Source organism: Veillonellales bacterium, assembly GCA_039680175.1.
Classification (GTDB): Bacteria; Bacillota; Negativicutes; order JAAYSF01; family JAAYSF01; genus JBDKTO01.
Window position 1 is genome coordinate 115,343 of sequence record JBDKTO010000067.1, and the last position, 45,187, is coordinate 160,529.

The following is a 45,187-nucleotide window of genomic DNA, read 5'->3' on the forward strand; positions in this document are numbered from 1 at the left end:
AAATCAATCACTCCGTACATCGCACCATGATCAGTAATAGCCACTGCCGGCATACCCAATTCTTTTACACGCTGAATCAATTTATCAATCCGGCAGGCTCCGTCAAGCAAACTATATTCGGTATGAACATGAAGGTGGACGAACCGACCGTTATAATCATCTTTCATTGTATGTTGCAAGCGAGTAATCCTCCCCTGGGAATGAATGATTTATGAATGCCAGGAACTCTGTTTCCTTTACAAAAATTCAACAAAATAACATGATACTCCTGCACTTGACCGTCTGAAACGCCCTATTCTTTATAAAGAGGAAAGTGCAAACCCAATTATGCTTTGACTTTGCAACTATCGGCAGGTATTCTCTTCTCTATGTGGAAATTATAATGGTTAGAAATGTTTAAAGAGGTGTTGTTCCTTGTATCAAATTGGTATTTTACAACTCACCCAGAACCTTGATGACGCGGTTCAGGGGTTTAAACAGGGTTTAAGCAAATATGGACTGCAAGCCGAATTCCATTATTTGAATGCTGACGGCAATACAGTGGCATTGCCGGATTTAGCAAAAGCGCTGATGAAGCGGCAGGTTGATCTTATTTTTGCCTGTTCGACACCGGCCGCCAAAGCCGCAGCCAACCTTCCCGGAAACATTCCCGTAGTGTTTACCCCTGTGTTTGACCCTGTAGGCGCCGGGCTAGTCAATAATATGGCATTGCCCGGCGGCAAAATTACCGGCGTATCCGGCATGGTGAAATCAACGGATAAAATTGCTTTTATCCACCGTTTACTGCCGAATGCCAAAACGATTGGCGTACTTTATCACACCGGCGACAGCAATGCCCAATTAGAACTTACCCATTTTCAACAAGCGGCACAGGATGAGCTGGAACTGCGGGAACTGCCGGTTCATCAACCGGAAGACCTCTCAAAGCTTTCGGAGCTTTTGCCGGCGGAATTGGATGCTCTCTTTCTGCCAATTGGCCGGATTATTGAAGAAAACTTTGCCACTGTCGTCTATTATACCGATGCCGTCAAGTTACCTATTATAGCCTCGCATGCCCCTAACGTTTCCTTTGGTGCTCTAGGAGCACTGGTTGCCAATCACCATTGTCTGGGAGTAAATTGCGCCGCCAAAGCGGCACAGATTCTTAGCGGCACTGCTCCTGGCTCTATCCCTGTCGGTGTTGTCGAGGAACCTGAAATTCTGCTCAATGATTTTACCGCGCAAAATTTAGGGATTAAACTGCCAATCAGTCTGAAGCTGGCCGCCAAAGAAATTTACGAATAGGATTATTTTTACCTTTTGATTTGGAGATGAAAAATGTGATTTTAACCCAAAATTCTCTTGAACTCCTGGCCCCTGTCGGTACCTGGGAAGTATTGGAGGCCGCAATTTCTGCCGGTGCCGATGCCGTTTATCTTGGTGGTAAACGATTTAATATGCGGATGCATCGGACCGATGTGAACTTTGACGACGAAATGCTGGAACACGCTATTGAATATGCCCACGCCCACAATGTCCGTTTATATGTCACAGTAAATAACTTGATTAGCGACCATGAGCTGGAGACGATGCGCTCTTATCTGCAATTATTAGAAAAGTTACAGCCTGATGCCTTAATTGTCCAGGATTTAGCAATTTTGGAACTCGCCCGCAATTTAAAACTTACGGTTCCCCTGCATGCATCGGTGATGATGAATACTCATAATGAATATGCCGTCCGCACCTTGCAGGATTATGGAATTACCCGCGTGGTAGCCAATCGGGAGATGACGTTAGCTCAGCTTGCTTTATTAAAAGAAAAAACCGGCATCGAAATTGAATACTTTATTCACGGCGATATGTGTATCGCTCACAGTGGTCAATGCATCCATTCCGGTGTCCTATTCGGCCAAAGTTCAAATCGGGGCCGCTGTTTGAAACCATGCCGCTGGCCCTATCAGTTGGTTGATGGGGAAACCGGTGAATTAATTTCCGCTGAGGACCCCGGTCCCTATAAGCTGGCTCTTAAGGACATGTGCATGTACCGGAATTTACCGGAGCTGATTCAGGCCGGTGTCTGCTCCTTTAAAATTGAAGGCAGAATGCGCACCGCTGATTTTGTCAGAAAAATTGTCCGGGTTTATCGTCGGGCTATTGATCGCTATATCGCCGATCCTACCGGCTATACAATTGACGAAAATGATTGGGATGAACTTTATAACCACCGTTCCCGTGATTTTTCAACTTGCTACGCCTTGGGTAACCCCGGAGCGAACGCAATCGGCTACAGCGGTAAACGGGAACCCCGCTTTTTCAGTCAGGCAGTAAAAGAGGCAGGCATGCCGCTTTCTTCCACAGCTTTGCCAACGGCTTCTCCACAACCGGACTTTCACCCAACCCTGGCGGTACGAGTAGCCAACATACAGAGTTTGACTGCTGCTTGTCAAAATGGAGCCGACATTGTCTATATCGCTGGCGAAGCTTTCCGGCCGCAAAAGCCCTGGACTTTGACAAAAATTCAAGAAGCTATCCGGGAAGCCGCTAACTACCAATGCCAGGTAGTCGTCTCTACTCCCAGAGTGACCATGGAACAGGAATGCGGTGAATACACTCAGTTCTTTCATGCTCTAAGCAGGCTTCAGAATAAACCTCAGGGTCTCATGCTCAGTAACATCGGCATGCTGCGGCTTGCTCGTCAGCTTTCCAATGTTCCGGTACAGACCGACTTTTCGTTGAACGTATTTAACCATGTTACAGTAAACTGGCTAATGAACAATGGGGCAAGTAAAGCGACCATATCACCGGAAGCATCGCTTGAACAAGTCCTGGCTTTAGCTGCCAAAAGTCCCTTGCCCTTGGAAATGATTATTCACGGCCCTTTGGAGGCGATGGTTGTGGAACATTCCCTGCCTGCGGCAATACTGGGCCATGACGTGTTCGATAACAGTGCTGCTCTCTTAGATCGTCCTTATGCCTTACTGGATACTGCCGGTCAGCGTCATCCCATCCGCATTGATCAATATGGCCGCAATCATATCCTGTTTGCCAAAGATCTTTGCCTTTTGCCTTATCTGAGCACACTATCCGGTGTAACCCACTTCCGGATCGAGGGGCAGCATTATTCGTCTTCCCAGGTCGGTGCTATTACAGCCATCTACCGGCAGGAACTCACTACTATAAAAGAACAGGCTGCCGATTATCGATTTAACTCTAATAGTCTGGACAAACTGGCTGCCATTAACCCCAGAGAACTGGGCATTGGCGCATTTCGCTACCGGGTATCCCGATAAGCATTTTAAAGAGGGTGATTTTGATGGAAAACTATATTGGCCCATCTGAAATTTTACGTAAAAAAAAGGAATACATGATTCCTTGCGTTTATCATTATTATCATCAACCTATGCAATTAGTGCGAGGAGAAATGCAGTATTTATATGACCATACCGGCAAACAGTATCTGGATTGTTTCGCCGGTGTCTCCGTCATGAATTGCGGACATTGCAATCCTGAGATTACCAAAGCAATCTGCCAACAAGTAAATACCTTGCAGCATACTTGTACCATCTACCTAACCGAAAATATCGTAAACTTAGCCGAACGCTTGGCTCAAATTACTCCGGGGCGTTTACAAAAATCTTTTTTTTGCGCCAGTGGTACAGAAGCAAATGAAGGTGCCGCACTTCTCGCCTCCATTTTTACCGGTCGTAATGAATTTCTAAGCTTACGCCAGGGACTTCATGGCCGGACGAAATTGACCATGAGCCTAACCGGCCTAAGCCTCTGGCGGACCGATACCGCTCCCGTAGGCGGCATTAGCTTTGCTCCTAATGCTTACTGCTATCGCTGCCCCTTTCACAAGCAATATCCGGAATGCGACCTTGCCTGCGCCAATGAAATTGAAACAATCATAAAAACTTCCACATCCGGACAAGTAGCCGCTTTATTTGCCGAACCCATTCAGGGAAATGGCGGCATCATTACCCCGCCTGCCGGCTACTTTAAACGAGTAAAAGAAATCTTAGAAGCTTATGGGATCCTTCTGGTGGTCGACGAAGTGCAAACCGGATTTGGCCGGACCGGTAAAATGTTTGCAATTGAGCATTACGATGTTGAGCCTGATATTATGACTATGGCCAAAGCATTAGGAAACGGCACCCCTGTCGGGGCATTTATCTCCCGGTCTGAAATCGCTGATCAATATACCCGTCCCGGTGCGTCTACCTTAGGCGGCAATCCGGTGACATCTGCCGCAAGTCTGGCCACTTTAGCTTACATCGCTGAGCACAATCTGCCTGACCGAGCTGCTAAATTAGGGAACTATCTAAAGGATGGATTGTACAAGCTGCAAAAAAAGTATCCGATAATTGGCGATATCCGCGGCTTAGGACTGATGGTAGGCGCTGAACTGGTGCTGCCTGGAAAACTGCCGGCCTTTGAACAGGTGGATATCATACTGGAAAAAATGAAAGACCGGGGCTTTTTAATTGGTAAAAACGGACCCAATCGCAATGTCCTGGCCTTTCAACCACCGCTTGTCATCACCTATACTGACCTTGATGACCTATTTAATAATCTGGATTTTGTACTGGCATCCATGCATATCTAAGCTGCGCTTACCCTCGCAGCATTCGCCCGGTTCGTACACTTTTCTGTGTGCGAACTGTTTTTTTTAGCATCTCTGCATGGAAAATATTGTATTGGCGCTGCCGAACTTTTTTTACCCGCTTGGCATGAGCAATAAATACGGTAATAGCTGCCAATGCCCAGACAACAGCAAATATACGGCCAACGGTTGATGCCAGGAATTCCGGTATGGCGATTGAAAACAATGCGAGCATTGCCATTATAGCGATCAGACTAATTAACGAACCAAACTTGCCGGTCTTTTCTTTAAATAATGGTTTCATCGCTGCACTCCTCATATAATAGTTTCTATTGTAGTATATTATTTTATAGCATTAGCTATTACCAGGATTATGCAATTATATGCATGAATAAGAAAGAACACTCCTTAAGGAGTGCCCCGATTAACTTACATCGCTATGTAACGCAACATCATTCCGACTGTTTTACATAAGTTGGAATAGAATAGGCACAAAGTTTTTTATTAATTTCAACTGTAGCCGGAACATACAACAAAACACGTTCGGAAATTTTTTCTACTGTACCGTCAATAACATAACACACACCATCAAGAAAATCACTCATGGACTGTTGCGTAGCATAATCCGTAGCTTCAAAATTAACAATGATTGCAACATTTGTTTTTAAATGGCCGGCACAAAGACGGACGTCCTCATATTTGTGAGGCTCTATCACAATCATTCTCAATTCTTCCGGCATATTGGAATGCACCCGTAAATGCGCCGGTTTGCTTCTTGCGCGTGAAGTCGACGATTCAACGGGCTCTTCAATTGGCATTAAAAAATTTGTCAGTTTATCAAGCAAGCCAACTGCCATATCTCCATCATCCCCCGACACATCATTATATTAATTACCATATTTTAGTAATAATTCGACATATTTTAAATAATTCCTGCATTATAAGAATTTTTTTAATAATCTTGCCGAAATTTTTAATAGTAAAGGATTACTGGTAATTTTAATATTGACAGTTCACAGTTAAGAATTATTCTTTCGTTCCCGTCCCCGGATATGCCGGTCAAGAATCGACTTGCGTAAACGGATACTCTTCGGGGTTACTTCCACAAGTTCATCTTTATTAATATACTCCAAGGCCTGTTCCAAGCTGAGAATTCGCGGTGAAACTAACCGGATTGCTTCATCGGCAGCACTAGAACGCATATTGGTGACATGCTTTTTCTTGCACGGATTTACATCCATATCCGTTTCCCGGGAGTTTTCCCCGACAATTAAGCCCTCATAAACAGCTTGTCCCGGTACAACAAACATGATTCCCCTGTCCTGTACGCTATAAATTCCATAACCAGTCGTTTCTCCCGCTTCAAAAGCGACCAATGCGCCCCGGGTACGTCCTGGTATATCGCCTTTATAAGGCGCATAGCCATGGAATACGTGATTCATAATTCCATTCCCTTTAGTATTGGTTAAAAATTCCGACCGAAACCCGATAAGCCCGCGAGCCGGAATTGTAAATTCCATCCGCAAATATCCGGCCAGCTCTGTCATATTGACTAAATCAGCCTTTCTGGTTCCCAGTCCTTCCATGACAGTGCCCATAAATTCCTGAGGAACCTCAATCGTTAAAAACTCCATTGGTTCACAACGCTGACCATTAATATTTTTATAAATTACCTCCGGTTTCCCTACCTGAAATTCAAAACCTTCCCGCCGCATAGTTTCAATAAGGATCGACAGATGTAGTTCACCCCGTCCGGCCACTTCAAAGGTATCCGGACTGTCCGTTTCATTGACCCGCATGCTGACATTTGTTTCAACTTCCTTAAACAATCTTTCCCGCAGGTGACGGGATGTTACAAACTGACCTTCTCTTCCGGCAAAAGGACTATTGTTTACACTAAAAGTCATCAATAAGGTTGGCTCATCAATATTAATGCTGGGCAATGCCTCAGGATGTTCCGAATCGGCGATGGTTTCACCAATATTCACGTTTTCCAAGCCGGTTATGGCGACAATCTCGCCTAAAGCAGCTTCCTGTGCTTCCACTCGCTTTAAGCCTTCATACGTATATAACCGGCCAATCTTCGCCTTGGTCTGGGTCTCGCCGTTTAAAATTGAAACATTCTGGCCGTAAAACACCCGGCCGCGAATAATTCTGCCAATGGCAATTCTCCCCACATAATCATCATAATCCAACGTAGTAACCATAATCTGCAAAGGTCCTTCAATATCGCCTTGAGGGGCAGGAATTTCGTTGACTAAAAGTTCAAACAACGGAGCCAGATTTTGACTGTCATCTTCCATTTTCAGCTTGGCAATACCATCTCTGGCGGCACAATATACTACCGGGAAATCCAGTTGATCATCATTGGCATCCAATTCCATAAACAATTCCAGCACTTCATCCAGCACATCATCTACCCGCTGATCCGGACGATCAATTTTGTTAATGACGACAATTGGCTTTAATTTTTGTTCCAGTGCTTTTCGCAATACATATTTTGTCTGGGGCATCGGTCCTTCAAACGCATCCACTAACAGCAATACTCCGTCAACCATGTTTAAGACCCGCTCTACCTCACCGCCGAAGTCGGCATGACCGGGAGTATCGACAATATTGATCTTGATGCCATCATGCATGATGGAAGTATTCTTCGATAATATGGTGATTCCACGTTCCCGTTCCAAATCATTAGAATCCATCACCCGTTCGGCGACCTGCTCATTGGCGCGAAATACGCCGCTTTGTTTTAGCATGGCATCCACTAATGTCGTTTTGCCATGGTCAACGTGGGCGATAATAGCAATATTGCGTAAATCATTGCGTTTCATAATAACCCTCCTAAAAAAATAAAGAAAAAGGATGCTGCACTTACATGCACCCTTTTTAGTGTCACATACACTTCAATATAATATACTACCACTAAATCGGTAATTATAAAAGAAATTTTTACAAATTCTTCAGCTTTTTGCGGATATAATTATAAATTTCCGTCATCTGAGCAACTGCTTCCGGAATTTTCGCCGCATCCGTAGCTGCTAATCGCTCTAACCGCTTCCGGTAGAGGCGGTACTCTGCTTCCATTTGTTCCAGATACTCGTACATTTGTTTGACTGCGGTATCAACCGGTACAATTTCTGATTCCACAATACGCCATTCACGGCCTTGAATCATTGCCGTATCACCATAGCGGGGAAGGAAAGTCGGATAATGTAAGCGTGACTCGATCTCGGCAGAAAACGGCTGGGACATATCATATTCCCCATGAACAATAAATACATTAGCCGGCTTAGTTTTAAAATTAGCTAACCATGCCAGCAACTGTTCTTTATCGGCATGAGCGGAAAAGCCTTCCAGGTTATGAATTTGCGCTTTAACGCTGATCTCTTCCCCCATAACCTTAACCCGTTTAGCGCCTTCCAACAACCGCCGCCCCAAACTGCCCTGAGCCTGATAGCCGACGAAAACGACACTGGATTCCGGCCGCCACAAATTATGTTTCAGATGGTGAAGAATACGCCCGGCATCCGCCATGCCGCTGGCGGATATAATAATGGCAGGATCGTCCAAATTATTCAACGACCGGGATTCCTCCGCTGTTTTGGTAAACGTCAATTTAGGAAGTTTTAACGGATTATCCTTTTCCTTAACTAACAATTCACTTGCTTCCGTATCATAATCCTGGGTATTCTGCATAAAAATATCGGTAGCGGAAATCGCCAGCGGACTATCAATAATAACCGGTATATCGGGAATTTTGCCTGCTTTAAGCAGTTTATGAAGATAATACAGAATGGTTTGAGTCCGTCCCACGGCGAAAGAAGGAATAATGATATTGCCGCCTTGCTTCACTGTATCCTGCACAATCTGGGCCAAACGTTCTTCTTTACTGTACTGCTCATGAATACGGTTCCCGTAAGTCGACTCGGTAATGATATAATCTGCCTCTTCTACATGGGTAGGATCTTTCAAAATCGGCTGATCCGGCTGGCCCAGATCGCCTGAAAATAACAACTTAACCTTTTTATCCTGCTCGGTCACCCATATCTCCAGCACGGAAGAACCTAGAATATGACCGGCATCCTGAAAACGAACGGTAACTTCCGGCGACAAGTTTAATTCACTATTATAAGCTACGGGAGAAAATTGCGCCAAACACGCATACGCATCATCTACAGTATAAAGCGGCTCTACCGGAGTTCTACCGGCTCTCTGCCCCTTGCGGTTGGCGATAGCTGTATCGAACTCTTGAATATGTGCGCTGTCAGGCAGCATAATACGACACAGCTCTGCCGTTACTTTCGTCGTATAGATAGGACCCTTAAACCCGGCTTTACACAATTTAGGAATTAACCCGCTATGATCAATATGAGCATGACTAAGCAATACAAAATCAACAGAACCGGGATCATAGAAAAAATCACGGCGATTTAACGCACTGATAGACTTCGCGCCTTGAAACATTCCACAATCCACCAAAAATTTTATATTGCCTGTTTCCAACAAATAGGACGAACCGGTTACCATTCTAGCTGCTCCTAAAAAAGTTAGCCGCATTTTTCTACTCCTTTATTGAGTTTTAGTACTTTATTCCACATCAGAATACATTTTCCTGCCTAAAATTCAGCCCGACCGCCACGCTTTACGATTCTGCTTGGAAAATAAGAACGGAACGGGGCTTAAAAGCCTCGTTCCGTTCTCATGCATTATTCCCCTAAAATTCGCACTTCCGGCTGTAGCTTTACGCCGGATTTTTCATAAACACGACGCTGGACCTCCTCGATTAGCGACAATACATCCTGAGCGGTTGCCCCTCCGGCATTGACGATAAACCCGGCGTGTTTTATTGAAACTTGTGCTCCGCCGATCTTAAGACCTTTTAACCCGGCCTGATCAATCAACGTTCCTGCATAGTGACCGGCCGGCCGTTTAAAAGTGCTGCCTGCACTCGGCATCTCCACCGGCTGCTTTGTCTTCCGCTTAAGGGTGTAATCGCCCATTTTCGTATGAATATGAGTATGCTCGCCCTTGTATAATGACAGCTCCACTTCACAAATCACACAACCGTTATGTTGGAAGATACTATGTCGATAAGAAAACCCGCTCTCGCTTTTGTTAAACCGCTGCATTCTTCCATCCGGACATACTGCCGATACAGCCGAAACCACACCGCCCATTTCACCTTCATAAGCACCGGCATTCATAAAAACAGCTCCACCTATGCTGCCGGGAATACCGACAGCAAATTCCATTCCACCTAGTCCCTGCTCAGCCGCATAACGGGATACCCGCGCTAGTAAGGCCCCTGCACCGGCAATGACTGTAGTGCCTGCATGTCTGACATATCCCATGTCCCTGCCAAATTTTATTACCATGCCGCGAATCCCTTTATCTCTAACCAAAATATTTGATCCATTTCCCAGAACAATAACGGGAACTTCACACTTCTTGGCAATATCCAATGCCGCCGCTACTTCTCCGACAGAAGCCGGCAACACCAAAAAGTCAGCCGGCCCGCCTATTCTAAAAGTAGTATGGCGAGACATAAGTTCATCAGTCAACAATCGCTGCGGCGGTATAACTGTTTGTAATTGTAGTAAAAATTCTTTCGGCCAACTATTCTTTTGCAAAAAAATCCAATCCTTCGGCAACAGACTCGCCAATAATTTTGTACAGATCTGCCATCACACGCTGAAACCGCATATGGGCCTGCAGGAAATCCCGTGCTTTACTGTTATAGGCTAATAAATCATACATCTTTTGCAGTTGTTCTGTCTTGGCTTTATCTTCCGCTTTGCCTGACATTCTTTCATACTCAATTTCCATTTGCTTAGCAACGAAATCTTTCACCATTTTTTTTGCTGTCGCGTCATCCTCGATTCCCTGTTTCGCAGCCAAAAAGGCACAGTACTCCTCAGAATTTTTAAGAGCCTGTGCCAATTCATGAGTTTTATCATAAATATTCATCAACATATCCTCCTATCCATACCTTTTATCCTATGCCTGCTGCCGTATTTTCATACACATTAACTTCCTTTTAGCGCAGCAAAAATACCCGTTCGCTGCCTATTGCTGTAATGTTAAAATGTATGCCGTATCGTCTCACAAAACCGCCTATTTTAAATTTATAAATTTTTGCTGCCGAAGAGCCTCATAAACTACAACTGCCACCGCATTGGATAAATTGAGGGAACGAGCATCTTTCAGCATAGGAATTCGAATACAGGTTTCCTGATTGGCCTTTAACAGTGTTTCCGGCAATCCGGCTGTTTCTTTGCCAAAAACCAGTATATCCTCTGCAGTATAATGAACATCAGAGTAATGTTTATGGGCTTTTGTTGTATTAAAATAAAAAGTATGACCTTGATATTTCTTCTCCACTTCTGAAAAGCTGTCATAATAGTAAACCGTGACTAAATTCCAGTAATCCAGTCCGGCCCGTTTTAAATAACGATCATCCGTTGAAAAGCCCAATGGCCGTACCAAATGCAGTTCGCTATGAGTTGCGGCGCATAAGCGGGCAATATTACCTGTATTCCCCGGAATTTCCGGTTCAACTAATACAATATGCATGAAAATCTCCTCACATTTTCGGACCCATTATCGCCCGAATTTCTATTCTCCGCCGATCTTTGCCCAGCGATTGCCCCGTCCTCGAACCAGTGTGGTAAATAGTATAGAATAAAGTCAGGCAACAATCATCAACGTCAAACTACACAGATGGCTTTGAGCTGCATCATTTCCCCACCCCAAGATTCTAAGGCAAGTGCGCCCCACTTCTAAATTTATATTATAGTACAAGTATCATGTTTTTTCCATTCCCAAACTCAGTCAGTAAAAAAATTTATTTATTCTATTTCCCTTTTTGTTATATAATATATCATATCTAACAGGAGGTAGTTCATTATGTCGAAACGTATCGGCGTCGTGGGGATTGTCATTCATGATCCCCGAAATATTGCCGAACAGGTAAACCATATTATCAGCGATTACCGCCATATGGTGATCGGACGCATGGGTATCCCAAAGCCGGAAGAAGGAGTAGGCGTTATCGCCCTGATTGTGGAAGGAGATACCGACGAAGTTGGCGCTCTGACCGGCAAGCTTGGCAATCTTCCCGGTGTTACGGTAAAATCTGCTCTTACTGCATAACCGTTATCATAGATGAGAAGGCGCGATAACGCGATAAATAGACCGGTTGGCAGGACCAACCGGTCTATTTATCTAAAGGCCTGGTCATATTAATAATCTCCGGCTTTTATCTGACCATCATGGGTGAGACTTGATAAAATCAAAAAAACTATAGACGAAGGTGCATTTCGTGAAACGGATTTTCATTGTGATCATTTTATTGACAAGTATACTATATATTGCAGAAAACAGTACTATCACCGGCTTCAGCAAATTCAAACCGTCCTTAACAGCAGAAGAAAATACAAATGAATATTCCCTGCTCTGGACAAAAGTACCCTATTTAGCCTATTACGAGGTGGAAGTGCTGAATAGGCCGCCGGACACCGATAAGCAGGCGGCTCTGCCTTCCCAGCGTATTACCAAATATCGAACCTGGAACAATACGATTACCGTTGATCGGGACTTTCCTTTCCAAACTTACTGGCGAGTATCGGCACAAGGAGTTTTTCGGCATCCTCTTGGCCGCTATTCCGATTCCATCAATCTGGCTCAGGTTATGGGAATCACCACAGAAGACTTTGCGAATGTTAAACCCCAGCCTACCTCTCTTTATCCGGTTAACGCTCCTGCTGGAAACACCCCCACTCTTACCTGGACGGTAGTTCCTGGCGCAATCTATTATGAATTTGAATTTTTAAGTGCACCGCCGGAAAATCCGAACGGCATAGAACCTTCCCGGTTCCAGATATTTTCTTCGCGGGAAGTCTTCGCCAATGGTTATAATGTAGATTTGTCCGGCTATCCAGACAAAAAGCTGTACTGGCGGGTAAGAGCCCTTGATTATGACGGCAATCCCCGGGGAGTGTTTTCTGATGCCGTCGAGCTAAATATTGATCATTCCCTACACCAGCCCCTTAAACCGCTCATTAACACAACCTTCAATGTAGAAGATATGGCTACCCCTTTATATCCGGTTTATTCCTGGATCCCGCTTAAGGGCGCCGTCAGTTATGAAGTTGAAATCACTGATGCTCCCCCGGAGAACCCCAATGGAACTACCCCTTCTCAATACCGGATTTGGCGTCAAGAAGTCGTAACCGGCGCCGACTGTTATGATGAGCAGCCCCGTAATATTCCTGGCATCTATTACTGGCGGGTTCGGGGTCTTAATATTGATGGTGATCCGGTTGGCGTCTATTCCGATGCGGAACAGTTTGTCGTAGACTTAGCCAAAGGCAATTATTCGGCAACTTTTGGCGACAGCATTACTCATGGTGGCGGAGCCGTTTCTTATTCTCCCTCCGATTGGGAATACGATTACCAAACCTATCTTAAATTTCCGACCATTAATCTTGGCAAAAGCGGTGACACCTCGGAATCCATGGTAGAACGTTTTGATCAGGATGTTTTACCTTACCATCCTAAATATCTTATCATTTTAGGCGGCACCAATAGTCTGCGCGGGGGTACGCCTGCCACTCAGGTCATTAAAGATCTGAGTACCATTCGTGATAAGTGTCTGTTTAATGGTATCCGACCCATATTCCTGACACTACCGCCAATCAATCCTTCTGCTATTAATCGAGCCTTCAGCGAAGAAACCACTTTGAATTGGCGGGAGCAATTTGACGCCGTAAATGTATTCATCCGCCAACAACGCTATTACATTGATCTGGATCCCTACTTTTGTGATGCCGATCGGGAATTACCGGATCATTATGCCATTGACGGCTTACATCCTGATCTGGAGGGAAAAAAGCTCATGGCCCAAATCATTAACGTGAACTGGGCCCGAGTGACGCGTTAATCAGACTATCCCGGCGGCGTTTCGCTGATAAAAAAAACTCACGTAAAGCCTGACGATCTCCCCGGTTAATAGCATCCATCGCAGTATTAAGAATCTCCCGTAAATGAACCAGGCACTCTTGAATAGCCGTGGAATTTGTCAAGCAGATATCCGCCCACATATCAGCATTGGAAGAAGCGATGCGAGTTGTATCACGAAATCCCCCACCGGCGAGTCTGATATTGTACTCGTCGGGATAACTGGACAATAGATTCACCAATGCGGCGGCCGTGACATGGGGAACATGACTGATAACTGCAGCGCAGCGATCATGCTCAGATTCGTTCATCGTAGTCAGTATTGCACCGGTCCAGCGAATGATTTGGGCAACAGTATCTACTGCTGCCAGAGAGGCTGCAGCAGAGGGGATTAAAATATACCAATGATCCTGAAACAGATTCTTGTCGGCAGCGGTAATACCGCTTTGCTCTCTTCCGGCCATCGGATGTCCGCCAATAAACTGCATGCCTGACGGCAAAATAGCTGCAATTTCCTTTTGTAAAAATTCTTTGGTACTGCCCACATCCGTAAAAATTACATCAGGTTTTGCATAAGGTAAAACGCTTTTTACCAACGGCACAATTTGCAGCACAGGTGTACACAAAAAGATGATATCAGCTCTGGCAACTGCCTCTGCAGGCTCTGGAAAAACCATATCCACTGCTCCCCGTTCTACCGCAATCCGGAGAGTATCAGGATTGCGGTCACAACCAATCACAGTGATGGATTTTCCACTTCTTTCCCTGATTGCCAAACCGAGCGAGCCACCGATCAGGCCCAGTCCAATAATAGTAATATTGAGATGTTTCATACCAGTCTTTTACCCATGAGAGCGGCAATACCGCCAATCTCACTCATTAAGGCAGTGAAGTGTTCCGGGGTCAAAGACTGCTTCCCATCCGACAATGCCTCGGCAGGATTGGGGTGAACTTCGATCATAAGTCCGTCGGCTCCAGCCGCAATGGCTGCTCTGGCCATCGGCTGCACCAGTCGCCACAATCCGGTTCCATGACTGGGATCAACGATAACCGGCAAGTGGCTGATTTGTTTCACAGCAGCAACTGCACTTAGATCCAGAGTGTTTCGTGTATAGTTTTCAAACGTCCGAATTCCTCTTTCACAAAGAACGACATTATAATTGCCTTCACTTAAAATATATTCCGCCGCATTAAGCCATTCATTGATTGTCGCCGACAAACCGCGTTTCAATAAGACCGGTTTATTAATTTTTCCGACTGCCTTTAACAATTGGAAATTCTGCATGTTACGAGCGCCAATTTGCAGCATATCGGCATAATCACACACTACTTTGACCGCTTGTATGTCCGTTACCTCCGTAACAATCTTCAGCCCTGTCTTTTGTCCGGCTTCTGCCAAGAGTTCCAGCCCTTTTTCTTCCATTCCCTGAAAATCATAAGGTGAAGTACGGGGCTTATAGGCACCGCCCCGTAAAAACTGGGCACCGCCTTCCTTGACAACGGATGCGGCGGCAAGTAATTGTTCCCGGCTCTCCACGGCGCAGGGACCGGCCATTACAGCCAAATGATCGCCGCCAACCTTTATACCTCCCACATCTACAATCGTATCTGCCGGATTAAATTCCCGGCTTACCAATTTGAATCTTTCGGTTACCGCTACCGTCTTTTCCACGCCTGCCATAGCTTCCACCGGCAGCTCCGCTATGGCCTTTTTATCGCCGATAACACCGATAATGGTACGCGATGTTCCTTCCGATAGATGAACCTTCAAACCTAATTTGGTTACCCTCGCAATCACAGCATTAATTTCTTCGACTGCAGCTTGCGGACTCATTACAATAATCATACCCATTTCCCCTTTTTTTTTTGAAAATACAAAAATCCCGTCCCTACTCAGGGACGGGATTTTATTTACCCGTGGTACCACCCTGCTTGCTAAAAATAAACAGCAAGCCGCTCGTCTTCAGGTACGGGACAAAAATCCGATACCTTAGCCTCATCTAACGGTGGCACTCCGGCACAGTCTACTCGGTTAGCCTTTCGACCTGCTACTCACAGGCGTATTTCAGCCAGTACATTCACCGGGTCGCACCACCCCCCGGCTCTCTGCTAAATGCCTCTGACTTACTTCTCCTGCTCATCGTATTTATATACTGTAGTATTAGCAATACTATAACAAAGCAATGATTAATTGTCAATATCTAAATGGAATCAATCATTGTTAAGCAAAACAATAATTGCCAAATAATCCTTAACATGTCTGGCATGCAAACTATCCTTTTGCAAACACTAGGTATAAGCACCTCAAAAAGGAGGCCACTCGAAATGAAACATAAATATCCCCATAAACATTATAAGCATTTTAGTCGAAAATGGAAACGCCTCGCCATCGCTGTTGCTGGAGCGGCTCTCATGTCAGCCACCATATTACCAGGTTTGCCTGCCGCCACTGCTCATGCTTCACCGGTAAAAGCAGCGGCCAGCAGTCGCACATTACAAAAAGCGGCAAATACAACCCGGGCAAGCGAGCCGGAGCAGGAAAATTCTCGTACCGTTTCCCAAGAAATACCCCTTCAGTCAAAATCCCCAACACCGCAGAAATCTGATTTTAAGCAACCTAAAAACAACTCTTCGCCACAAAAGCAGCAACAAGCTGAAAACAATAGGCAAACCAGACAAAAGGCAGAAGACAATACAAACACTCCCACTAAAGTTAACAACAATCCTGACAAGGCTGACGATATAGCTGCATCACCAGTTGAAAAAACAACTAAAAAAAGCACTCCGCCAGCGGAATCAAAAAATAATAGCAGCAAAGAAAATCCTGCTGCATCCGAGAATACTCCAACTAACTACAAAGACGTATTGGATATTACGGCAACCGCTTATGCGCCGGGCCCTCACGATAATGAACAGTGGGGCAGCAAGACCTATAGCGGTACTGAAGTTCGTCCTGGTATAATTGCCGTGGATCCCAAAATTATTCCCCTGGGCTCCCGCGTATATATCCAGTATCCTGATGGCCATGGTACCTATGCAACAGCAGAAGATACCGGCGGTGCCATTAAAGGGAACCGTATTGACATCGCAAAATGGTCTGTAGGTGAAGCAGAAGATTTTGGCATCCAACAGGTAAAAGTATACATTCTGGATAAGCCTAACGAAGCCTAAGACTGCAAACGCCCTGAATTAGTTGGAAAAAAGGCTGACTCTGTCTCCATCATACAGCCGATACTCTAGTTTACTTTTTTTACCATTCACCATGATTAACTGTATCTCAGCAGCTTCAATCTCCATTTCATTCAACAGTTCCGCAATACTAATATCATCCTCTACATCCACTGTAACAGCACCGCTGGAACTGGAAGGCACATGCCTTTTTAGCGTATTATACAAATGTACTTCTATGACCATAACGTCCTCCCATATTGCCAAGCCCATCTAGCATTTTCCCTCTTATTTAGATACGTTCGTTAAAATACCAAAATATTCCTTCTGTAATTTATAAAAAATTAGTTCTCCGTCAACTAATTCTAAAACCATCTTCGACTGCTGCTTTACAAAATCATCTACCCATCTTCCCCGTTTCTGGAGTATACTGGATAAAAAGGTATTTAAAAAATTTTGAAATCATTAAGGGGAGGCTGTTTATGATGAGTACCTTAAAATTCTTCGGCCATTCGTGTTTCCAAGTCAACAATAGCAATATATCTTTACTTTTTGATCCTTTTTTGGCCGACAATCCTTTTCAAATTGCTCAGCCCGGTGAAATCAACTGCGACTATATCTTACTTTCCCACGCCCATTCCGATCATTTGGGTGATGCTGTCAGTATTGCGAAGCGCTGCGGTGCCACAATTATTTCTACAGCAGAAGTCGCTCACTTGTGTAGTAATCAAGGCTGTAAAACCCACGGAATGCATTTGGGAGGAAAACATTGTTTTGATTTTGGAGTAGTCAAGCTAACACCCGCTTTACATGGAGCCGGTGTCGAAGGCGGTCATGCCTGCGGCTTTATTGTCCATTTTGCCAATACGATTCTATATTTTGCCGGCGATACCGGTTTATTCAGTGACATGACCCTTATTGGCCGCCAGCAAAAAATAGATTATGCTCTGCTGCCAATTGGTGACAACTACACTATGGGCCCTGACGATGCTGCGGAAGCGGTAGGAATGCTTCACCCCAAAACAGTGATTCCTATCCACTACAATACTTGGCCGCTGATTGCTCAGTCCCCGGAAAAATTTAAGAACGATGTGGAAAAGAGATTCAACACCACGGTACATATTATCACTCCCGGTGATTCAATCCATATCGGAGAATAAACAATAAAGGCAGCCCGCATCCTGCAGGATCGGACTGCCTTGGTTCGTAAGACTGCTTCTTACCCTATCTTCCTGGTCATTGCTATTTCATCACAATTAGGAAACTTAGCACAATTGATACATTCCTTCCAGACTTTATGGTGCAACTGTTCTTTGGGAACTTCCTGAAATCCCAGTTTAGCAAAAAAACCTGGCTGATAAGTAAGTGTAAACAGATTTTTCGTTCCTAATGCTTCTGCTTCGCCAACTAATGCTTCTACAATTGTGCGGCCAATGCCAGATTTGGTCAGATGAGGAGCAACCGCCATGGCACGGATTTCGGCTAATTCATCCCAAACAAGATGCAAACTGCCCACACCGACTACTATTCCGCCATCTTCCGCTACTACAAGATCTCGCAATGTTTCATACAATACATTGCGGGATCTTGATAACATCAGACCCTTCTCCGCATAGTCATTAATTAACTTGTGGACAGCTTCCACATCTTTAAACATCGCCTTACGATAAATCATCCTAATCCCCCTCCTCTTGAATAATTGTACGTTAAAAAATAGTATTTATGCAATTAGAATTACAACAAATCATCTGCTGGAATAAATATACTTGGGCATAACGACGCCAACGGACAATGCTGACAATCCGGTCGCCGAGCCTTGCAAATTTTTCGGCCATGCCATATCAGCCAATGATGAGCATTCCCCCATTTGGAGCGGGGAATTACTTTCATTAAGCCCTTCTCTACCACTTCCGGTGTTTTTCCAGTAGCCAACTGTAAACGATTGGCTACCCGAAAAACGTGAGTATCGACTGCAATAGCCGGAGTATTAAATAATTGGCTTAACAAAACATTCGCCGTTTTGCGTCCGACTCCCGGCAATTGAATTAATTGTCCAAAATTTTCCGGCACATTGCCATTATATTGGCGGCAAAGTATTTCGCAAGTAGCCAAAATGTTTCGGGCCTTGCTATGAAACAAACCGCAGTCCCGGATGTATTCTTCCAGCTTTCCCTGCCCCATAGCCAAGATCTTCTCAGGAGTATTATAAAGGGGAAATAACCGGGCCGTAACCATGTTAACTCTGGCATCAGTGCATTGAGCCGACAAAACTACAGCAATTAAAAACTCAAAGGAAGAAGAGTATTGGAGTGCCGTAGTCGATTCCTTATAATGCTCTTCTAAAATGCCTAGCATTTTCCCTTTTACTGCTTTTGTTATCCGCACGTCAGCCTCCTTGAATCCTCTATCTTTCTCTATTGTCAGTATTAATTGGTTAAGCTGCGTATAGGCGCTGGAATTCTTCCGCCCCGAGCAATAAAAGCATCGGACTTAAACTGATTCACCGGCAGAATGGGACTATATCCCAGTAAACCGCCAAACTCCACCCGATCTCCTATCTTTTTCCCCGGCACCGGTATAATACGCACTGCAGTCGTTTTATTGTTAATCATCCCGATTGCCGCTTCGTCAGCAATAATGGCAGAAATAGTGGATGATGTAGTATCGCCAGGAACAGCGATCATATCCAGTCCAACGGAACACACGCAAGTCATTGCTTCCAATTTTTCCAATGTCAGACTGCCGCGTTCCACAGCAGCAATCATTCCCGCGTCTTCACTAACAGGAATGAAAGCCCCGCTTAACCCCCCTACGTGAGATGAAGCCATCAAACCGCCTTTCTTAACCGCATCGTTTAATAAGGCCAATGCTGCTGTAGTACCTGGTGCACCACAGCTTTCCAGCCCCATTTCTTCCAATATATAAGCTACGCTATCCCCTACTGCCGGAGTCGGAGCCAGAGAGAGGTCTATGATGCCAAAAGGTACTCCCATACGGCGAGAAGCCTCTTGCGCCACCAGTTGCCCTACTCTGGTAATTTTGAAAGCTGTTTTCTTAATCGTTTCTGCTACCCTGCTGAAATCGCAGCCTTTAACATCTTCCAATGCTCGTTTCACTACACCTGGTCCACTAACGCCAACGTTAATAGCTTGCTCCGGTTCACCTACCCCGTGAAATGCGCCTGCCATAAAAGGATTATCCTGGGGGACATTGGCAAAAACCACCAATTTGGCACATCCTAAGGCATCTTGGTCAGCAGTAAGCTGAGCCGTTTTTATAATAATTTCGCCCATTTCCTTCACACAATCCATGTTGATGCCGGTTTTAGTAGAAGCCAGATTAACGGAAGAACAGACCCGCTCCGTCTTAGCCAGAGCTTCCGGTATGGAACGAATTAAAATTCTATCACCCTTAGTATAGCCTTTTTCCACCAAAGCGGAAAAACCGCCGATAAAGTTTACCCCCACCGTCTTAGCTGCGGCATCAAGCGCTTCGGCCACTGGAACAAAGCTATCCCCATGGCAGCTTTCCGCCGCAATTGCAATGGGAGTTACCGATATGCGCTTATTGATGATGGGTATCCCATACTCGGCTTCAATATCCTCCCCTGTCCGTACAAGTTTTTCCGCTGCCCTGGTAATTTTATCATAAATATTCCGGCAAAACACCGTAATATCAGGATGAGCGCAATCACGCAAACTAATCCCCAAAGTGATGGTTCGCACATCCAGTTTATTTTCCTCAATCATACGATTGGTTTCCATGATATCATGTATTGTTAACATAAGATCCTCCTCATGTGACCTGCTTGTCTGTAATCTCCTATATCTGGTGCATTATTTTAAAAATATCTTCGTGCTGAACTTTAATATCCAGGCTTATTTCTTCCCCTTTTTGCCGCAATATTTTCTGTAGCTCCGTTAACCGAATGCTGCCTTCCGTCATATCGGCAATCATTACCATATTAAAAAAACCGTCAACAATATTTTGATTGATATTTAAAATGTTAACATTACTTTCCGCTAAAATATTGCTCACCATAGCAATAATCCCCACTCGATCCTGCCCAACAATTGTAATAACTACTTTCATACTATCACTCTCCATTTTGATATCGTTGGTAGTTTGTCCAAATTTCATATTTTGTTATAGCCCGTATAGTTCGCGATAATTCCCGATTTTCCTGCATAGCTTGCATAAAAGGCCTCATAAGTCTCCGACATTTTCAACATATTTCACCATTTCCCGCTATATTTGCCTTCATTGACATAAGAAAAAGAATCTGCTAGCATTTTCTAATAAAACCATTCGATGAAAGCGAGGGAAAATTTTGATTACTCCGGAAATCATTGCAAGAATTAACGCGCTTGCTAAAAAGCAACGGGAAGGTATTTTAAGCGACTCTGAAAAAATAGATCAAGCTCAGTTGCGCCGGCTTTTTATCGACAATATTAAAGCGCAGGTCAAAAGCTATATAGATACGGCAGAGCCGAATGCCTCTTCCCCGGAATGCACCTGCGCGAGAAACAGTAAACGCAGTTTATAAAAGTCACATCCAAAATACAGTTTAAAAGCCGATGGCGAATGCCATCGGCTTTTTTGCTCGTCTATCATAAAGTATAGATGGTAGAATACTTTCTGATAGACATAAAAACGACTATACCCCTCGGGGCACAGGCGGCTTCTGCCGTCGTCCTAACGGACTTGGCAAAAACCAAGTCTTTTCTTATTATCGTTCCTCGAAAGTTTCACAATCTGTATCAAGAGATTTGGAAGCATTCGATCCGTTAACTTCTATTTGAGAAGCATGACAAACATTGCCTGTATTCCAATGGCTGCAGTTGTTAACGAAGCATTCCACGACTGGAGTCACTTGTGTTCCTTCCAAAAATGCAGCCGAAACCATTCCGCCAATATTGGAATTATGAAAAGCCCCCACGATATCGCCAGCCGTCTTACGATGATGAAAGGCCTTGCACTGAGTATCTGCCGCAGATTGAGACTCTCCCTTTGTCTCATCGTTGTAAATGCTGATTTTGGCAGCCATGCACTGTTCTCCCGGCATATAATGTGTACACTGATCGACTGTACATTTTACCATTGGATTGGTTGACATTTTTTCAGCCCCCTAAATTTTTCTTTCCACCTGTTCGAAAAAGCCTGCTGAACACAAGCTAACCCTTTTTCGTGTATAGTATGAACGCAAAATTCATTTTATATCCGGATTTAGACATCAATCAGTTTCCAAGCCATCCTGGTATCATAGTGACAATTTTCACAGACCAAAAGATGCACACAATAATGTTCACTTATGTCAAGCTGAATGGTACTGCTTTCAACATAAGGACTATATGAGCCGAGATAATTTTGCAGTGATCCGCCATCTGCAAGGCGATTACCACAGAGCGGACATTTCTCATCTACTTCCGCCAAAGCATTGCAAATCGGGCAAACTTTTTCCACATTATCACTCCAAAATGATTGTGAACTACTGTTGTTTTGTGGCATATGATATAACAAAACAACTTACCATGAGGTGTTGAAATGTTAACTATTTATAATACATCAGACCTTGTCAGCATCATGCTGGGAATTATGGCTTTTTTTATGGCCTGGCAAGGTGGTATTGCCAACAATAATTACAAAATAAAAATAACCAGCTTAGCCATATTAGCAACCAGTCTGCTTGATTTAGCCCGTTTAATGACGTATACCGAAATATTCGCACTACAGATAAACTCACCTGATTATAGTTGGATCGCTTACTGGATCGCGGCCCGACTCATCCTCGCCTGCACTTTCCTGTATGCTATTTGTTTGCCATCCTGCTTCTTTAGCGGTAACTGTAAAATATTCATTTACACCAGTTTGCTGCTAATTGGCGGAATTGCAGTTAACGCTGTTTTTGGGGGTAATAATTGGCCTTTCATCAATATTGACCGTTATGATCATCCTTTTGTGTATTGGTCCATAAGTATCGCCATAGCCTTCGAACTTATCACCTTATATATTCTGCGCCGCAACTCAGCTAACTATGTATCACGCCAATATCTTCAGCTTGCCCTTCTTTTTGATATTATCACTAATCTATGTTTTATTATCAGTATTCATTCAATAATCGAACTTTCTGTTCCCGCTCACATATTTAAAATCATCGCCTACTATTACGTATTGAGAACTATATTTGATCTTGTAATTCGAAGTCCTTATGAGCATTTGATAAAATTAAAAGAGCAATTGGAAAACTTAGCATCGAATAACGCAAAACTATATAACGAGTCCGAAAAGCAGCGCAACCTCGTAGAAGATATTCTGGCTAAAATCGGTACGATTATTTCCTCCCAGCTCAATTTGAAAGATACCCTGGATGCCATTGCCGATATGGTAGCCGATATGATGCATGCCCGTCAAAGTCTTATCACTATTCTCAGCAACGACCAGTCAACCCTCCAGGTAGTAGCCACTTACGGAATTAACACTCCGCCCAAATGTCTGTCCATATCGCAAAGCCTTTGCAATCAAGTCATTGATGAAGGCAAAGCCCAATTTATCAGTGATTTGTCAAGTCATCCGGAAATTTTTCGTCCACAATTGATTTTTTCCAGCATTAATTCCAGCATTTGCGCACCATTACTCAATGATGGGCAAATTATCGGGTTTATTGAAGCGTATTCCAGCGATACCAATGCTTTTAGCCAGCGGGACGCTCTTTTATTAACTGCCTTAGGTCACCATGCCGGTGCCGCTATTGTCAGTGCCATGCTGTATGAAGAAACCAAATTGAGACTGGAAGAGGAAACATTTCTGTCAAAAATTGCTCAGGCGGCAGCCGCTACGATTGACACCCAAACCATTATGGAACAATGTACCGAACATTCGGTAGAAGCTCTAAACGCCGATATTGGTGTTGGCTTTCTTGCTGTAAATACCTCCGGCTATTACACCACTGTCTCAACTGTTAATTTTGATTATGAACTATCTTCCTTTACGCTCTCCGTCTATCCGCAATTGGCGAATATTGTGAACAGTTTAAAACCGGCAACAGCCCCAGCTGAAATTTTTCCGCCTATGGCCGAATTGTATGACCAAAATGCAACCAGGCATATTATGGTTCTTCCCCTGGCTGTTGATCACAATTTATTAGGTATCATACTGTTGGGATGGCAGCGGTTCATTACCCCGGAACGTTTAAAACGCATCTCATTTGCCGCCCTCATGGCTCAGCAGATTGCATTGGGTTTGGAAAAAGCGCATTTGTACAATCAAATCAAATCAATGGCCTTATCCGACGGACTGACCGGATTGGCAAACCGCCGCAACTTTGATATGTTTCTTAAAACCGAACTTCGCCGGGCTGCTTCCCTGAAACGCCCCTTAAGCCTGATTATGCTTGACCTTGACAAATTCAAAATGTATAACGATACGTACGGGCATTTAACCGGCGATAAATTATTGGCTCAAATCGGCCAAATACTGCATCATACCGTTCGCAGCATTGATCTTCCCGCCCGGTACGGCGGTGAGGAATTCAGTATCATCCTGCCGGAATGCAGCAGTGCTGAAGCCACAGCAATCGCCGAGAAACTGCGAAAAACAATCGAGGCCAGCCAATTCCCCGACAATTTTGGCACTTTCAGTGCCCGAATCACCGCCAGCTTAGGCGTGTCTACTTATGAACCCAATCTGATTCAAACAGCGCCTGACTCAGAAAAAATCATAGCCATTGCCGATAAAGCCCTTTATCAGGCAAAACAAACCGGTCGCAACCGGGTGTTAACCACATCGGTAATTGAATAATCTATAACATTTTAAAAAATTATATATTATTCCGCCGCTTCATATTCAATAATTATCGCCTTATGCAGCAGGAAAACCATTCGCTGAAGGGAAAGTTATTTAAATACGTTTCGTCAAGGAGGAGCTCCCAGTGGGCAAATACCGTTTACTTGTATTTCTTACTGTTGCCGCTATCTTCATCCTATCCACATTACTGGCCGGATGCGGCAGAAAACCGATGGACAAGCACTTACGTTATTCTGTGGGGGCGGAGCCGCAGACAGTGGACCCCCGAAAATCTACCGGATCCCCGGAAGCAACAATTGAGGCGCAAATTTTTGAAGGATTAACGGCCTTGGATCGTTATGATCATCCAATTCCTGCTGCAGCACAGCGATGGGATATATCACCTGACGAAATGAAATATACCTTTTTCTTACGGGAAAGTGCAAAATGGTCTAACGGCGACCCGGTAACAGCCAAGGATTTTGTCTTTGCCTGGCGATCTGCCCTTGATCCGAATCTGGCCAGTGGATATGCCTATCAATTATATTATCTAAAAAATGGTGAGGCCTATAATAAAGGTCTGGCAACAGCAGAACAAATCGGCGTTAAGGCGATTGACGACCACACGTTGGAAGTAACCTTAGAAAAACCCACTGCTTACTTTTTATCCCTGCTGGCCTTTCATACCTATTATCCGGTACATCGGTCAACAGCCCAAAGCAATGAAAAATGGGCCGCCAAGGTTCAGACCATTATTGGCAACGGCCCTTTTAAAATGACAAAATGGGTCCACAACAGCAAAATCGAATTTGAACGCAACGAATATTACTGGGATGCCGCAAAAGTCAAGTCGAACAAGCTGACCTTTATTTTGACTGAAAACAGCGCCACCGAATTAGCCTTATTTGAAAATGGTCTGATTGATATGGGAAACAATCCCCCTATTTCAGAAATTTCCCGGCTTATAAAAGAAGACCATCTGCAAATACACCCGTATCTGGGCACCTATTTTTATTGCTTTAATGTAACAAAACCTCCTTTTGACGATCCGAAAATACGCAAAGCCTTTTCTCTGGTCATCGACCGGGAAGCAATTATCAAAAATGTAGTGCGGGGACAACAGAAAGCTGCCTTAGGCTGGGTCCCTTTCGGCCTGCCCGACGCAAAAGCCGATGATGATTTCCGCTTAGTTGGCGGAGACCTGCTGAAAGACAAAGATGTTGAAACAGCAAAAACGCTGCTATCATCTGCCGGCTATCCTGATGGACAGAATCTTCCTCCCATCACACTGCTGTACAATACCAGTGAGTCTCATAAAGCCGTTGCCGAAGCGATTCAGGAAATGTGGAGAAAAAATCTGGGAGTAAATGTGTCCCTGGTAAATCAGGAATGGAAAGTATTCCTCTCTTCCCGCCACAGAGGCGATTATCAGGTTTCCCGGCATGGATGGCTCGGTGACTATGCCGACCCGATGACCTTTCTGGATATGTTCACATCGGATAGCGGCAACAATGACGCCCAATATAAAAATTCCGACTATGACAAACTAATTACTCTGGCCAAAAAAACATCCAATCCGACTCTTCGCCTGCAAGCCCTGCACACTGCGGAAAAAATGCTGCTGGATGACGCAGTGATTGCGCCCATCTATTTTTATACCCAGTTAACCATGGTAACTCCCCATGTCAAGGGCTATACTCATTCCGTTCTCGGAGTTACCTATTTCAAAGAGGCCTATCTGGAATAATATCTGTGGTTACTATTCCAAAGGAGTGTGATTCTACTTTGCTGCCATTCATCATCCGGCGTATTGTTTCGCTGTGCGTTGTGCTATTTGTAATTATTACCATGACCTTTTGGCTAATGCACACTATTCCCGGCGGCCCTTTTACCACCGAAAAAAGCCTGCCAGATTCTGTTTTGAAAAATATCGAGGAACGCTATCATCTGAATGATCCCTTATGGAAACAATATGGCGATTATCTCACCAACGTCCTGACCGGTGACCTGGGACCCTCTTTTAAATACGAAGCTCGCAGCGTGAATGATATTATAGCCGAAAGTTTTCCTGTATCAGCTGAACTGGGAATTGCGGCTGTCCTCATCTCCCTCGCTGTCGGCATACCCGCCGGAATCATCTCCGCCTTGCATCGGAATCGTTGGCCGGATTACCTGGCCATGTTTTTTTCCACCATTGGCATTTCCGTTCCCAGTTTTATTTTAGCAACCGTTCTCATCTATCTATTTGCCATAAAATTAGATTGGCTGCCGGCGGCTCTCTGGGAAGGACCGGAATACGGAATTCTTCCCGCCTTGGCCCTAGCAGGGCTTCCCACTGCCTTCATCGCCCGGTTAATGCGCTCCAGTATGCTGGATGTAATGGCCCAAGACTATATTCGTACCGCCCGGGCAAAAGGATTGTCCTCTTTTACAATCGTATACCGCCATGCTTTAAAAAACGCCGTCATTCCGGTTGTCACCTATCTGGGGCCGCTGACCGCCGGAATACTCACCGGCAGTTTTGTTGTCGAAACCATTTTTTCCATTCCCGGATTAGGACGTCACTTTGTAACAAGCATCTATAACCGCGACTACACTGTAATTTTGGGAATCACAGTCTTTTATAGCGCACTGTTGGTGTTACTGAATTTTCTGGTAGATATTTCCTATGCGTTCTTAGACCCCAGAATGAGCTTAAATAGCAGCAAGGAGGACTAATAATGGAAATATCGCCTGATTTATTCCGGCGAAATAAATACAATGAAACCACCGATGTCCTGTCTTCCCAGCCTGGAATTTCCTACTGGCAGGATGCCTGGAGGCGGTTAAAAACAAATACCATGGCAATGATTGGGGGAGGATTAATAATAATAATTGCTCTATTAGCTCTGGGCGGACCGCTGCTCTCCCCCTATTCCTATTCAGAGCAACAGTTGGAAGCTGCCAACCAACCGCCTTCTGCGGCTCATTGGTTTGGCACGGATAACTTGGGGAGAGATTTGCTGACAAGGCTCTTATACGGAGCCAGAATTTCTCTGTCAATCGGCCTCGTCGCCAGTTTGTTTAACCTGCTCATCGGCGTAGTCTATGGCGGTATTGCCGGATACTCCGGGAGCTGGATCGACAGTGTACTGATGCGAATCATTGATATACTTTATGGGATTCCTTTGCTCCTCTACGTTATACTCCTGATGGTTGTTTTAGGCCCTGGATTAAAAAGCATTTTTATCGCCCTAGGCCTTGTCTATTGGCTGCAAATGGCGCGTATCGTCCGTGGTCAGGTTTTAGCATTGAAAAATCTTGAATACGTCTTGGCAGCCAAAGTCACCGGCGCCACTTCCCGGCGAATTATTCTTCGTCACCTGATCCCCAATATCATGGGACCAATCATCGTAACAATGACCCTTGCCATCCCGGAGGCCATCTTTACCGAAGCCTTTTTAAGTTTTATTGGCCTTGGTGTTGCTGCCCCGATGGCCAGTTGGGGCGTGATGGCCTCCGAAGGTGTAACCAGTCTTCGTTCCTACCCCTTTCAGTTATTTTTCCCAGGACTTGCTATTTGTCTGACCATATTGTCTTTTAACTTTTTAGGCGACGGACTGCGGGATGCTCTGGATCCACGTATGCGCAAATAAGGAGGCCTATAAAATTGACTCCCCTATTATCCGTAGAACACCTTACTGTAGTCTTCCATACCTATGCCGGAACTGTCCACGCCGTTTCCGATATAAACTTCGCACTGCAAGCGGGCGAAATTCTAGGTATCGTCGGTGAATCAGGCTGCGGCAAAAGTGTAACCGCCAATGCTATCATGGGGCTGATTCCTTCGCCGCCGGGACAAATCACTAACGGTGCGGTAAAACTTGAGGATGAAAATCTTTTTACCCTTAGTGAAAATAAGCTGCAAAAGCTGCGCGGCAACGAAATCAGCATGATATTTCAAGATCCCATGACCGCGCTAAATCCGGTACTTTCCATCGGATTACAATTGATAGAAGGCTTGATGCTGCATTACCCTGTCAAGATTGACCAGGCCCGGAGTCGTGCCGTGGATATCTTGCGTTCTGTCGGCATTTCCGACCCGGAAACCCGGATGAACCAGTTCCCCCATCAATTAAGCGGTGGAATGCGTCAGCGGGTAGTCATCGCCATGGCTCTCATGTGCAATCCCCGCATTCTGATCGCCGATGAACCAACTACCGCCCTTGATGTCACAATCCAAGCTCAAATCGCCGATTTGTTAAAATCCTTAAATACCCGATTCTCCACCGCCATTCTTCTGATTACGCATGATTTAGGTATTGTTGCCGGTCTCTGTCAGCGGGTATTGGTGATGTATGCCGGACAAATTGTCGAATCCGCGTCGGTTGGCGAACTATACCGAGCTCCCTATCATCCCTACACTTGGGGATTGCTGCAATCCGTTCCCAGTCTGGACAGCAGCCGCCAATCCTTATACTCCATTGCCGGACAACCGCCTAATCTACTATCTCAGCCTGCCGGCTGCCGATTCGCCCCACGTTGTCCTTTTACTATGGACATATGCAAGGAAACGCCGCCACTGTTGACGGCAGAACCTGACCATTTTTGCCGCTGCTGGCTGACGCACGAACAATCTCCCTATGACCCGATTACTTTATGGGCGAAAGAAGGTGCCTGAATGCCTGAACCTCCTTTAATCGAAACCCGAAACCTTAGCAAACATTTTGTTGTCAAACGCAGCTTTTTCGGCAAATCACTGGCAACAGTAAAGGCCGTCGACAACGTTAGCTTTCACATCCAGTCAGGTGAAACTTTAGGATTAGTGGGAGAAACCGGCTGTGGGAAATCAACCTTAGGCCGCATATTAGCCGGATTATACAAACCTTCCGCCGGTCAGGCCCTCTTTAAAGGACAAAATCTGCACCAACAGCTAAACAGCAGGGGAAAGATGATTGTACGCCGTAAAATTCAAATGATCTTTCAGGATCCATTTTCCTCCCTGAATCCGCGAATGACGGTAGGAGAGATTATTGGCGAACCATTGACCATTCACCAATCATTATCTGGCGATAATCGCCGGCAAAAGATCGGCCAATTGCTGCAGCAGGTGGGATTAAGCCCGGAACAGGCCGGAAGATTTCCCCATGAATTCAGCGGTGGTCAGCGTCAGCGTATTGGTATTGCCCGGGCGTTAGCCGTTAACCCGGAATTTATCATCTGCGATGAACCCATTTCAGCCTTGGATGTTTCCATACAAGCTCAAATTGTAAATCTATTACAGCAATTACAAACTGACTTAGGCTTGACGTATTTATTTATTGCTCACGATCTGGCAATGATCAAGCATATCAGCAGCCGTGTGGCAGTCATGTATCTCGGCTCCATTGTGGAGTTGTCGCCATGCCAGGATTTATACCAGCATCCTCGGCATCCTTACACCCAAGCCTTGCTTTCTTCCATTCCCCTGCCTGATCCACTTCTGGAGTCTAAACGGCAGCGGATTTTGCTTCACGGTGATCTGCCAAGCCCGCTTTACCCTCCCAGCGGCTGTAAGTTCCGCACCCGCTGCCAATATGCCATGCCGCGATGTGCAGAAACAGTGCCCGCCTTCCGGACCGTTTTCCCCGGTCATTATGCGGCTTGTCATCAGCTGTAAGCCCTGTTTTGCCAACTGCACAGCAAAAGGGTACCATGCTCTTACGAGCTTTTAGTCTAAATCAAGTTCCATTATTATCCATAGTATTGTGTATACACGTCGTAAGTAATTGACAAAACTTGCATAAATCACTATAATTAAAATTGTTGTATAACCGATGTTTCGCAAAATTTAAAAGTGATGATTGAATACTGTTTTCTCAGACACATGAGGTATATTTAGGAAAGCGTTGCAATTTAGATTGCATTGCTTTCTCTGCATGTAATAGTGTTCGTTAGTAAGTAGCTACAGTTCGCTTGCTTTCGTATACTTTACTGGTCGCAACAAATATATATACTTATGTAGATGAGCGTTAGTGCCAAGATTGTGTGCATATGACGACAAGGATACATATGTTTACGAGGGATTTTCGTACCGTCTTGTTGCTTGGCATAAAACGGTTTTCATTTAAATTTCTAAGTGAAATTCGTAACATCACAGTCTTCTCCCATTCTAAATTACGGCGAAATGTCGGATATAAATATAATTCTATGAGGAGGTAATTATTAAATGGCAAAAAATCCACTGAAAATCATGGAAACAGTGTTGCGTGACGGTCATCAGTCTTTGGCCGCTACTCGTATGCGTATCACTGATATGCTCCCTCAATTAGAAGTTCTTGACAACATGGGTTACTGGGCATTGGAAGCTTGGGGTGGCGCTACATTTGACAGCTGCCTGCGTTTCTTAAATGAAGATCCTTGGGAACGTTTGGACACATTACGCAAGCACATCACCAAAACTCCTATTTCCATGCTGTTGAGAGGCCAAAATATTCTCGGCTATAGTCATTATGCTGATGATGTAGTTGAGGCTTTTGTTGCCAAGATGGTGGAACATGGTATCGGCGTTATCCGTATTTTTGATGCGTTGAATGATGTTCGCAACCTGGAAGTTGGTATTAAAGCAGGTAAAAAAGCTGGTGCTCATGTACAGGGTGTTTGCGTGTACACCATCAGCCCTTATCATACGACGGAAACATATTTACAACTGGCCCATGACTTAGTTGACCGTGGTGTTGATTCCATCTGTATCAAGGACATGGCCGGTCTGATTTCTCCTTACGCCGCTTATGACTTAGTCAAAGCGATGAAATCCGATCCGAAAATTAAAGTACCGATTCATTTACATTGCCATTATACCAGCGGCATGGCTTCCATGGCTTATCTCAAAGCGGCTGAAGCCGGCGTGGATATCGTTGACTGCGCTCTTTCGCCATTTGCAATGGGTACTTCCCAACCTTGTACCGAATCCATGATCGCTACTATGGAAGGTACCGACCGTGATACCGGTCTGAAAAAAGAGACATTGTACCCGGTTGCGGATCATTTTGCCGCTGTTAAGAAATCTCTGGCAGAAGATTTCAAGCTCAATACTTCCTTCAACCCCAGCACCAAAGTTCTTACTTTCCAGATTCCTGGCGGTATGCTGTCCAACCTGCGGAATCAATTGAAGGAACAAGGGATGGAAGATAAATATGACGAACTGCTGGATGAAATGCCACGGGTACGGAAAGACCTTGGCTATCCTCCCCTTGTAACTCCTACCAGTCAAATCGTTGGTTCCATGGCTACTTTCAATGTTATGATGGGCGAACGTTACAAGATCGTTCCCCGGGAAGTAAAAGACTTGGCTCGCGGCAAATACGGTCGTACACCGATGCCTGTTGCCGAAGACGTTCGCGAAAAAATTATTGGCGATGAACCCATCATCACTTATCGTCCGGCTGATGATATTCCGCCGCAAATGGATAAACTGAAGGCTGAACTGGCTGAAAAAGGATATCCCAATGCTCCTATTGAAGATGTGCTGTCCTATGCTTTGTTCCCTGAAGTTGCGCTTAACTTCTTTGCTAAAAACCGTTAAGAATAAAATAAAAAAGCTTGGCCCATCAGGGCCAGGCTTTTTTATTTTATTCTATTTGGCTAAAACACGAATTCCCGATGAACTCACGCAATATAGAATTATTCGGAATTTCCTTATCATCAATCGAAGAAAAATGAGCCAAAAAATTTAACAGTCGTTTGGCTTCCACATACTGAGAATATTCAGCCGTAACCTGCTGCAGCAATGGCTCAGCATATTTTTTTAAAACACCTAATTCATAAATTAACGCCGAATTAAACATAATATCGGCCTCTTCCTGAAAAGGAAAGATATTCCGTTCTTCTCCCCGTCGAACCGCCGGCCAAAGCTGCAATGTCCGTAGCGCATCGTGGTTCCTGAATTGGCTGTCCCGGACAATACGCCGAATCAAACGGGTATCTGTCGTCGGAATCCGGTTATGGTTGTCAATGGATAACTGGGTAAGCGCACTGATATATATTTTTATTTTTTGATCCCGGGGAACCGCCCGGGTCAGTCGTTCATTTAAACCATGAATGCCTTCAATAATAAGAGGCTGATCATGATCGATATGAATTTTTTGGCCGCGATATTCCCGTTGTCCAGTCATGAAATTATAAGAGGGCGCTTTTACTTCCTCTCCTTTTAACAGTTGAATCAGATGTTCATTAAATAAATTTAAATCGATAGCCTCGATGGCTTCAAAATCGTAGTCACCCTTTTCGTCACGGGGAGTACAGGCGCGATCAACGAAATAATCATCAAGGGATATGGGGACAGGACGAACGCCATTCACCCGTAATTGAATACCTAAGCGCTGAGCAAAGGTAGTTTTCCCGGATGAAGATGGGCCCGCCACTAAAATGACTCGTACTTTATCCCGGTGCTCGGCAACAAAATCGGCAATTTGGGCGATTTTCTTTTCATGCAAGGCCTCGGCTACCCGAATAATATCATCCACTTTTTGAAAACAAACATAGTCATTTAAGGTGGCAACATAGCCGCAACGCAGTATTTCTCCCCATTTTTCAGCCTCAAGAAAAATTTCCGCCAGTTTGGGCTGATCAACAAAATCAGGTAATTCTTCCGGACGTCCTGGCTCAGGGAACCGTAAGATGAATCCGGGTTTGTAAAACTGGAGCGCAAATACTGCCGCATACCCTGTACTAGGCGCCATATTCCCATATAAATAATCGTAAACTCCGCCACAATAATAAATACTGACAGTTTTCCTTTTATACTGTTGCAGCAATTTTGCCTTTTCCTGCTGTCCGGCTGCGGAGAATAGCGCAATCGCCTCTTGGGTCGGCAATATCTTTTTTGTAATCAGGCGATCTTGCGCAATAATCTGCCGCATCTCGGTTTCCAATGCCGCAATATCCTGCTCAGTAAGTTCTCTTGGCAGATGCAGTTCACAATAAAGCCCCTTGCTTAGAGAGTGCTCAACCGTTAACTCTCCTTGGGGGAATAACTCCTGTACCGCAGTGATCATGATAAAAATAAGGGTGCGCTGATAGATCTTTACTCCGGCCTCGCTTCGTAAATCAAGAAACTCAACTGTACAATCATCCTCAATAACAGTCGGCAAATCTTTTATTTCATTATTAACTTTCGCGGCTACTATCGGTGAGGAATAGAGATTGCTCCTTGCCTGACTCAGTTGAAGCAAGGTTATCCCCCGCTCATACAAGCTACAATCTCCATTGGTGAAATTAATGCTAATCCGGTCATTCATTAAACCGCCTCCTGTACATCAATATACCCTTTAAAACAAAACCCTGCTATATTTTTTATACAGCAGGATTTTATCATGTTGAAATCACTGTATTAATTTATTTTATCACATTTCAGGTTAAAAAGTGATAAAAATTAACAAACTCTGCCATTTATAAAAATAGCATTGCAATGATTTTATAAACAGTACCACTCACTAATGCAGTGCTGGGTATAGTAAATATCCAAGCTATTAACATTTGCTGAGCCACACCCCAGCGTACGGCACGAACCCGCTTTGCCGTTCCAACCCCCATAATCGAACCGGATACAACATGAGTAGTACTCACCGGCATACGAAGTAAAGTGGCCCCAAATATAACAAGTGATGAGTTTAAATCGGCAGCAAATCCGCTAATTGGTTCGAGCTTAAAAATTTTACTGCCCATAGTGCGAATAATACGCCAGCCACCGGCGGCTGTTCCCATACCCATTGAGATTGCTGCCGCCATTTTGACCCAAATCGGCACTTCCAGGCTGGTAAGATATCCGCTGCTAACTAAAGTCAGGGTAATGATCCCCATCGCTTTTTGTGCATCATTCGAGCCATGGGAAAAAGCCATCATAGCAGCAGAAAGAATTTGCAGCCGCTTAAACTTTGAATTGATCTTGGAAGGCGCCATTCTACCAAAAATCAAAAACAACAGCGTCATAATAACAAAACCGGTCCCCATGGCTATGATCGGTGAAACAATCAGCGAAGCTACTATCCCTAAGATGCCTTCGATTTTTAGGGCTTCCACTCCTCTGGAAACAAGAACAGCGCCTACTACCCCACCTACCAACGCGTGAGAAGAACTGCTGGGAATGCCCAGCCACCAAGTCAATACATTCCAACAAATAGCACCAATCATAGCGGCGATAATAATCGGCTCATTCACCATTTGCGCGGATTTAACCAAATCGCTACCAATTGTTTTTGCTACACCGGTGCTATACATTGCCCCGGCAAAATTCAGTCCGGCAGCAAGCACCACAGCAACCTTCGGCGTAAGTGCTCTTGTAGATACCGATGTGGCAATTGCATTCGCCGTATCATGAAATCCATTGATATAATCAAACCCCAGCGATAATAATACAACGAAAATAATTAATAAATCAGGCATATTTCATAACCATTCCCCGCAGTAGATCCGCTATACTTTCGCAATGATCAAGAGCATTCTCCAGATATTCCAGGATTTCCTTCCACTTAATAATTTCCAATGTATCAGAACAGGAAGTAAATAAATGTGCCACTTCCTGGCGATAAATACTATCGCCTTTGCTTTCCAAATCGACAATTTTACGTGTATAATCTAATATCTTTTGCTGATTTCCTTTAATATTTTTCAGCAATTCAAAAACTTTAACCAGTTCCTCAGCACAATTTAGTATCAAGCAGCTCAATTCTACAGCTCCTTTGCTGGGCTCACCCGCGCGATATAACATCATTCGCTCAATGATTCCTTGAATGTTATCGACACCATCATCCAGCATGTTGGCTAATGCATAAATATCTTCTCTATCCAAAGGCGTGATAAACGTTTGATTTAGTTTATCAATAATTGCATCATTGATATCATCCGCTTCATGTTCTAAGTTTGAAATTTGAGGAATTTTTTCGCCAATTTGCGTATAATCATTCATTACTTCTTTCAGCATATAGGATCCTTGGTGCAGCAATCGTGTACTTTCCTCAAAGAGAGTAAAAAATTCATTTTCTTTTGATTTAAAACTAAACATGCATTTACCTCCAAAAGTTGCCTAAGAGTAGTATCTCCCCCAAAACAAACTCTACCACTGGATGATATTGCAAAATACGAAAAAGCCGGAACATAAAGTTCCGGCCCTTGCTGAACACTTTATAGCAGAATCATTATTTATCAACAGCATCCATCGCGTCCGCCACTTTACCGGCCAAACCGGTAATCTTAACTGACGGCACAGCACACACGGCAATACGAATTCCCTTTGACAGAGGAACCGCAAACACATTCACATCATGCAGCTTATCACAAACCGCCGCAGGATTTTTCGCGGGAATGGTAAGGAAAAAGCCAGCTATATAGGGAAGCATGTTCAGTTTAACTTGCTTCGCTTCCCGCATAAAGATATCCGCTCTGTCACGAGTCAAGCCGTATAAATAATTACGTTCTTTCTCCAACTGAGTTAGCAGCGTTTTATCTTGATATATTGTAGCCAATAACCGCATAGCACCCCGATTAATATTCGACCAAGTAGCTCTGCTGGTATATTGGTTAATATTTACAAACTCAGTAATAACGTCTTTATCAGCCGAAATACCAATCATCGCGCCGGTACGCTGTCCATACATGGTGAAACCTTTGGACATACTAAACGCCAGGACTGTAAGAATATTCTTAGGTAAGCCGCCGAACTTTTCCATAAAGGACCGACTGGCATTTTTCTCGCCGGCATAGTCCAAATAAGCAATATCAACAACCAGGATAATACGTTTTTTACCATTTTGGCCCTGTTTCTTGCAAACATCTAATACCTGATCCCATTCCTCATTCGTAAGGCTATAACCAGTTGGATTATGAGCCGGTGTATTGATAATAACCACCAGACTATCCTGTTTTGCCAGCAGACTGCTGACCTTTGCCTCAAAAGCAGTGACATTAAACTTTTGAGCTGCATCAAATAACTGGTATGTATCCAGCTTGCGCAACGCATCATTGCACAATACCCGGTAAGGACCCCAAAACCAATCAGACGTTAATACAGTATCACCAATCTCCGTATAGTTAGCAACGACATGATGAATCACACCGGAACCACCGGAAGTGGCAATTGCACCGGTGTATGCGTCCGGTTTGTGATCGGCAAAAGAAAGTTCCGCAACTGCCGTCAAATAATCCGGCAGCCCGGATATGGGAGCATAATTGATAATCTCAGCAATCGGTAAATTTCGTAATACCGTTTCGACTGTAGGAAGACATGCCAAGACTTCCTGCTCATCAAGCAAGGCACCAATCGTGGCGTTAATTACCTTATCATTCCCATATTTTGCAGCAGCTTTTACCGCGGCAGCATTTGCGCCAAAAATATTATCGGTCGCAACCTTTCCTCTCGCATGCGATGCGGCAACACTATATGTCACGCGAATTCCCCCTAAAGTTAATATAGTATAAAGTTCTTCTTGAAAAATAATATACTTTTATTTTATTTTACACAAGACCTGCATTTTCCTGCTTCAATTACAATGTATATAATCCATATGCCAAAATTTATTCCGATAAAAGCCAATATTTTTTATTATGTAAATAAAGCAGGCCCTAAGGCCTGCTTATGTGATTCGATTACTTAAATTGTTGCTCCTGAGCCTGAATCATCTTGCGAACCATGTTTCCACCAACTCGTCCATTGTCTGCCGAAGTCAGTGCACCTTTATAGGTGTTCTTGTAATCTTTTAAACCGATTTCTGCAGCAGTTTCTTCCTTCAACTGATCGAGAGCCTTTTGCGCCGCCGGATTTACAGGTTTCTTGCTCCTTGACATTACGCAAAACCTCCATTTAAAATATTTTGGTACCACTACTAGCATCCCTCAATTAACGATCGCCATACAATGAAATTTGTGGAGAAAATAAATTTTCAATCTTCCTCTGTCGGGAAGAAATGTTCATGTATCGAATTGACAGCCTCGCGAACCTGACTAGACTGAATCAGGCAAGAAATACTAATCTCGGAAGTGCTGATTACTTCAATATTAATTCCGGCATCCGACAAAGCCCCAAACATCGTAGCGGCAATACCCGGGTTGCCAAGCATCCCGGCACCGACTACGGAAACTTTGGCCACATTCTCGTCAATCTCGAGCCTGATAACCGATAATTCCCGCCCAATCTGTTCCACCAAATTCTTTGCCTCATTTAAATCCGGCTGCGCCACAGTAAACACGATATCAATAATATCCCGGTTATCACTGCGGATACTTTGAACAATCATATCCACATCAATATTCGCATTGGCCAAGGCGGAAAATAGCTTAAAAGCAACGCCCGGCCGATTGGGTACACCCAAAATTGCAATCTTTGCAACATTTGTATCATGCGTAACGCCCCGGATAATAAATTCCTTTTCTTCCATTGTATAAACCTCCCTAATAAAAGTTCCAGTTTTTTGGGTAAAAGTTGAACGGACATGAATCGGAACACCATATTGTTTTCCCATTTCTACTGACCTGGGCTGCATAACAACAGCTCCAAGCCTGGCCATTTCCAACATCTCATTATAAGTAATTTCCTTCATGCGTCTGGCATTGGGAACAACCCTGGGATCAGCGGAATAGACACCATCTACATCGGTAAATATTTCACAGGCATCAGCTTGTAAAGCACCCGCTAACGCCACTGCTGAAGTATCGGAACCGCCCCGTCCCAGAGTCACGATATCGCCGACAGAATTAATCCCCTGAAATCCCGCTACAACCACAATTTTTCCGACAGCTAATTCCTGCAATACCCGCTCCGGCTTAATTTCCCGTATCTTCCCCTTTACATGAGCGGAATTCGTCATCATCCCAGCTTGTGGACCAGTAAGGGAAACGGCAGGGCAGCCAAGATCGTTGAAAGCCATCGCTAACAGAGCGATCGATACTTGTTCTCCTGTAGCCAATAGCCGGTCAAATTCCCGGGAGTAACGGTGTATTTGACTGCTTACCTGTCCGGCAAGAGTAATTAAATTGTCAGTAGTATCCCCCATTGCCGATACCACTACTACAATTTTGTCATCCGGTCCTTTTTCTTTAACCACTTTTTTGGCTACTCCGATAATTCTCTCCGGTGTTGCCACAGAACTTCCTCCAAATTTTTTTACAATAAGTGCCATATTCATCCCCCTTAACAGCGTCCCTCATTCAATTTTAATACATTAAAACAAATTCTCTCCATAAAAACAAAATCCTCTTCTCTATGGACATTTATGCACTATTTTTTTCTTTATCAGAAGTATTGTCCCGAATTATTTTGCTAAAACCCCTGGACAATCAGGCAGTTTCGTGCTAAATTTAAAAAAGTAAACCTTTAAAATTAGTCCGGAGAGACTAATAAGGTACACAATAATGATCTTCATTTTATTGTGCTCTCACCTCTTACTCCGGTAAGAGGTTTTATTGTGTGCCAAAACAACTAACAAGGAGGCAATATTATGAATACCCGTGAAATTCAAGTTGATGAAAAGTTACCGATTTTACAAACTTTTCCTCTCAGTTTACAACACTTATTTGCTATGTTTGGTGCTACCGTACTAGTTCCTATCCTCTTCAAGGTAAATCCAGCTACTATTCTTTTATTTAACGGTATCGGCACCCTGTTGTACCTGTTTATTTGCAAAGGCAAAATTCCTGCTTATTTAGGTTCCAGTTTTGCCTTTATCTCTCCTGTATTGGTTGTTTCAGCCCAATATGGCTACAACACTGCCTTAGGCGGATTTATTCTTACCGGCGTTATATTCACAGTTGTCGCTCTCAGTGTTGGCGTTGTTGGTACTAAATGGATCGACATTGTCTTTCCGCCTGCCGCCATGGGTGCTATCGTCGCTGTTATCGGTTTGGAACTGGCCCCTGTTGCGGCTGAGATGGCCGGACTGACAGCTAAAACCTTAGACCCAAAGGTCGTAGTCGTATCTATCTTCACGCTACTTATCACTGTCTTTGGTTCGATTCTCTTTCGTGGATTTATGGCCATCATTCCAATCCTGGTTGGCGTACTCAGCGGCTATACCCTGGCATTTTTTATCGGTTTAGTTGATCTAAGCAGTATCGCCCAAGCCCCCTGGCTGGCTATACCAACCATTTACACACTGGAATTTAATTTCAGTGCCATGGCGATCATCGCTCCGGCTGCACTGGTAGTCATTGCAGAGCATATTGGTCACCTGGTTGTTACCGGTAACATTGTCGGCCGTGACCTGATGAAAGATCCGGGACTGCACCGTTCTCTGCTAGGCAACGGCTTGTCCACGATCGTTTCCGGATTCTTCGGTTCGACTCCCAACACTACGTATGGCGAAAACATCGGCGTCATGGCGATTACTAAGGTTTACAGCGTTTGGGTAATTGGTGGCGCCGCCGTCATGGCCATTGTCCTTTCCTTTGTCGGAAAATTAGCGGCAGCGATTCAAAGCATCCCTGTTCCGGTTATGGGGGGCGTTTCCCTGCTGCTGTTTGGTGTTATCGCTGCCTCAGGCGTACGTATGCTAGTCGAATCTAAAGTTGATTATAGTAAATCCCGCAATTTAATTTTGACTTCAGTTGTCTTAATTATCGGCGTAAGCGGTGCCAGTATCACCTTCGGCACGGTAACCATGAAGGGCATGGCTCTGGCAACCGTTGTCTCGATTCTGCTCAGCTTGTGTTTTAAACTACTGGATATGTTCGGCTTAACTAATGATGCCGATTAGGCTATCAAATTAAGGCAATAAAAAAGCTTCCGTCAATTTGCGGAAGCTTTTTTATTGCCTTAACCCATTCTATGAACGAAAATTAATAAATTGTAAATCAACAGCAAAATCAGCCTGCTTTAATTTGGCAATCACTGTTTGCAAATCATTCTTATTCTTCCCTGAAACCCGAACCTGATCCTCCATAATTTGTGCCTGCACTTTTATTTTGCTTGCTTTAATTGCGGCTACAATTTCTTTACCTTTTTCCTTGCTAATCCCCTTCTTTATAGTCACAATCTGTCTGACGGTTCCCTGAAATGCCGGCTCTATTTTCCCATAATCCAAACTTTTAAGAGAAATACCGCGTTTAATCACCTTATTTTGCAAAATATCAATGACGCTCTTTAACTTATAATCGTCATCACCAATTACTTTGATTTCTACACCATTCAAAGTAACCTCTGCCTTACTGCCGCGGAAATCAAAACGCTGGTTAATCTCTTTTGCCGTCTGATTTACCGCGTTATCCACTTCTTGTAAATTGACTTCGGATACAATATCGAAGGAACATTCTTTCGCCACTGTCCACCCCTCCCATATGCTATTTTCTTAAAGTTACTCTCAGTGTCATTCTTGCCAAGGTATAACAAAAGGCTAGTACACCGCCTATAGTAAAAAAGAAAGCAACCGGCTTCACCATAATAATCTCGGAACTGGCAATCAAACTGAACAACAACGCGGTCATATACGCTAAAAACAATTCACCATATCGCGGACTGCTAATCCGTGGTGCAATCACAAGCCAAACCAAAAAACCAACGATTATTATATTACTGTACTGCAATATTTCCACTACGACTATCACCTCACAACAGTTAACAGAGTATAATTCGGCCAATTTTGATTATTTCCTGCATTTTACACTAAAAAAGCCTTTTTTTCTGCTTAGTTCTCGTTTTACAAAAGCGCTTCCGATAATAAAATAATATGCATAAAATCCGATTTGCCAAAATGTTTACGGGCAGTAGCATTATGTTGCTGTTCTTCATATGATGTAACAGGTAGATACTTAAAATTGTATCACTCTCCCAATTATAAATAAAGGAGGACGATGACATTTATGACTGGCAAATATCCGCATTGGTATCACGAGGGTGGCTATGACTACATGGATGACATGTGCTGCGATGAACCGCCTATGCCCGGAAAAGTCCATGCGCTGGCCGATGCTCACTTTAAGGATCGCCTGTTATGCCTGTTAGGCGATGAAGTATTATTTTCCGTAGATGCCCGAATTTGCCGCCGCGAATCCTTTTGCGGCACCTTGTGTTACGTAGGCTGTGATTTCATTATTGTTAATGTTTGCATCCGTCACAGGCCCGTATCGATGCATGTTCCGATTTGTATGATTCGCTTTATAGCTCCCTTTAAAGGAAGTCGCGGCAGTCTATAACGGATATCACCCTCTTTGGGTTGATGCATAAGATATAGTGAAGCTCAAAGGAGGGGAGATTGATGATGCGAAAACTACGTATTCGCAAACCTATTTCCATTGATTTAGATCACATGCGTATGCTGCACCAGGAAGCTATGGAACAGTTGGATCTCATGCGAACGGCAGTTGAAGCTGCGGAACAAGCTACCGACAGAATGCGTGACAATCTGGATGATATTGCTGTTAATCACTGGCATGGATATTTAGATATCTTGCATATGATTTGTATGCACGATGATGCCATAGCAGCTATTATGAATAAACATGGTATAAACTTGCGGGATGCAGACAGTGAAACCGATGAACGGCAATTTGGTTTACGACGCACCCTGTTGTTATTACTAATTATGGCATTACTCCGCCGCCACCGCCGTATGGAATATATTTTTAGCTTGCGCGGCGGACCAATGACAGAATATCTCCAGGAATCATGTGCCGTGGAACGTGAACATATTGCGGAATTGGTAGCAATGATACACAACATGGTATGATGTAGTCATTTCTGAAGGGACGATCGAAAATCGTCCCTATTTACATATCTTTTACAGGATTTTTATCGTTAAATCGAGAATTCTATCAAATGAGACTTAATTCAGGTGAAGTTTGAACTTCATCTGAATTTTAGTCGAATTTATCCAGGGACTTAGCCGCTCTTAACTCCCACTCACAGAAGTGGGAGTCTTAAAGCGGCTTGGTCATCGGATAAATAAAAATCAACCTTGTTTTTAACTACTAAAGGAGCACAATATGCCAGATTTTAAAGTACCTGAAGCAATACCAGCCGCCATATCGGTAAAAGACTTTCTACGGCATCATGCCGGTATCTCTTTGACGGTTTGGCGAAAAATTAAACACACCGGCTCCATCGCGGTCAACAACCATCCCGTTGTAAATTATGCTCTGGTCAAGCCGGGAGATATTATTACCGTCACTTGGAAACAGGACTGCGCAATACCGGCTACTCCCTTACCGCTTCAAATATCCTATGAAGATGATTCTATGCTCATTATTGATAAACCGGCGGGAATTTTGGTTCATCCAACAAAAATTACCGATACGGATACATTAGCCAATGCAGTCATGTTTTATTACCAACAATGCGGATTTTCTTATGGCTTTCATCCGGTTCACCGCTTGGATCGAAACACTTCCGGTTTAGTGTTAATCGCCAAATCTCCCCATATTCAATACTTACTTTCACGCGACAATGTGAAAGCTTTACAGCGTGTTTACCAAGCTGTTGTCAGTGGCTCACCCGAGCCGTCCGCGGGAATGATTAATTTGCCAATTGGTCGAGCCCCCAATAGCATTATCCAACGTATGGTTCGATCTGACGGACAAAAAGCCATAACCAGCTATCACGTTATAAAGTCGTTTACTGCGGCCAGTTTAATTGAACTGGAACTTTTTACAGGCCGCACCCATCAAATCCGGGCTCATCTATCCTATATCGGCCATCCGCTGCTAGGCGATGATCTCTACGGCGGCTCCAACCAGCTAATCTGCAGACAAGCCCTTCATGCCGCCCAACTCAGCTTTACTCATCCACTAACCCATGAAGCCATCCGGATTCGAAGTCCTTTGCCGAATGATATGAGCAGACTGCTCTATCAGCTATCCACTGGAACTATCTAACTGATAATTTCTCAGTTTAATTCTAAGTAGACAGATATGTATAACATAATTTGAAATGGTATAGCACATTCGCTTACGAATATATGATATAATATTAAATGGTATATCACATTAAGGAGGAATGTTCATGTCACTCGTTACTTCTAAAGAGATGTTTAAAAAAGCCTATCAAAATCAATATGCCGTTGGAGCATTCAACGTAAACAACATGGAAATAATTCAAGGAATCGTTGATGCAGCCAAAGAAGAGCAAGCTCCACTTATTCTTCAGGTTTCAGCTGGAGCACGTAAATATGCCAAGCATGTTTACCTGATTAAACTTGTAGAAGCGGCGCTAGAAGATTCAGGATTACCCATTTGCTTGCATCTGGATCATGGAGAAGACTTTGAAATCTGCAAATCCTGTGTCGATGGCGGTTTCACATCCGTTATGTTTGACGGATCGAAACATCCGTTTGAAGAAAATATTGCCATCACTAAAAAAGTGGTAGAATATGCACATGCCCATGGTGTAGTAGCGGAAGCGGAATTAGGACGTCTAGCCGGCGTAGAAGACGCACTAAAGGTTAATACCAAGGATGCTACCTATACGGATCCCGATCAGGCAGTCGAATTTGTCGAACGAACCGGCGTAGACTCTTTGGCTATAGCCATAGGAACCAGTCATGGTGCCTATAAATTTAAAGGCGAACCGAGTCTGGATTTTGCCCGTTTAGAAAAAATCACCAACATGCTTCCTAATTACCCATTAGTCCTGCATGGCGCTTCCACTGTTCTGCCTGAATTTGTTGAGAAATGCAATAAATATGGCGGCCAAATTAATGGCGCGCAGGGTGTACCGGAAGAAATGCTGTTGCGCGCCGGCAAACTAGGTGTTTGCAAAATCAATATTGATACAGACCTTCGTTTGGCAATGACCGCATCTATACGTGAACACTTTATCACAAATCCCTCTGATTTTGATCCACGTCAGTACTTGAAACCAGCTCGCAACGCAATTAAAAATATGGTTAAACATAAAATCCGTAATGTCCTCAACTGCAGCAACCGTTTATAAAACTTATAATTCTAAAAAATACCTGTCCAAGTAATGGGCAGGTATTTTTGCCGTCACGCGGACTGCCTCTTCCCACTTTAAAATCGCCACGGCTGACGCCTCGCGCTGACAGATACGACGGCTCATAGCTCATAACAAAAAAGCACTCACAATGTGAGTGCTCTCTTAACCAGCAACTATCTATCCTCCCAGGCCGTTTCCAACCAAGTACTTTCGACGTATATGGGGTTAAGCAGTGAACCGAAATCTATGATTTCGTGTGAATCGCTTACACAGAGTGAAACTACTGTGTTCGGTGTGGAACAGGTGGAACCCCATATACGTCGATCGCCGATAGCACCCCATCTGCGTCGTACCCGCAAGGGGTAAGCCGTAGTTCTAAGGCGCTAAAGTGCCAAGGACTACGCATTCATTCCTGCGGTCGCTCCTTCCGCGTACCTCCAGTACTGCTCCAGTCGTGTCCTCGTCATTCCTAGCATCTGGAGCACTCTCGTCAATCTCCGGATTATCACTAAAAAAAGCACTCACAATGTGAGTGCTCTCTTAACTGGCAACTATCTATCCTCCCAGGCCGTTTCCAACCAAGTACTTTCGACGTATATGGGCTTAACTACTGTGTTCGGTATGGGAACAGGTGGAGCCCCATAGCTGTCGTCACCAGATTAAGTGAAGTGAACTTCTCTTTCGAGTATGTTCCTTCAAAACTTCACAGAAGAAAGTGTTCGCATGGATCGGACGGTTAGCTGTTGGCTGTTGGCTTTCTTTAGCCCCTAGCCAAAAGCTCATCGCCCGTTCTTAAGTCAAGCCCTCGGCCTATTAGTACCAGT

General features: G+C 44.2%; 46 protein-coding genes, 1 rRNA gene and 1 other annotated feature (1 of these 48 only partly in view). Of the genes, 21 read left to right on the forward strand and 26 right to left on the reverse strand.

Annotation, left to right across the window (positions count from 1 at the left end; translation table 11 throughout):
- Window positions 1–167 carry the start of a DNA polymerase III subunit alpha gene (locus ABFC84_10840; GenBank protein MEN6413234.1) on the reverse strand. Its footprint begins 3,253 nt before the window's first position, so only the first 167 of its 3,420 coding nucleotides appear in the window; its start codon is at window positions 165–167; the stop codon falls past the left edge of the window.
- A gap of 247 nt (window positions 168–414) precedes the next feature.
- On the opposite strand from ABFC84_10840, the gene ABFC84_10845 reads away from it, so the two are divergent.
- Genes ABFC84_10845 through ABFC84_10855 form a run of 3 tightly spaced genes read left to right on the forward strand, consistent with a single transcriptional unit; the run spans window position 415 to window position 4,585 of the window.
- The gene (locus ABFC84_10845) at window positions 415–1,284 is read left to right on the forward strand and encodes an ABC transporter substrate-binding protein (GenBank protein MEN6413235.1); all 870 of its coding nucleotides are present in this window, start codon (window positions 415–417) and stop codon (window positions 1,282–1,284) included.
- Between the two features lie 26 nt (window positions 1,285–1,310).
- Window positions 1,311–3,269 (forward strand): U32 family peptidase, encoded by a 1,959-nt coding sequence (locus ABFC84_10850; protein MEN6413236.1) that lies wholly within the window; start codon window positions 1,311–1,313, stop codon window positions 3,267–3,269.
- A gap of 23 nt (window positions 3,270–3,292) precedes the next feature.
- Window positions 3,293–4,585 carry an aspartate aminotransferase family protein gene (locus ABFC84_10855; GenBank protein ID MEN6413237.1) on the forward strand — a complete coding sequence of 431 codons (1,293 nt, stop codon included), beginning with the start codon at window positions 3,293–3,295 and terminating at the stop codon, window positions 4,583–4,585.
- A 7-nt stretch (window positions 4,586–4,592) separates the two neighbouring features.
- On the opposite strand, the gene ABFC84_10860 is transcribed toward ABFC84_10855, so the two are convergent.
- The 7 genes from ABFC84_10860 to trmL all read right to left on the reverse strand — a co-directional run bounded on the left by ABFC84_10860 (window position 4,593) and on the right by trmL (window position 11,155).
- Window positions 4,593–4,886: a hypothetical protein gene (locus ABFC84_10860; GenBank protein MEN6413238.1), complete on the reverse strand. Its 294-nt coding sequence runs from the start codon at window positions 4,884–4,886 to the stop codon at window positions 4,593–4,595.
- Between the two features lie 148 nt (window positions 4,887–5,034).
- Window positions 5,035–5,460, reverse strand: coding sequence for a cell division protein SepF (locus ABFC84_10865; protein ID MEN6413239.1), 426 nt, complete (start codon window positions 5,458–5,460; stop codon window positions 5,035–5,037).
- A 141-nt stretch (window positions 5,461–5,601) separates the two neighbouring features.
- Entirely contained in the window at window positions 5,602–7,413 is a 1,812-nt protein-coding gene (gene typA / locus ABFC84_10870; protein ID MEN6413240.1) for a translational GTPase TypA, read from the reverse strand.
- 118 nt (window positions 7,414–7,531) lie between these two features.
- Window positions 7,532–9,139 (reverse strand): MBL fold metallo-hydrolase, encoded by a 1,608-nt coding sequence (locus tag ABFC84_10875; GenBank protein ID MEN6413241.1) that lies wholly within the window; start codon window positions 9,137–9,139, stop codon window positions 7,532–7,534.
- A gap of 149 nt (window positions 9,140–9,288) precedes the next feature.
- Window positions 9,289–10,212: a UDP-N-acetylmuramate dehydrogenase gene (murB, locus tag ABFC84_10880; GenBank protein ID MEN6413242.1), complete on the reverse strand. Its 924-nt coding sequence runs from the start codon at window positions 10,210–10,212 to the stop codon at window positions 9,289–9,291.
- On the reverse strand, window positions 10,199–10,549 hold the full coding sequence (locus ABFC84_10885; GenBank protein ID MEN6413243.1) for a YlbF family regulator: 351 nt from the start codon (window positions 10,547–10,549) through the stop codon (window positions 10,199–10,201). The genes murB and ABFC84_10885 overlap by 14 nt, the downstream gene beginning before the upstream one ends.
- Before the next feature lie 147 nt (window positions 10,550–10,696).
- The gene (gene trmL, locus ABFC84_10890) at window positions 10,697–11,155 is read right to left on the reverse strand and encodes a tRNA (uridine(34)/cytosine(34)/5-carboxymethylaminomethyluridine(34)-2'-O)-methyltransferase TrmL (protein MEN6413244.1); all 459 of its coding nucleotides are present in this window, start codon (window positions 11,153–11,155) and stop codon (window positions 10,697–10,699) included.
- A 333-nt stretch (window positions 11,156–11,488) separates the two neighbouring features.
- Here trmL and ABFC84_10895 point away from each other — a divergent pair, with 333 nt between their 5' ends.
- Window positions 11,489–11,734, forward strand: coding sequence for a TM1266 family iron-only hydrogenase system putative regulator (locus ABFC84_10895; protein MEN6413245.1), 246 nt, complete (start codon window positions 11,489–11,491; stop codon window positions 11,732–11,734).
- A 169-nt stretch (window positions 11,735–11,903) separates the two neighbouring features.
- Window positions 11,904–13,523 carry a GDSL-type esterase/lipase family protein gene (locus ABFC84_10900; GenBank protein ID MEN6413246.1) on the forward strand — a complete coding sequence of 540 codons (1,620 nt, stop codon included), beginning with the start codon at window positions 11,904–11,906 and terminating at the stop codon, window positions 13,521–13,523.
- On the opposite strand, the gene ABFC84_10905 is transcribed toward ABFC84_10900, so the two are convergent.
- Together ABFC84_10905 and aroF are read right to left on the reverse strand one after the other, a co-directional pair.
- Window positions 13,492–14,373: a prephenate dehydrogenase/arogenate dehydrogenase family protein gene (locus tag ABFC84_10905; protein MEN6413247.1), complete on the reverse strand. Its 882-nt coding sequence runs from the start codon at window positions 14,371–14,373 to the stop codon at window positions 13,492–13,494. The genes ABFC84_10900 and ABFC84_10905 overlap by 32 nt on opposite strands.
- Complete coding sequence (gene aroF / locus ABFC84_10910) at window positions 14,370–15,386, reverse strand: 3-deoxy-7-phosphoheptulonate synthase (GenBank protein MEN6413248.1); 1,017 nt, start codon at window positions 15,384–15,386, stop codon at window positions 14,370–14,372. Before aroF ends, ABFC84_10905 begins: the two co-directional genes overlap by 4 nt.
- A 46-nt stretch (window positions 15,387–15,432) precedes the next feature.
- Window positions 15,433–15,690, reverse strand: a binding site (T-box leader).
- A gap of 175 nt (window positions 15,691–15,865) precedes the next feature.
- Between aroF and ABFC84_10915 the strand changes: the two genes are divergently transcribed.
- The gene (locus tag ABFC84_10915) at window positions 15,866–16,711 is read left to right on the forward strand and encodes a 3D domain-containing protein (GenBank protein MEN6413249.1); all 846 of its coding nucleotides are present in this window, start codon (window positions 15,866–15,868) and stop codon (window positions 16,709–16,711) included.
- 18 nt (window positions 16,712–16,729) lie between these two features.
- Here ABFC84_10915 and ABFC84_10920 read toward each other — a convergent pair whose 3' ends face one another.
- Complete coding sequence (locus ABFC84_10920; protein ID MEN6413250.1) at window positions 16,730–16,954, reverse strand: hypothetical protein; 225 nt, start codon at window positions 16,952–16,954, stop codon at window positions 16,730–16,732.
- 239 nt (window positions 16,955–17,193) lie between these two features.
- Here ABFC84_10920 and ABFC84_10925 point away from each other — a divergent pair, with 239 nt between their 5' ends.
- Complete coding sequence (locus tag ABFC84_10925; protein MEN6413251.1) at window positions 17,194–17,868, forward strand: metal-dependent hydrolase; 675 nt, start codon at window positions 17,194–17,196, stop codon at window positions 17,866–17,868.
- 59 nt (window positions 17,869–17,927) lie between these two features.
- On the opposite strand, the gene ABFC84_10930 is transcribed toward ABFC84_10925, so the two are convergent.
- Genes ABFC84_10930 through ABFC84_10945 form a run of 4 tightly spaced genes read right to left on the reverse strand, consistent with a single transcriptional unit; the run spans window position 17,928 to window position 20,800 of the window.
- On the reverse strand, window positions 17,928–18,383 hold the full coding sequence (locus ABFC84_10930) for an N-acetyltransferase (protein ID MEN6413252.1): 456 nt from the start codon (window positions 18,381–18,383) through the stop codon (window positions 17,928–17,930).
- A gap of 59 nt (window positions 18,384–18,442) precedes the next feature.
- Window positions 18,443–19,093: an endonuclease III gene (nth, locus tag ABFC84_10935; protein MEN6413253.1), complete on the reverse strand. Its 651-nt coding sequence runs from the start codon at window positions 19,091–19,093 to the stop codon at window positions 18,443–18,445.
- Between the two features lie 41 nt (window positions 19,094–19,134).
- Window positions 19,135–20,493, reverse strand: a complete 1,359-nt coding sequence (locus ABFC84_10940) for a PFL family protein (protein ID MEN6413254.1) — start codon at window positions 20,491–20,493, stop codon at window positions 19,135–19,137.
- 37 nt (window positions 20,494–20,530) lie between these two features.
- A complete protein-coding gene (locus tag ABFC84_10945) occupies window positions 20,531–20,800 on the reverse strand; it encodes an ACT domain-containing protein (protein ID MEN6413255.1) in 270 nt (89 codons plus the stop codon).
- A gap of 238 nt (window positions 20,801–21,038) precedes the next feature.
- Between ABFC84_10945 and ABFC84_10950 the strand changes: the two genes are divergently transcribed.
- Window positions 21,039–21,254, forward strand: coding sequence for a DUF896 domain-containing protein (locus tag ABFC84_10950; GenBank protein MEN6413256.1), 216 nt, complete (start codon window positions 21,039–21,041; stop codon window positions 21,252–21,254).
- 183 nt (window positions 21,255–21,437) lie between these two features.
- Here the strand turns inward: ABFC84_10950 and ABFC84_10955 are convergent, their stop codons facing one another.
- Both ABFC84_10955 and ABFC84_10960 read right to left on the reverse strand, forming a co-directional pair.
- The gene (locus tag ABFC84_10955; protein MEN6413257.1) at window positions 21,438–21,824 is read right to left on the reverse strand and encodes a DUF1540 domain-containing protein; all 387 of its coding nucleotides are present in this window, start codon (window positions 21,822–21,824) and stop codon (window positions 21,438–21,440) included.
- Between the two features lie 110 nt (window positions 21,825–21,934).
- A complete protein-coding gene (locus ABFC84_10960) occupies window positions 21,935–22,171 on the reverse strand; it encodes a hypothetical protein (protein MEN6413258.1) in 237 nt (78 codons plus the stop codon).
- An 81-nt stretch (window positions 22,172–22,252) separates the two neighbouring features.
- Here ABFC84_10960 and ABFC84_10965 point away from each other — a divergent pair, with 81 nt between their 5' ends.
- From ABFC84_10965 to ABFC84_10995, 7 genes are all read left to right on the forward strand, one after another.
- Window positions 22,253–24,505, forward strand: a complete 2,253-nt coding sequence (locus tag ABFC84_10965) for a diguanylate cyclase (protein ID MEN6413259.1) — start codon at window positions 22,253–22,255, stop codon at window positions 24,503–24,505.
- A gap of 130 nt (window positions 24,506–24,635) precedes the next feature.
- Entirely contained in the window at window positions 24,636–26,237 is a 1,602-nt protein-coding gene (locus ABFC84_10970) for a peptide ABC transporter substrate-binding protein (GenBank protein MEN6413260.1), read from the forward strand.
- Between the two features lie 38 nt (window positions 26,238–26,275).
- A complete protein-coding gene (locus ABFC84_10975) occupies window positions 26,276–27,208 on the forward strand; it encodes an ABC transporter permease (GenBank protein ID MEN6413261.1) in 933 nt (310 codons plus the stop codon).
- A gap of 2 nt (window positions 27,209–27,210) precedes the next feature.
- Window positions 27,211–28,125: an ABC transporter permease gene (locus ABFC84_10980; GenBank protein ID MEN6413262.1), complete on the forward strand. Its 915-nt coding sequence runs from the start codon at window positions 27,211–27,213 to the stop codon at window positions 28,123–28,125.
- Between the two features lie 14 nt (window positions 28,126–28,139).
- A complete protein-coding gene (locus ABFC84_10985; protein ID MEN6413263.1) occupies window positions 28,140–29,150 on the forward strand; it encodes an ABC transporter ATP-binding protein in 1,011 nt (336 codons plus the stop codon).
- Window positions 29,151–30,128: a dipeptide ABC transporter ATP-binding protein gene (locus ABFC84_10990; protein MEN6413264.1), complete on the forward strand. Its 978-nt coding sequence runs from the start codon at window positions 29,151–29,153 to the stop codon at window positions 30,126–30,128.
- Between the two features lie 549 nt (window positions 30,129–30,677).
- Entirely contained in the window at window positions 30,678–32,033 is a 1,356-nt protein-coding gene (locus ABFC84_10995; GenBank protein ID MEN6413265.1) for a pyruvate carboxylase subunit B, read from the forward strand.
- A 46-nt stretch (window positions 32,034–32,079) separates the two neighbouring features.
- On the opposite strand, the gene ABFC84_11000 is transcribed toward ABFC84_10995, so the two are convergent.
- The 6 genes from ABFC84_11000 to ABFC84_11025 all read right to left on the reverse strand — a co-directional run bounded on the left by ABFC84_11000 (window position 32,080) and on the right by ABFC84_11025 (window position 38,619).
- Window positions 32,080–33,747 carry a nucleoside kinase gene (locus tag ABFC84_11000; GenBank protein ID MEN6413266.1) on the reverse strand — a complete coding sequence of 556 codons (1,668 nt, stop codon included), beginning with the start codon at window positions 33,745–33,747 and terminating at the stop codon, window positions 32,080–32,082.
- Between the two features lie 151 nt (window positions 33,748–33,898).
- Window positions 33,899–34,891, reverse strand: coding sequence for an inorganic phosphate transporter (locus tag ABFC84_11005; GenBank protein MEN6413267.1), 993 nt, complete (start codon window positions 34,889–34,891; stop codon window positions 33,899–33,901).
- Entirely contained in the window at window positions 34,884–35,510 is a 627-nt protein-coding gene (locus ABFC84_11010; protein MEN6413268.1) for a DUF47 family protein, read from the reverse strand. The genes ABFC84_11005 and ABFC84_11010 overlap by 8 nt, the downstream gene beginning before the upstream one ends.
- A 133-nt stretch (window positions 35,511–35,643) precedes the next feature.
- On the reverse strand, window positions 35,644–36,891 hold the full coding sequence (locus ABFC84_11015) for an aminotransferase class I/II-fold pyridoxal phosphate-dependent enzyme (protein ID MEN6413269.1): 1,248 nt from the start codon (window positions 36,889–36,891) through the stop codon (window positions 35,644–35,646).
- A 199-nt stretch (window positions 36,892–37,090) separates the two neighbouring features.
- Window positions 37,091–37,288, reverse strand: coding sequence for an alpha/beta-type small acid-soluble spore protein (locus tag ABFC84_11020; GenBank protein MEN6413270.1), 198 nt, complete (start codon window positions 37,286–37,288; stop codon window positions 37,091–37,093).
- Between the two features lie 95 nt (window positions 37,289–37,383).
- A complete protein-coding gene (locus tag ABFC84_11025) occupies window positions 37,384–38,619 on the reverse strand; it encodes an aspartate kinase (protein ID MEN6413271.1) in 1,236 nt (411 codons plus the stop codon).
- Between the two features lie 318 nt (window positions 38,620–38,937).
- On the opposite strand from ABFC84_11025, the gene uraA reads away from it, so the two are divergent.
- Window positions 38,938–40,191: a uracil permease gene (uraA, locus tag ABFC84_11030; GenBank protein ID MEN6413272.1), complete on the forward strand. Its 1,254-nt coding sequence runs from the start codon at window positions 38,938–38,940 to the stop codon at window positions 40,189–40,191.
- A gap of 69 nt (window positions 40,192–40,260) precedes the next feature.
- On the opposite strand, the gene ABFC84_11035 is transcribed toward uraA, so the two are convergent.
- Together ABFC84_11035 and ABFC84_11040 are read right to left on the reverse strand one after the other, a co-directional pair.
- Window positions 40,261–40,755, reverse strand: a complete 495-nt coding sequence (locus tag ABFC84_11035; protein ID MEN6413273.1) for a YajQ family cyclic di-GMP-binding protein — start codon at window positions 40,753–40,755, stop codon at window positions 40,261–40,263.
- Between the two features lie 19 nt (window positions 40,756–40,774).
- Window positions 40,775–41,038, reverse strand: a complete 264-nt coding sequence (locus ABFC84_11040) for a hypothetical protein (GenBank protein ID MEN6413274.1) — start codon at window positions 41,036–41,038, stop codon at window positions 40,775–40,777.
- A gap of 255 nt (window positions 41,039–41,293) precedes the next feature.
- On the opposite strand from ABFC84_11040, the gene ABFC84_11045 reads away from it, so the two are divergent.
- The 5 genes from ABFC84_11045 to ABFC84_11065 all read left to right on the forward strand — a co-directional run bounded on the left by ABFC84_11045 (window position 41,294) and on the right by ABFC84_11065 (window position 44,729).
- The gene (locus ABFC84_11045; GenBank protein ID MEN6413275.1) at window positions 41,294–41,626 is read left to right on the forward strand and encodes a hypothetical protein; all 333 of its coding nucleotides are present in this window, start codon (window positions 41,294–41,296) and stop codon (window positions 41,624–41,626) included.
- Window positions 41,627–41,691: 65 nt separating this feature from the next.
- Window positions 41,692–42,159 carry a hypothetical protein gene (locus tag ABFC84_11050; GenBank protein ID MEN6413276.1) on the forward strand — a complete coding sequence of 156 codons (468 nt, stop codon included), beginning with the start codon at window positions 41,692–41,694 and terminating at the stop codon, window positions 42,157–42,159.
- 256 nt (window positions 42,160–42,415) lie between these two features.
- Entirely contained in the window at window positions 42,416–43,303 is an 888-nt protein-coding gene (locus tag ABFC84_11055; protein ID MEN6413277.1) for an RluA family pseudouridine synthase, read from the forward strand.
- Window positions 43,304–43,430: 127 nt separating this feature from the next.
- On the forward strand, window positions 43,431–44,360 hold the full coding sequence (gene fba / locus ABFC84_11060) for a class II fructose-1,6-bisphosphate aldolase (GenBank protein MEN6413278.1): 930 nt from the start codon (window positions 43,431–43,433) through the stop codon (window positions 44,358–44,360).
- Window positions 44,361–44,513: 153 nt separating this feature from the next.
- Window positions 44,514–44,729: a hypothetical protein gene (locus tag ABFC84_11065; GenBank protein ID MEN6413279.1), complete on the forward strand. Its 216-nt coding sequence runs from the start codon at window positions 44,514–44,516 to the stop codon at window positions 44,727–44,729.
- A 176-nt stretch (window positions 44,730–44,905) separates the two neighbouring features.
- Here ABFC84_11065 and rrf read toward each other — a convergent pair.
- Window positions 44,906–45,022, reverse strand: a 5S ribosomal RNA gene (gene rrf / locus ABFC84_11070).
- Window positions 45,023–45,187 lie beyond the last annotated feature (165 nt).

Excerpts from the sequence above, each read along its gene's own strand:
- ABFC84_10850 (MEN6413236.1), top strand. The coding sequence starts at position 1,311 with ATGAAAAATGTGATTTTAACCCAAAATTCTCTTGAACTCCTGGCCCCT.
- ABFC84_10855 (MEN6413237.1), top strand. The coding sequence starts at position 3,293 with ATGGAAAACTATATTGGCCCATCTGAAATTTTACGTAAAAAAAAGGAA.
- ABFC84_10860 (MEN6413238.1), bottom strand. The coding sequence starts at position 4,886 with ATGAAACCATTATTTAAAGAAAAGACCGGCAAGTTTGGTTCGTTAATT.
- typA (MEN6413240.1), bottom strand. The coding sequence starts at position 7,413 with ATGAAACGCAATGATTTACGCAATATTGCTATTATCGCCCACGTTGAC.
- ABFC84_10875 (MEN6413241.1), bottom strand. The coding sequence starts at position 9,139 with ATGCGGCTAACTTTTTTAGGAGCAGCTAGAATGGTAACCGGTTCGTCC.
- ABFC84_10885 (MEN6413243.1), bottom strand. The coding sequence starts at position 10,549 with ATGAATATTTATGATAAAACTCATGAATTGGCACAGGCTCTTAAAAAT.
- trmL (MEN6413244.1), bottom strand. The coding sequence starts at position 11,155 with ATGCATATTGTATTAGTTGAACCGGAAATTCCGGGGAATACAGGTAAT.
- ABFC84_10895 (MEN6413245.1), top strand. The coding sequence starts at position 11,489 with ATGTCGAAACGTATCGGCGTCGTGGGGATTGTCATTCATGATCCCCGA.
- ABFC84_10905 (MEN6413247.1), bottom strand. The coding sequence starts at position 14,373 with ATGAAACATCTCAATATTACTATTATTGGACTGGGCCTGATCGGTGGC.
- aroF (MEN6413248.1), bottom strand. The coding sequence starts at position 15,386 with ATGATTATTGTAATGAGTCCGCAAGCTGCAGTCGAAGAAATTAATGCT.
- ABFC84_10915 (MEN6413249.1), top strand. The coding sequence starts at position 15,866 with ATGAAACATAAATATCCCCATAAACATTATAAGCATTTTAGTCGAAAA.
- ABFC84_10920 (MEN6413250.1), bottom strand. The coding sequence starts at position 16,954 with ATGGTCATAGAAGTACATTTGTATAATACGCTAAAAAGGCATGTGCCT.
- ABFC84_10925 (MEN6413251.1), top strand. The coding sequence starts at position 17,194 with ATGAGTACCTTAAAATTCTTCGGCCATTCGTGTTTCCAAGTCAACAAT.
- ABFC84_10930 (MEN6413252.1), bottom strand. The coding sequence starts at position 18,383 with ATGATTTATCGTAAGGCGATGTTTAAAGATGTGGAAGCTGTCCACAAG.
- ABFC84_10940 (MEN6413254.1), bottom strand. The coding sequence starts at position 20,493 with ATGTTAACAATACATGATATCATGGAAACCAATCGTATGATTGAGGAA.
- ABFC84_10945 (MEN6413255.1), bottom strand. The coding sequence starts at position 20,800 with ATGAAAGTAGTTATTACAATTGTTGGGCAGGATCGAGTGGGGATTATT.
- ABFC84_10955 (MEN6413257.1), bottom strand. The coding sequence starts at position 21,824 with ATGTCAACCAATCCAATGGTAAAATGTACAGTCGATCAGTGTACACAT.
- ABFC84_10965 (MEN6413259.1), top strand. The coding sequence starts at position 22,253 with ATGTTAACTATTTATAATACATCAGACCTTGTCAGCATCATGCTGGGA.
- ABFC84_10980 (MEN6413262.1), top strand. The coding sequence starts at position 27,211 with ATGGAAATATCGCCTGATTTATTCCGGCGAAATAAATACAATGAAACC.
- ABFC84_10990 (MEN6413264.1), top strand. The coding sequence starts at position 29,151 with ATGCCTGAACCTCCTTTAATCGAAACCCGAAACCTTAGCAAACATTTT.
- ABFC84_10995 (MEN6413265.1), top strand. The coding sequence starts at position 30,678 with ATGGCAAAAAATCCACTGAAAATCATGGAAACAGTGTTGCGTGACGGT.
- ABFC84_11000 (MEN6413266.1), bottom strand. The coding sequence starts at position 33,747 with ATGAATGACCGGATTAGCATTAATTTCACCAATGGAGATTGTAGCTTG.
- ABFC84_11005 (MEN6413267.1), bottom strand. The coding sequence starts at position 34,891 with ATGCCTGATTTATTAATTATTTTCGTTGTATTATTATCGCTGGGGTTT.
- ABFC84_11010 (MEN6413268.1), bottom strand. The coding sequence starts at position 35,510 with ATGTTTAGTTTTAAATCAAAAGAAAATGAATTTTTTACTCTCTTTGAG.
- ABFC84_11020 (MEN6413270.1), bottom strand. The coding sequence starts at position 37,288 with ATGTCAAGGAGCAAGAAACCTGTAAATCCGGCGGCGCAAAAGGCTCTC.
- ABFC84_11025 (MEN6413271.1), bottom strand. The coding sequence starts at position 38,619 with ATGGCACTTATTGTAAAAAAATTTGGAGGAAGTTCTGTGGCAACACCG.
- uraA (MEN6413272.1), top strand. The coding sequence starts at position 38,938 with ATGAATACCCGTGAAATTCAAGTTGATGAAAAGTTACCGATTTTACAA.
- ABFC84_11045 (MEN6413275.1), top strand. The coding sequence starts at position 41,294 with ATGACTGGCAAATATCCGCATTGGTATCACGAGGGTGGCTATGACTAC.
- ABFC84_11050 (MEN6413276.1), top strand. The coding sequence starts at position 41,692 with ATGCGAAAACTACGTATTCGCAAACCTATTTCCATTGATTTAGATCAC.
- ABFC84_11055 (MEN6413277.1), top strand. The coding sequence starts at position 42,416 with ATGCCAGATTTTAAAGTACCTGAAGCAATACCAGCCGCCATATCGGTA.
- fba (MEN6413278.1), top strand. The coding sequence starts at position 43,431 with ATGTCACTCGTTACTTCTAAAGAGATGTTTAAAAAAGCCTATCAAAAT.